Below are 41,608 nucleotides of genomic sequence, written 5' to 3' on the forward strand. Positions count from 1 at the left end.
GCGTCAAAAGTCGCATTCATATCTGCGCTGTATTGAGCACCATAGAAGGTTTTGATGTCTTCATGTAGCGTTAGCTCGATGCCTGTCTCTACGTTGGTAAAATCAGCAAACTGCTCACGTGGGTAGTGTTTCCATAACACAGCGTCACCACTCTTTTCTTCTACGCATGGCGATACTATGTCCACCAACTCCTCATTGCGAGGTAAGCTTTGGTGTTGCTGTTGCCACGCGTCAACGTATCGCTGACTAAAAGAAACCAGTGCGTCTTGAGCACGTTGAGTCATGAAAATCTCCTAAACACATAATAATAAATAGAATCTGAGCCTTTCCTTGCCAAATAAGCTTGCCTAATGAGCGATGACGTAATGACAGGGTAAAGGGGATTCAGTAAAATCGACCCCATTCTAATCGAATTTGAAACGAAAGTATGAGCAAATATTCTGACGCAAAAGAACTAGCGGGCTTAACGCTAGGCCAAAAAACTGAGTACTCTAACCAATACGATGCAAGTTTGTTGCAACCAGTACCGCGTAGCCTGAATCGTGATGATCTCGCGCTAAACGGTGAGTTGCCTTTTGTTGGTCATGATATTTGGACCATGTACGAGCTTTCGTGGCTAAACACAAATGGCCTACCACAAGTGGCTGTGGGTGAAGTTTTCATCCCAGCAACGAGCCCAAATTTAATTGAATCAAAATCTTTCAAACTGTATCTGAATAGCTACAACCAGACTCAATTCGAAAACTGGGAACAAGTGACTGAACGCTTAACTCAAGATCTGTCGGCATGTGCAGGCGAAGCTGTGAGCGTGAGTGTTAACTCGGTAACCGACTACACCAACCAACCTATCGTGACGATGGAAGGTGAATGTATCGATACTCAAGATATCCAAATCACTAGCTACGACTTTGAAGCGTCTCTACTTGAAGGTGCTGCTGGCGAACAAGAAGTCGAAGAAACACTGCACAGCCACCTATTGAAATCGAACTGCTTGATCACCAATCAACCGGATTGGGGCAGCGTTGAGATCGCATATTCAGGCAAGCAAATTGACCGTGAAGCCCTGCTGCGCTATTTAGTTTCTTTCCGTGAGCACAACGAATTCCACGAACAATGTGTTGAGCGTATCTTCACTGATATCATGAAATACTGCGCGCCTTCGAAGTTAACTGTGTTTGCACGTTACACGCGTCGTGGTGGTCTGGATATCAACCCATACCGTTCAACAGAGCAAGATAGACCAAGCCACAATAAGCGCATGGCTCGCCAATAATCGGCAAAACACATACTTATTTGGCACCTACCTAATCTTTAAAGGACACTGAAATGCGTTGGTTATACGTTGTTAGCCTATTTATTTTAAGCTTGAGCACCTCGGTGAATGCGTCGGTCTATTCTTCGGCGCTACTCAACGAAGCCAATAACTTGGTTGAGATAGAACCAAGCCAAGCAAAAAAAATGGCCAATAGCTACCTGACGCTGCGTGTCCTTTCTGATCTGCGCGAGAAAAGCCCTTCAGCGATTTCTCGCGAAGAGACAGACTCTTCGATCCGTACCCCAAACAGCAGTATTGATGCGTACAAGATCTTAGCGAAAGCAGAGTACAACCTTGGTAATATTCGTATTGCGATCAAGCACATCGAAAAAGCCTATGAACTCGCTAAAACCTACAAGCTCGACTATCTAAAGGTGGATCTTGAGATCTTAAAAGTTCGCTTAGTTTGGCTCAATGACAGAAAGTCAGCCAAAGCCAAAGCCGAACTCGAAACCATCGAAGCAAACCTAGAATCAGTCAGCAAAACCTTACGTTTAACGGAAGGCATTACCTACCGCTTAATCATGTTGAAAGCAGACATTGCTTCATACGACAACAAGATCGATGAAGCGGAGAAGTACTACCAAGAAGCTAAGAATTACCTCGACCAACGTTATTCAGAAAAAGTATCCATCGACTACCACATCGCAGTCGGTGAATTTTACCTGAACCACAAAGAGTACAATCACGCGCTGTCTGAATTGTTATATGGCTACTGGAAGTCAGTTGAAGGCAACCTAAGTTCACGCTTAGCAAAAGTTAACCGTCTACTTGCACAGCTATTCTTCGAGCGCCAAGTGTTAGACAAAGCACTAGAGCATCTATCTCAAGCCGCTGATTTCTATGATAACTTTGAAAACTCGCCAATATTAGCTCAAGTGCTTAAGAAAATGGGTGATGTGTACTTCTACCAAGGAAAATACAACCTTGCCCTAGTCCATTTCTTCAATGTGTTAGACCACGAAAGTACTGACCGAGATATCTACCAAGTCATCGATATTCGCTTAAGTTTATCAGCGACTTACCTGCGCCTTTATAATTACCCTCTTGCAGAACAGTACCTCACTCGTGCTCTTGAACTGCTCGAGTATACCGATATACCAAAACTAGATGGCCGTGCCGCACTGCTATCAGCTGGGCTGGCTTACCACCTGCAAGAGAGCGAAGATGTGATCAAGCATGCGACACGCGCGCTTGAGATCTCACGCCAAATTGAGAACTCTCGCTTATCACAACGCTCATACTACTTGCTCTCTTTGGGATACGAACAAGCCGGTCGCCCGCAACAGGCTCTTGCCAACCTCAAGCAATACAACAGCCTAGTCTCTTTAGAGCAGCAAAAACTCAACCGTGTTGGTGAAGATGCATTCCGCCAACAGAAAGAGTTCGCCGAGCAGACCTTGCACTACGCAGGTCAAGCGCAAGAGCTAGAAAAGTACAAACTTGAGCATCGCAAGTTCCAGAAGATCGCCTTCGCGCTATTCCTATTCAGTATTGTGCTGTTCTTCTTCGTGCTACGCCGAGGCTACCTCATTCAAACCTTGGCCAAAGAAGTCGATTCACTGCGCACCGATCTCTTTACGCACTCACGTTCCAAGCTGCCTAACCTAAGAATGCTAAACGCCAAGCTGTCGAACTCTTTGGAGCAAACTAGCCAAACCTTTGAGCAATGGCAGATGGGTGAACTGATTCATGAACCACTGAACGACCGTTTGCGCTTCGTGATGATTGATCTGCCTTTCCTACGCAATATGTACACGCAGAATGGTTACAAAGCCGGCCTTGAGCTTGAAGATGCGTTCGGTGAGTACCTCAAATCGAAACTGGAAGGCCTTTCTCGCGTTTACCATTTTTCGGATGCCAACCTACTCTACATCGAACCGAATTCAGACCGAGACTCATCGCCTGAAGCCATGTTCAGAAAGGTTCAAGATTGGGTGAATGAGTTCGAGACCGAACGCAATATTAATCGTACCGTTCGCATGGGCATCGCTGACTACCCATTCTTACCACGCGCGTACACCGCGATAAACGATCAAGAACTATTAGATGTACTATTGATGTCAACAAACCTAGCGCGTGAGATAAGTCTCAAAGAGCGGAGCAGCCAATGGGTATACCTCACAGCCATCGACAATGCACCCGCCGCTAGCCTTGCAACAGGTAACATAAGAGAAGCTTGTAAACATGCAATTAATCAAGGGCTAATAAAAATACAATCCTCGTACCAGAATGAGGACAACATCAAAAAAATGCTAAAAGATGACTGATTTGCGAGCGGTTAAGACTTGCAGCTCGTGACCTTATTTTCAGTTTTGTTATTATCGCTGTAACGGGATTTCATCAAAATGATCGAGTTCGATCTACGCGGCGCTATTTAATACATTTATGGGCATTCTTGAAAAAGACATTCAGGCGCAACTCCACCAGCTGAAATTTCAGTTGGAGCAAGTTCGTTTGACGCAAAGAGATACCTCGTTCAAATTTATTCGCGAACAGAAAGTTCTAAAGCGTATCGTCACATCGTTAAGCAACGCGTGCGTTGGCAGCAATAGCCATTTAGATGAAAACCTCATTGCCCTTAGGGAAGAGCTAGAAAAGCAAAAAGACATTAGCTCAATGATCCCAAAGCTGGCAGTACTTGAAAGGATGCTAAAGCAGAAAACGTTGGCTATGGATAAACAGAACGGATATCTGGACGATAGCATTAAGCACAGTGGGGAAACGCTGCAACGCATAACTGGTCTTCCAGCGCAGCTCAAACGAGACCTACGAAATTTACTTAGCTTCTCCGAATGCAATGGCAGTCAGAAAGTCGACCATGCGATAAAGCTACTCGGGATTTATGAGCGTGCCATAAAGATTATGGCGAACAACTCACGTTCGCAGTTTGCTGACGCTGCACACTCTCCGGAACAAGAGCTCCTTTCCGACCTATCAAACGAATTACAACATCTGATTACTGAACTCGATTTTGAGGGAGAATCAGGTGACATGCTGACCGATATTCGCGCAAAGCTATTGCTTGGTGTTTCTACACAAAACCTGCTTGAGCTGACACTTCAGATCCTCAAACTGGTCATTGAAGGCACCACGCTAGAGCGTAAAAAGTCTGAACAGTTTATCGATCAACTCAACGCGTCACTCGCATCGAGCATCAAAACGGCAGACCAAAATACCGATCAAAGCCAAAGCTATTTTGAGCATCGCCAAGGTCTAAACTCAGAGCTAACAGAGCTAGTAAGTAAGAGCCAAAATTCTTTAGATAAAGCGAAGGATATTGATAGCTTAAAGCAGTCGATCAGTCCACTGCTCAGTGAAATTGCCTCCCTAGCTAAAAGGTTGCATCACGCCGAACAAAAAGAGCAAGCACTGATCGAACGAATGAGCTACGGAAAAACTCAGCTCGATTCACTGTATGAAGTGACTCAAGATTACCGCAAGCGTTTAGAAGATCAGGCTCAGCGTATGCTACTTGACTCTCTAACGAAGGTTTACAACCGTACCGCTTTTACTGATCGTTTAGAGCTTGAGTACCGCCGTTGGATTCGTGCACAACACTCGCTACGTGTAGTGCTGCTTGATATCGACAATTTCAAATCGATCAACGACAGCTTTGGTTACACGGCAGGCGATAAAGCTCTGAAAATAATCGCTCGAACTATTACAAAAGAAACCTGCACCACTGATACTGTTGCTCGTTTTTCTGGTGAAGAGTTTGTCCTACTACTCCCAGAGCAGACCGATGAATATTGTCATCAGGTGATACAAAACATTCAGACTCAAGTAAGCCGTTTGCCATTTAAGTTCCGTGACCAACAAATCACTATAACCTTATGTGCTGCAAGTACTCAGTTCAAAGAGTCAGATACACCAGAAGAAGTATTAGAACGACTCAATAAAACTTTAAGTAAGGCAAAACAGCGCGGTAGCAACCAACTTGTTTGGCACTAAGCGGCCTTAAATATAATTTATTTCATTTTTTCAAATACTTATCACATACCAATTTCCTCAATGTTTGCTAAGCTAATGATTAACATTCGCTTAACAAGCATTCTTGACAAGCAATGCCATATATTCGCTCTTGAGCAGTTTATATAATCCATTAAGCAACGCTGTCGTATTCGTTTCGTCTGGTTAACTCTCTCACCTTTAACCAAACACTTTCAACGTTTGCTTCTCACTCTCGAGCCAGAGGGTTACTTAACTGTCTCCTCTGCTCTTATCAACAAGGAGGCACTATGATCACTCATATCAGCCCTGCCGGTAGCATGGATTTACTCTCTCAACTTGAGGTTGAGCGTCTTAAGAAAACCGCGTCTAGTGATCTGTACCAACTGTATCGTAACTGTACGTTAGCGGTACTTAACTCGGGGAGTCATACCGACAACTCCAAGGAATTGCTCGATAAATACAAATCGTTCGATGTCGAAGTTGTACGCCGTGAGCGTGGCATTAAGCTCGAACTGAGTAACCCACCAGAGCATGCCTTTGTTGATGGTGAAATCATCAAGGGTATTCAAGAACACCTATTTTCAGTGCTGCGTGACATTGTGTACGTCAACATGCACCTAGCCGACAACCAAAGGCTTAACCTAACCAACGCCACTCATATTACTAACCTAGTGTTTGGTATTTTGAGAAACGCTGGAGCACTAACTCCGGGTATCGAACCGAACCTGATCGTGTGTTGGGGCGGTCACTCAATCAATGTTAGCGAATACCAATACACTCGTGAAGTGGGTAATGAGCTAGGTCTACGAGAACTCAACATCTGTACAGGTTGTGGGCCTGGCGCGATGGAAGGCCCAATGAAGGGAGCAGCGATTGGTCACGCGAAGCAGCGTTACACCGATCACCGTTACCTAGGTCTAACTGAACCATCCATCATTGCGGCAGAGCCACCAAACCCTATCGTGAATGAGCTAGTGATCATGCCAGACATCGAGAAGCGTCTTGAAGCGTTTGTTCGTATGGCACATGGCATCATCATTTTCCCTGGTGGTCCAGGTACTGCCGAAGAGCTGTTGTACATCTTAGGTATTATGATGCACCCGAATAACGCCGATCAGCCAATGCCGATTGTGTTAACGGGCTCAAAAGAGAGCGAAGCTTACTTCCGCTCGATTGATAAGTTTATTGGCGATACATTAGGTCCAGAAGCGCAAAAACATTATGAGATCGTGATTGGTGACCCAGCTCGCGCTGCGAAAATCATGAAGCAAGCTATGCCGGACGTACGTTCTCACCGTAAAGAGACCGGCGATGCCTACAGCTATAACTGGTCACTGCATATTGAACCTGAGTTCCAACTGCCGTTCGATCCAACTCACGAATCGATGGCAGCACTCGACCTACATATGGACCAGAAAACAGAAAGCCTTGCGGCAAATCTGCGTAAAGCGTTCTCGGGTATCGTTGCGGGTAATGTCAAAGCTGAGGGTATTCTAGAGATAGAAAAACACGGCCCATTCATTATCGATGGTGACAAAGAGCTGATGACTAAAATGGATCAACTGCTGAATGACTTTGTTGAACAACATCGAATGAAGCTACCGGGCGGGACCGACTACGTACCTTGCTACAAAATCGCTTCAAATGATTAAGGCGTTTACATTACCAACGTTTCAACTCACTAACTGATACGTTACTATAAGGGGCTAGCAGCCCCTTTTTATTGCCTATTTAGTGGAAACTTATGTCTATCCATCTTGTTATTATCGATGCCTTAAACCTCATCCGACGCGTGCACTCGGTTCAGCCTGATCCAACCGATATAGCAAGAACCATCACCACTACAACTCGCACTTTGAATAAGATTATTTCCGAGTCCAAGCCGACGCATATCATCGCGGTGTTTGATCATCACCTGCAAGACCGAGGTTGGCGCGCGGAAGTACTGCCTGCTTACAAGCAGAACCGTAAACCTATGCCTGAGCCACTCATGCAAGGCCTTGATGTGATCCAACAAGCTTGGTGGGAATTAGGCATAGACTCGTTACTGTCCGATGGTGATGAAGCTGATGATTTAGTGGCAACGCTGGCTAAGAAAGTCGCAGACCATGACGAGACCGTCACCATCATCTCTACAGACAAGGGCTACTGCCAACTGTTGTCGCCAACCCTGCAGATCCGCGACTATTTTCAACATCGCTGGTTGGATAAGCCCTTTATCGAGGCGGAGTTTGGTGTAAAACCAGAGCAGCTTGCAGATTACTGGGGATTAACCGGTGTGAGCTCTAGCCAAGTGCCAGGCATCCCTGGCGTGGGGCCAAAAGCGGCAAAAGAGATATTAACTTCGTACCCCGATATTGAAACTGCATACCAAGCGGAAGACTTACCGAAGAAATATCGTAAGAAGTTTGATGAGCACATTGAGACCGCTCGAGTGTGTAAGCAAGTCTCAGCTCTCAAAACAGACATAGATTTAGGTTTTAACCTGCAAGATATCCGTTACGAAGCGAGCGCTTAGCTCTACATTTAACCCTTTGTTATACCAAGTTCCAGATACGGAAAAGCCTTAGTTGAGACTAAGGCTTTTTGTTATTTTCGGCTGCCGCCTAACTGAACTTAATCAGATGATTAGAAGTTATAAGCGATAGAAGCTTTGAAGTTACGACCGGCTTCGTAGCTAGTGTACTTGTCTGAGCCCCAAGAGATACCAAAGCCAGTATGCTCTGCGTATTTCTTATCAAGAATGTTATCGACACCGATGTTCATCTCTAGGTCTTTCGCAAACGTAGGTGTGTAAGCCGCCCAGATATTATGGGTAGCAAAACCAGCACGCTTCACTTGCTCACCATCTTCATCCGTGTAGTCATTACCCGGAACGAAGCGAGAGTCCCAACCAAACACAAACTCACTGTTTAGGCTGTAGTTAAAGCCCGCTTTGAAGTTATGAATACCAGTTTTACTCATGTGGCTTGTTTTGCCATTATCTAGATCTTTCTGGTCACCATCCGAGTAAGAGTGGTTAGCGTATACGCTTAGAGAGTCTAGTGCGTAGCTCAGTACCGTTTCTACACCCCACACTTCAACATCGTACTGGTTAGCCAGTGTTGTGTTGTTCTTAGTTGGGTGCATTTGATTATCTAGATTGTAGGTGTAAGCAGTGAAACCTAGGAGAGCGTAGTCCGCTGCCAGTAGACGTGTCAGATCGTAATCAAAACCAGCCTCATAGTTATTACCCGTCATCGCCTTAGTATCAGACTGTTTGACATCTGCAGCCGCTTTCATTGTCAGAGTCTCTGGCAATGACGCGCCTTTGAATAGACGACCGTAGCCTACACGAAGTTTTAGATTATCCGTGGTTTGGTATTCACCTTTAAATTTAGGAGACAACTGGTCGAAGTCGCCATCGTAAACACCACCAAGCTTATGAACGTCGTAACGCAAACCTGTCGTTAAACGGAAGTCGCTAAACTCGTACATGTCTTGCAGGTAAAGACCGTAAGCTGTTACGGTACCGCCATCCATGCCGTACTTCTTGGTTTCACCTTGCTTAGAACCACTTTGGTAAACACCGTCACCTGCGTCAATCCACTGCTCAGCCTTATAGCCATCAAGGCCGTAAGTCAGCTCATGATCACCAACCCAAGTGATATTGCGAATGTCACCACCAATGGTTGTCACGTTGTATTCACGATGTGGGATTGATAAGTCACCATCTTTAGTAAATTCCCGAGAGCCATTTACTTGATTCCAGTCGCCGTACTCTTCAGTTAGAGCATCACGGTCCATGTACTGACGGTTGTAGTAAATGTTGGTTTTCAGGTGTACTAAGTCACTACCTGTATCGTATTCGTGTTGCAGAGTCACAGTATCACGGTTAAGCGAGTGGTAGTTGTGCTCCTCATCAGCATACAGAGCACCGGCCTTCTCACCAGAAAGCTGACGTTTACCGCCATCATTGTATCGGTTAAAAGTCAGTTTAAATTCATTAGCGTCATTCGGGATGAATACCACTTTAGCGATGCCAGACTTCAATTCGCCTTGCTTAGACGTCACCGCTTCCTGATCAGGGATATGTAGGTCACCATCTTCAGAGTAGTTTGCAATCCCCATGAATTGCAGCTTGTCGTTTACTTTTGCATACACAGCAACGTTAGTTGCGAAACGCTCGTAAGCCGTTTGGTAGCTAGTTTTAACTCGAGCACCAATGCTTTCGCCTGGTTTAAGAAGGTCGCTTGGATCTTTTGTTTCGTAGCTAAATGAGCCATTAATCGCACCAGAACCCGACAGTGCAGAGTTACCGCCTAGTTCAATTTCAGCACGCTTAAGCATCGCTGGGTCAATGGCCTGATCACCAGAGTGGTGGAACAGCTGACCTTCTTGACGTGCACCATCAATAGTCACCACGGCAAACTTGTCTTCCATGCCACGTACATACACTTTGCGAGAGTAACGTGCGTTTCCGTCTACCGTTACACTTGGCATGGTATTCAGTACATCTTTAATGTCTGATGCTTGTTTCTTTTCAAGTGTGTCAGAATTGATTTCAGTCTGAACAAGTTGATCAAGAGCTGAGCCAATTACCACTACCGTTTCTTGTTCGTCGGCAGCAAGGGCTGTAAATGAAGTTAAGGCAACCGTAACGGCTACTGAAAGTGCTTTAAGTTTCATACTGTTTTTTATATTTTATGGATTGAAGTCAGGGGACGTGAATATTACACAAACTGAATGATAATTCTTATCATTTACATTCTTTACTTACGTTCACTTACTTTTCATAAAATAAATTTTGCTGAGATGCCCTCGCTGTAAAACTTACTTCGTTTTGCTGCTGAATCTTTGAATAAATCCTGCTTCGTCTCACCCCTGAAGATAGGTAGCCGTAAGTCTCGATCACTTACGGCTTTTTTAATATTCGAATACTGAAATAGCCAGCATTTCGACGATGTTGCGTTCACCATCACTCCTAAGTCCGAACATTTCACGAATTTTAGATACAAAAAATGCCCCATAAAGGAGCATTTTTATCACTGATATCTCGACGCTAATATTAGTGCGGTGAGATGTTTGAAAGCGACTGAATATGAACGGTGATCTCTTCGCGGTCATGATATAGGTGTTTAGCCTGCATCTTGAACTTCACTTTGTTCTCAATCAGGAACAGTTTTAGGTTCTCAATATCTTGCAGAACTTCATCATAACGACCCTTCATTGGCAGTTTAAGATTGAATAATGCTTCTTTCGCCCAACCTTTGATGATCCACTCACCCATAAGGTGTGCAACGCGCGCTGGTTTTTCAACCATGTCACAGATGATCCAAGTGACGTTCTTACGGTCTGGTTCGAACTTAAAGCCATCCACCATGTGGTGTTTAATCTGACCGGTTTCCATTAAGCTGTCTGCCATCATGCCGTTATCGACACAGTGAACGAACATAGAGCGCTTCACCAGTTGGTAAGTCCAACCGCCCGGACACGCACCTAAGTCGACCCCCCACATACCCGGAGCAAGACGCTCATCCCACTCGTCACGAGGGATAAATACGTGGAACGCTTCTTCTAGCTTCAATGTAGAACGGCTTGGCGCATCTGAAGGGAACTTCAAACGAGGGATGCCCATAAAGAATTGTGAGTTGTTGGTTGGGTAAGAGTAACCAACAAAACAGTGACCTGGAGCGATGAAGCACAAGTGAAGCACGGGCTTCTTAGCATTGTCTTTCGCTGTCATCAGACCTTTGCCACGCATGGCTTGGCGCATTGGCACAGTGAACTTACGACAGAACTTCAGTAGCTCTTTTGCTTCGTTAGTATCTGGCGTTTCAATACGGATATCACCACAACGAGGGAAACCTTCTTTCTCAGAAAGCGCCTCAAGAATTGGAGATATACGGTCATCGGTTGGCAGATCTTTGATTTCAACCGCTACAGCTAGCATTTGACGAGCAAAGATCAGTGATTGGAAATCGATCTCTTTGATCAACTTATCCGCTTCACCAGCTTGGTAACATTCAAACAATACGAAACCGGTATTGTTTTTTAAACGAGGAAAACCAAACACTTCCAGTTGTGTTGCCTTGTCTTGAATTTCGCCAGCACATTCTTTTTCAAAACCAGAGCGACAATAAAGTAGTACGTGTTTCACTGAGTTACCTCTTTTATATTCAAAGCAGCGAAGGAGAAGACTCCCCAACCAATGATAAATAGTAGACCACCAAACGGAGTTATTGGGCCAAACCATTTTATTCCTGTCAGTGCCAACGCATACAGGCTGCCACTAAAACAAAGGATGCCGATGATAAAACAAATTGCCGCAATGAAAAAATATTTTTGTGATTTAGCGCCAAGTTTCATCTGTAGCAGAGCACCACACGCTAATATCGCTAACGTATGAATAAACTGATACTGAACACCCGTTTCGAATACACCTAACAGGTACTCAGGTAAAATAGCTTTTAAACCGTGCGCAGCAAACGCGCCAAGCATCACTGCAATAGCGCCTGATAGACCAGCAAAGGTAAGTAGGTACTTACTTTTCATTAAGAACCTCTTTAATAAATGCTGAGAGCTTTTCAACCGTTAATGCAATGTTCTGTTGCTCTGTATAACCAGAACTCTTGCGTGGTTTGAAGCTGTGATCACCATCAGGAATAAACTCAACTCGAATGGAATCCGACAGGTCGAAATCAGCAAACTCTTCACGCTTACCAAAGGTATCGCGTTCGCCTTGAAGAATCAGACACGGCTTTTGCAAAGAAGCGAGGTGTTCACCTTTATAATTCTCTGGCTTACCCGGAGGATGAAAAGGGAAACCTAAACAAGCCATCGCTGCCACTTTATCCAACTCAGATAAGTGGCTCGCCATGCGGCCTCCCATCGACTTACCACCAATCACAAGTTTGTCCGCATCGGTTTGCTCAATGATCTCTTGATAGGCTTCAAGCAGCTTAGGCGCTCTGTCAGGCGGACGACGCTTCCCATCTTCAGCACGCTTGATCATATAAGGGAAATTGAAACGAACCACTCGTATCCCTGTAAAGGCTAACCCTTTGGCTACCGACTGCATGAATTCATGCTCCATACCAGCCCCCGCACCGTGCGCAAAGATAAAGGTGATCGGGTTATCTTCACCATCAATAATGAAGTTACTCATCAAGCAAATCCTCTTGTTCACTTTGTGCTTTAGCCAGCATCCAATCACGGAAAGTAGCGATACGGCCCATGTCGGCTTGTTTCTCATGACACACCACATAGAAAGCATTCTTGCTTACTAATACTTCATCAAACGGTGCAATCAAGCGACCTGCTTCAATTTCAGGTTGTGCGAGAACGTTGTTGCCCAATGCAATGCCTTGCCCGTGAGCTGCGGCTTGAAGCACCATGGTTGAGTGACTGAAGATCGGTCCATGATTTACATTAACGCCATCAATGCCGTTTTGTTTCGCAAACTGTTTCCAATCTTTACGAGAGGTGTCATGCAGTAGCGTATGGCATGCCAAATCTTTTAGAGATTCTAATGGTTTTGTTCCCAATAACACAGATGGTGAACAGAGAGGAACCAAGTACTCTTGATACAATTTGTCAGCTCTCAAGCCCGGCCAGTTTCCTCGACCATAGTAGATTGCGACGTCCACATCATCCGTCAACGAACCCTCATCCATATCAACGGCCTTAATTCGAACATCAATATCAGGTTCTTGTTGATTAAAGTCAGCAAGTCTTGGTACTAACCATTGAATCGCAAAACTTGGTGGCAAACTGATGGTTAACGCGCCCTTCTCACTTCTCTCAAGCACCTTATCAGTGGCCTCAGCCAATGATGTAAATATATCTTTGATATCTAAGAAGTAGCTTTGCCCCTCTTCAGTGAGCAGCAAAGAACGGTTTCTTCGGCGAAAAAGCTTCAAAGACAGAAACTCTTCTAAGGCTTTTATCTGGTGACTAACCGCAGCTTGAGTAACAAACAACTCTTCAGCGGCACGCGTAAAACTCAAGTGTCGAGCCGCAGCTTCAAACACTCTTAGCGAGTTTAATGGGGGTAATCGACGAGACATAGTTACTCTCTAAATAAGCATTAGTTTTTTTTATCTGAAACATTATAATTTGTCCGTTGCCTAGCGGCTAGAGAAATTCTATATTTCATTCCGCAGCAGCTAGCCTGAACGGCTTGATTCTCTTTAGAATCAATTGGCTTAGCTCCTGCGATGTTGTGTTTGCAAACTCGTACTTTTCGAGTTGGGTAGAGTTCTACCAAATGTTTTGTTGCAGCTACGCGCTGAAACGAGGCATCTACTTCCTGTATTTATTTTGACCTGTCTGTCAAATTGTTTACACCGCCTATTAGGCGGTGTTTTTTTATGTCCAAAGAAAAGTAACAACAAGTTTATCAATAGCTGTGCTAATTAATCCTTACTATTTCTTCACTCTACTCACAAAATCTAACCTTCGCTTACTTAAACAATCATACGCATACAAAAATAAGCATTTAATTGCGTTTTTCAGTAACAATGCGAATGCTAACGCTACAACCTAAAAATAGATGTATAACATCAGCTTGTTTGTAAACAAAATACCATACGAGCTACGCGGTGAAATAACTGTACCGATTACACAATAACAATCAACCGATAAATAGAAAGCCGCTTACTTTTCAGTAAGCGGCTTTCTGTATCTGTTACAACCTAAGTAGTGCTCTAAGCTAGCAGACTATGGGCGGTACACTTTAACGTTCTTGAAGCCCTGCTCTTGCAGGTATAGCGCTTGCAGACGGCTCATAACACCACGGTCACAGTACAATAGGTACTCTTTACCTTGGTCTAGGTCACCAAATTGCGTCGCTAGCTTGTAGAAAGGTAGGTGTTTTACATCAACGCCATCGATTTCTAATGGGCTTTCGTCTTCTTCATCTGGGCTACGGATATCAAGAACGATAGCGTGCTCAGCAACAGCTTGAACCTGTTCCACTTCTGGAGCTTGCTCTTGGCTCTCTTTCTCAATATCACGGATATCCATAACACGAGCGTTCTCGATCACTTGCTCTAGCACTTCAAAGTTAAACTTAGCTTCTTCTGCTGCAAGTTTACCTTTCTTCGCTTTCACTGTTGGCTTCTTAGAGATAACACCACAGTATTCAGGCATTACTTTCGCGAAGTCTTCGGTGCCGATCTCGCGCGCAAGAGCGATGATGTCTTCTTTGTCCCAGTTGATAAGCGGACGAAGGATCAGCGTGTCTGTTACGTTATCGATATGACGCAGGTTAGTTAGAGTTTGGCTGGATACTTGACCTAGTGCTTCACCAGTAACCAATGCTTCGATCTTGAGCTTGTCTGCCACCATACCACCAGCACGCATGAACATACGCTTAAGCACAACTCCCATTTGGCCGTCTTCTACGTTCTCAAGGATTTCAGCAACAACCGGTTCGAAATCAACAGAGATGAACTTCACTTTTGCCGAAGAACCGTACTTGTTCCATAGGTAGTGAGCCACCTGCTTAACGCCAATCTCGTGCGCAGGACCGCCAAGGTTGAAGAAACAGTAGTGAACTTTAGAACCACGTTTGATGTGTAGGTAGCTTGATACGCCAGAGTCAAAACCACCAGAGATCAAGCTCAGTAAGTCTTCTTGAGTACCTAGAGGGAAACCACCAAGGCCTTTGTGACGCGCTAGCACTTGGTTAAGTTTGTCATTAGCCACTTCAACTTTAACCGTTACTTCTGGATTTTTCAGCTTAACACTTGCCGACTCAACCGCTTGATTCAGACCGCCACCTACGTAGCGCTCAAGCTCGATAGACGTGAACTCATGCTTACCACGACGCTTAGCACGAACAGAGAACGTTTTACCTTCAATGTCAGCACGGCTGCGCTCTAGAACTTGCTCGTAAATATCGTGCAAGTCTTTGAAGTCTGACTGTTGTACTTCTAAAGAGTGGTGAATACCTGGAGTGTGAGTCAGAGCCTCTAACACTTCTGTGTAGTACTTATCACTCTCAGACGTCACTTCGATATGGTCACGACGATTAAATACCGCAACACCTTCACAGCGACGCTGAATAACGTTACGAATGTTGCACTCTAGAATCCTTGTGAAGCGCTTACGCACCGATTCACTTTTTACAAAAATTTCCGGATGGGGCTTAACAATAAATTTCATAGTACGTTCACAACATTAATGTTCAAAATTTTAAAAGGCTCTTGGCCAAGTAAATTGGAGAATTTACGCAGCACTGGAAGCAAGAGTAGATCATATCTAAATCTAAGGGCGCGAATTATACATGAGAAAGTGAAACAAGGAAAAGAGTGCTTGCTTTGGCACCAGTAATAAATACACACCCTATTAAAAATAGCATGCTTACTCACGGTCGGCATTCTTATAGATAGATGGGTAGATAAACTAACACTCACCACGTAAATAAAAAACCCAACCTCATCATAAGGTTGGGCTTTCTGGTTGGTTTAATAAGTCAGCTTAACTCGTAGCTCGGTACTATTCAGAAATCACTGGGACTTCATCGCTGTAAAGTGGCTCACCTTGCATGATACTGATCTCGACGCGACGGTTCAGGCTACGCTGCCATTCAGTATCGTTCGGCTCTAAAGGCTCAGTATCCGCCATACCACGTACTCTCAAACGTTGATGAGAGAATCCGCGCACCTTTTCCATCTCTTGAGCAACAGATACTGCTCGCTGAGAGGACAGATCCCAATTCGAACGATACAGTTCAGAATCAAGACGTTGGTTATCAGTATGCCCAGAGATTCGAACAATGCCCGGAACATCTTTGACTAATTCAGCCACCTGTCTCACCAAAGGTCGGAACTTAGGCTGTAAGAAAGCAGAGCCCGATGGGAATGCACCCTTCTCACGAATTCTAATCACAATCTGCTGACCAAGGTTTTCTACCTCAATCGCGCCTTGATCGATTTCCCGTTCCAACGCCTTCTTGATGCTTTCCATCAAGGTTTCCATCTCTTGCGATTGAGCTTCGGCTTGCTGTTGGTCTGACTCAGAGTTTTGGTTATCGTGAGTCGATACCTCTGGCGATTTGCCTCCGGTCATCTTGCCTTGGTCACGCATGGTACCGCCAGCGCGCTCGGATTCACCTTCGTGAAATTCCAACGTCTGCTGAGTGATATCTATCGTTTGTTGCATGATCACATCAATCGGTGTTGGTTCTGGACGACCAGGGCGAAACTCTTGTGCAATGATGCTGGTCCCCTTCGGGATATCTTTTACTTCTAAACGGTTCTGTACACCAAATGCGAATTTCATCGAGCCAGCGATCTGCTTAAACTTCAGTACATCCATCTCAGAGAATGAGAGCAGAAGTACGAAGAAACACATCAGCAGTGACATCAAGTCAGCAAATGTTCCCATCCATTGAGGTAACCCCGGAGGAGGACATTTGCATGGATTCTCTTCATCCATCTTCAACTCCTCTTACGCAGGTTCACCATCAATCGTACGCTTACCTTCATTCAGGTAGCTCTTCAGGTAACCATCAATAACTCTTGGGTTTTGACCATCTTGAATAGCCAACACACCATCCATAACCAGGCGGCGGTTCAGTGTCTCTTGATCACGACGCAGCGCTAGTTTGTCTGCGATTGGGAAAAACACCATGTTCGATAGAATTGCGCCATACAGCGTAGTTAAGAGTGCAACCGCCATCGCAGGGCCGATCGCTTTAGGATCATCCATGTTCGAAAGCATAGCAACCAGACCAACCAAGGTACCGATCATCCCCATCGCAGGTGAAACATCGCCAAATGCAGAGAACACCTTCGCGCCCTGCTCGTGACGTTCTGTTGTTAGCGCAATGTCTTTTTGTAGTGCTGCTCGCACGACATCACCATCATGGCCATCAACCAACAGGTCGATGCCCTTTTGCATAAAGCTGTTGCTGATTTCCATCTCTTCCAGAGCTAAGAAACCACCTTTACGTGCTGCGTCCGCCATTTCAACAAGCTTAGCGATAAGATCTTCAGGCTCATCGGCTTTAAACATAAATGCTTTGCCGGCAATTTTAGCCGCACCAAAGAACTGTCCCATTGTGAATTTCATTAGAACAACAAACGTTGAACCACCAATCACGATCAAAATGGATGTCGTGTCATAGAACATCCCGAGGCTTCCACCTAGGATCATTGCCATGATTACAAAGGCAAATCCACCAATCAAACCTATTAGGGTTGCTAAATCCACTGAGCACTCCTCATGCTTTTTTGTAGCTCTATGTCGACGATAATCCTTTTATCGGCAAGACTATAATATCTTTTAGTAAATTCTTGGCCTAAGTATCACACTTTTGCTTTTTATATCACAACTATTACCCGCTTCCCCGTTCTCGAACAGTCATAAACTCGAGAAAGGTAGAGTTATTAAAGGAAAGTGGCTTCAAGCCTCTTAAAAACGAACTTTCTAGCAAAATTTATTGGTTACATTTGACCATCTGAACGCCCTAGGGTAACGTTCGTTCATCTTTCCAAACGCAGATTTATTATGGCTACTAAGAAACCTGAAAATATGAGCTTTGAAGCGGCAATCGAAGAGCTCGATGGCTTGGTTGATCAACTAGAAAACGGTGATCTAGCTTTAGATGATGCGCTGAAAAAATTCGAACGAGGCATCTCCCTCGCTCGTGCAGGTCAAAGTAAACTAAACGATGCAGAACAACGTGTTAGCATCCTACTGCAAAATGACGAAAATGCAGAACTGAGTGACTTTAACCCACAACCAGAATAACGAATTGTATGAGATCCCCTATGATCGAGACTTTATTGTCTTATCAAGCACGTAATAACGAGCAACTGAACCTTTGGCTTGACCGCCTGCCACACCAAAATCAGAACCTGATCAACGCAATGCGTTATGGGTTACTTTTAGGCGGCAAACGCGCGCGTCCATTTCTTGTCTATATTACAGGGGAAATGCTCGGTTGCACCGCGGAAGAACTCGATACTCCAGCTTCTGCAGTCGAATGTATTCATGCCTACTCTCTTATTCATGATGACCTTCCAGCAATGGACGACGACGAACTGCGTCGTGGCCACCAGACTTGTCACATCAAATTCGATGAGGCGACGGCTATTTTAACGGGCGATGCACTACAAACTCTCGCATTTACTATACTTGCAGAAGGCACATTAAGTGCTGATGGTGAAAGCAACCGCGTTCGAATGATTCAACGCCTAGCTGAAGCCTCTGGAGCTCAAGGTATGTGTATCGGCCAGGCACTTGATATCGAAGCTGAAAACCGCGCAGTCACGCTTGAAGAGCTGGAAGAAGTTCACCGCAATAAAACCGGTTCTCTTATGAAGAGTGCAATCCGTTTAGGTGCGCTAGCTGCAGGTGAAAAAGCGTTCGAGGTGCTGCCTCAATTAGATAAGTTCGCAGATGCCATCGGATTAGCCTTCCAAGTTCAAGACGATATCTTGGATATCGTTGGCGACACCGAAACTTTGGGTAAACCACAGGGTTCTGACCAAAATTTGAACAAAAGTACCTATCCTTCTTTGCTAGGTTTAGAGGGCGCTCAAGAAAAAGCGCAATCTCTGCTGCAGGAAGCGCTTCAAGCTTTGGCCGCGATCCCATACAATACCCAGTTACTCGAAGAGTTCGCCCGATACGTCATCGAGCGCAAGAACTAAGACAATAAGCGCGTATTACCTATGACTCTTGATATATCAAAGTACCCAACTCTTGCTTTGGCTGATAAGCCAGAGGATTTGCGTCTTCTCCCAAAAGAGACGCTAACACAGCTTTGTGATGAATTACGCACCTATCTTCTTAACTCAGTGAGCCAATCAAGTGGTCACTTAGCGTCAGGCTTAGGTACGGTAGAGCTCACTGTGGCTCTGCACTATGTGTACAACACGCCCTTTGACCAATTGGTTTGGGATGTTGGTCACCAAGCATACCCGCACAAAATTCTTACCGGTCGTCGTGACCGCTTGTCAACTATCCGCCAAAAAGACGGACTACACCCATTCCCATGGCGTGAAGAGAGCGAGTACGACACTCTTTCTGTTGGTCACTCTTCAACATCGATCAGTGCCGCACTCGGCATGGCGATCAGTGCCAAGAAAGAAGGCAAAAACCGCAAAGTTGTGAGTGTGATTGGTGACGGTGCGATCACTGCTGGTATGGCATTTGAAGCCATGAACCACGCAGGCGATGTCCACAATGACATGCTGGTTATCCTAAACGATAACGAGATGTCGATTTCTGAAAACGTAGGTGCGCTCAACAACCACCTAGCTCAAGTTCTTTCTGGCAGTCTTTACACGTCTATTCGTGAGGGCGGCAAGAAAGTGCTATCTGGCGTTCCGCCGATTAAAGAGCTAGTTCGTCGTACAGAAGAACACCTAAAAGGCATGGTTGTTCCTGGCACCATGTTTGAAGAGCTAGGCTTCAATTACATTGGTCCAGTAGACGGTCACGATGTAAATGAGCTGATTAAAACGCTTAAGAACATGAGAGACCTAAAAGGTCCTCAGTTCCTGCATATCATGACGAAAAAAGGTAAAGGCTACGAGCCAGCGGAGAAAGATCCAATTGGTTACCACGGTGTACCTAAGTTCGATCCTGCACACTCAAGCTTACCCAAGAGCACAAGCTCTAAGCCAACTTTCTCCAAGGTTTTTGGTGACTTCCTGTGTGATATGGCTGCGCAAGATCCTAAGCTAATGGCGATCACGCCAGCTATGCGTGAAGGTTCTGGCATGGTGCGTTTCTCGAAGGAATACCCAGATCAATACTTCGATGTAGCGATTGCTGAGCAACACGCCGTGACGCTAGCAACCGGTATGGCGATTGCGGGTGATAAGCCGATTGTAGCTATCTACTCGACATTTCTACAACGTGGCTACGATCAACTGATCCACGATGTGGCTATCATGGATCTACCGGTTATGTTCGCGATTGACCGCGCAGGTCTCGTGGGTGCAGATGGTCAGACACACCAAGGTGCGTTCGACTTAAGCTTCATGCGCTGCATTCCAAACATGGTGATCATGGCACCAAGTGACGAAAACGAATGTCGCCAAATGCTGTACACTGGCCACCAACACCGTGGACCGAGTGCAGTTCGTTACCCTCGTGGGAATGGCATTGGCACAGAAATCCAAAGTGAGTTCACTGTACTTGAGATTGGTAAAGGCCGCATCGTTCGTGAAAGCTCAAAAGTAAAAAATGGTACTAAGGTTGCTATCCTAAGCTTTGGTACTTTCCTAGAAAATGCACTTCAAGCTGCTGATGCAATGGATGCCACCGTTGCAGACATGCGCTTTGTTAAGCCGTTAGATGAAACTCTAATCAAACAACTTGCCGCTGAACACGATGTACTGGTGACTATCGAAGAAAATGCGATTGCCGGTGGTGCAGGTGCAGGTGTGATTGAGTTCTTGATGCAAGAGAAACAGCTAATGCCTGTGCTGAACCTTGGCCTACCAGACAAGTTCATTTCTCAAGGCACTCAAGGAGAACTGCATGAAGAGCTAGGCTTAGACACGCAAGGTATTGAGAAGTCTATCTCTGACTACCTTGCTAGATAGCTTTTACTTGCGAACTGCAAACGCAAAAAAACAAAAAAGGTTGGCCCTATGGTCAACCTTTTTAGTATGCGCTAACTCATTAGCTAGCCACTGTTTAAGTCAGTTGTTACAACAAATTAGCAACACGGCTTAAGAACAGGTTCATCGTAGTTCTCTGGCTCATCAGAGTAGATAGCAACATTAAAGTTCTCAACTAAACCTGTTTCATCAACGCACTGCTCTTGGAAGAACTGTTGAATTTCACGACGTTGGCAGTGCGCTTCAAACGCTTCGTTATCCGCCCAGATTTCATTGAAAGCAATCGGGAAGCTCTGACCTTCCGCAAATGGACTCTGGATGTGGCGAGTTACTGTGTATTGAATACAACCATCTTCACGCAGAGTGTTTGGCTCTAGTGCTTTTAAGACCTCAAACAGCTCGTTCAGTTTGCCTTCTTTCGGCTGAAATTGAGCAATACAGTAAACCTTCTTAGACATTGTAATTCCTTGTTTTATCTTTATTTAAACTAACCAACCAGCGAAATGGGCCACTGCATACAGCGAAATCGCCGCCATAATACCAGCCACAATATCATCAATCATGATGCCTAAACCGCCATGAACTCGGGCATCTAACCAGCCAATCGGCCACGGTTTTACCATGTCAAAGAAGCGGAATAGAACAAAGCCAGTCAGTAGCCATTTCCAATCATCGGCAGGAATGCTCAACATTGGTACTAGGCTCATGGTGATCCAAAAGCCCGCAAACTCATCCCATACGATAGAACCATGATCGTGAACACCCATATCATCAGACGTCACTTGGCAGATTTTGATACCAATAATGCAACTTACCACGACCACCGCTACATAAGTTAGGAAAGGTAACTGAACCAATAATAGATAAAGAGGAATCGATGCAAGTGTCCCCATGGTTCCAGGAATAATAGGCGATAAGCCACTGCCAAAACCCGTTGCTAGTATGTGCCAAGGGTTCTTAAAAGAGATTGCAGATAGTGGGTTTGTCATCAATTAACCTTAAAGTGATCGTAACCAGTTAAGCTCCAACTCAACGGTTCACCATTATTGTGTAGTTCAAAGTATTCTACAGGTCTTATTTGACCAATACAGGTGACTTTTGTTCCAGTGTGTGACAAAGCACTTTCCAATGAACCTTTATTCTCTTCTGGCACGGTAAAGCAAAGCTCATACTCCTCACCACTGGTCAGCGCATACTGCTGCGCCGTAGCGATATCAGGGGCAAACTGGCGTAGTTCTGGGGAGATAGGTAAGGTACTCACGTCGATGCTTGCACCAACCTCAGAGCGCTTAAGGATATGTTTCAAATCCGAGATGACACCATCTGAGATATCAATAGCCGATGAAGCAAGATTGACAAGCGCTTGACCAGCTAACACTCGTGGAGAACTGATATAGTGCCTCTCTTCAAGTTCTTTGGCATACGGCTTAGCTTGGTTTACTGTTGGGTCCAATAGAACCTCTAAACCGGCTTTGCTGTCACCTAGATTGCCTGTCACATAAATCCAATCTCCAACCTTAGCGCCGTCTCTACGCAGGGCTTTCCCTTCTGGTACAAAGCCTTGTACTGTCAATGTCAGGCTTAGTGGTCCTTTCGTGGTATCACCACCAATTAGCTGAATACCAAAGTAATCGGCCAGTTTGAAAAAAGAGTCACAGAACGGCGCTAACCAAGCTTCATTCACTTCTGGCATGGTTAAGGCAAAAGAGACCCACGCCGGCGTTGCGCCCATAGCAGCCAGATCGCTGATGTTTGAAGCTAATGCTTTGTGCGCGACCCAAGCCGGATTTGCTTCTGCTAGAAAGTGAGTGCCCGCGACTAAGGTATCGGTGCTGATCGCGATCTCAACATTACCTGGGGCTTTCACCAAAGCACAGTCATCACCGACGGCGAGGTGTACGTCTTTACGTTGAGGCTGTCGGTTGACGAAATATTTATCGATTAGGTTGAATTCACAAGACATCACATGCCCTATCTTTGAAATTTCTTTACAAAAAAGGCCAGCATGAAAGCTGACCTTTAGATTCAATATACGTAGAGATTACTTCTTACGTACGTGTGGCGCTGCTTTATCAAGCACACCATTCACAAACTTATGGCTGTCTTCTGCTGCGAATACTTTCGCTAGCTCGATAGCTTCGTTGATAACCACTTTGTATGGTACATCTTCGCGACGAGTCATCTCGTACATAGCTAAACGTAGAAGAGCAAGTTCCATTAAGTCCAGATCTTGCATCGGACGAGATACGAATGGACGAAGCTTGCTATCAAGTTCCATGTGGCTAAGAGCAACACCAGTTAGTAGGTCGCGGAAGTATGCAACGTCTGTTTCTGGCATAGCAAGTGCAGGTTCTGCAGCATGATTTTCTTCTTCATCATACTTACCACCAGATAAGAACTGTTCTTCAACGGTAGCAATATTTTCTTTAGTAATTTGCCAAGAATAAATTGCTTGTAGAGCAAATTGACGTGCGTTACGACGTGCGGCTGGTTTCACACTGGCCCCCATTAGGAATCGATTTCAGAAAGAACGTTGATCATCTCAAGTGCGCTTAGTGCAGCTTCTGCACCTTTATTACCAGCCTTGGTTCCTGCGCGTTCAATAGCTTGATCGATCGTATCAACAGTTAGTACGCCGAATGCTACTGGAAGAGAGTATTCCAGAGACACTTGCGCCAAACCTTTATTACATTCACTACAAACATAGTCAAAATGAGGCGTACCGCCACGAATTACTGTACCAAGAGATACAATCGCGTCGAACTTACCCGTTTTTGCAACGCGCTGCGCTACAAGTGGAAGTTCTACTGCACCAGGACAACGAACAACAGTGATGTTGTCTTCGCTTACTTGTCCATGACGTTTTAAAGTATCGATTGCACCAGAAAGTAAACTTTCGTTAATAAAACTGTTGAAACGAGCAATAACGATAGCAATTTTTGCATTTGGCGCTGGGAAGCCACCCTCGATCACTTTCATAAGCCTTCCTTTAACTATTTTCATCAAGTGAGAATCGCCGGATTCTAGCATAAAACTGTGAGCAATATCTAATGCTAATTTAGAAGAACAGACTCCGGAGATGTAAAGATGATAACCAAGGCTCGCTCCCAACCATTTGGGAACAGCAAGTCGCTATGCGCCAACATTTGACACGACAAAAGTCAGGCTCATCGACTTGGCTCTTTTCGTCCTATTTCGAACCAAAAGAGCCACTCAAATCATCATAAATTATGTTGCTACAAACCAGTATGTAAGTAGTTACTCACAAACGTATTCAACAACGTTAAGACCAAAACCACCAAGAGCGTGGTAACGCTTGGTGCTTGAAGACAATAGACGCATATCATGAACGCCTAGATCTTGTAGAATTTGAGAACCGACACCAACGCGACGAGAAGTACCTTGCTTCTTAGCCATGGTTGGTTGCTCGTTCTTGTCTTGAGCTTCGAATGTCTTCACTTTGTGAATCAAAGAATCAGACGACTCTTCGTTGCCCAGAATAACCAGCACACCACCTTCGTCACTAATGCGCTTCATCGCCTTATCTAGCGACCAGCTACGCTCAGTACCACGATCAGAATGAAGCAAATCGGTGAAGGTATCATGTAGGTGAACACGAACCAGTGGCGCTTCACCCGTTAGGTCACCTTTTTGCATTGCGTAGTGGATTTGATTATCGATAGTGTCACGGTAAGTCACGAGCTCAAAGTCACCGAACTCAGTCGGTAGGTGACACTGTGCAACGCGCTCAATCGTGGTTTCTGTGTTGTTACGGTATTCGATCAAGTCAGCAATCGTGCCTAGCTTGATATCGTGCTTTTCAGCAAACACTTCAAGATCAGGGCGACGCGCCATGGTGCCGTCATCATTTAGGATCTCAACAATTACCGACGCAGGCTCACAGCCCGCTAAACGTGCTAAATCACAACCCGCTTCAGTGTGACCTGCGCGAGTTAGAACACCGCCCTCTTGTGCTGTTAGCGGGAAGATGTGACCAGGTTGAACAAGGTCAGCCGCTTTTGCATCTTTCGCAACGGCTGCTTGAACCGTCACTGCGCGATCAGAGGCAGAAATACCCGTGGTTACACCCTCTGCCGCTTCAATCGAAACGGTAAAGTTAGTGGTGTACTGTGCGTTGTTGTCTTGAACCATAGGCGCTAACCCCATGCGGCTTGAACGCTCTTTAGTCAAGGTTAAGCAGATTAAGCCACGGCCGTACATTGCCATGAAATTAATCGCTTCTGGCGTCACATGTTCTGCTGCCATGATCAGATCACCTTCATTTTCGCGATCTTCATCATCCATCAGGATAACCATTTTTCCTAGGCGAATGTCTTCAACAATTTCTTGAGGAGTACTAATTGGCATTGTTCTATATCCTTTGAAATGGTTCTGCTTCCTAGAACCGACACTATTTAAACCTGATGATATTGCTTCTCTCTACAAAGTGACGCTCAGCGCACTTTGTCTCACGATTAGGCAAAACCATTCTGTTGTAAGAATTCCATCGTCAATCGAGATTCAGGTTCAGACTCTTGTTGCTGACCTTGCAGTAGGCGCTCCATGTAGCGCGCTAACACGTCGACTTCTAGATTCACTTTACGACCAACATGGAATTGATCGATGGTGGTTTCTGAAGAGGTATGAGGGACAATCGTCAGCTTAAATGCATTCTTACGTAAATCGTTTACAGTAAGACTAATGCCATCGACAGTTATCGAGCCTTTTTGAGCAACGTACTTTGAGATTTCAGCGGGCATTTCGACCCAGAACTCAATCGCACGGCCTACTTGGTTTCGCTCAACAATTTCGCCCACACCATCTACGTGACCCGATACGATATGACCACCGAAACGTGTCGTCGGTAGCATCGCTTTCTCTAAGTTCACTTTGTCACCCGCTTGGTAATCAACAAAACCCGTTTTTTTCAGGGTCTCAAGTGACAAGTCTGCACTGTAGCTGTGGTCGTTAAATTCGACGACCGTCAAACACACACCATTGGTAGCAATACTATCGCCTAACTGAACGTCGGCCATATCAAGCTTACCAACGTTAACCGTTACGGTAATGTCTTCTCCGCGGGGAGTAATTGCACTCAATGTGCCTACGGCTTCTACAATTCCTGTAAACATTTTAAAACTCTTTTTGTTGTCAACAACATGTATCTAGGCGCGGATTTATTTCCACTATCGTTTCGTTACTGTCGGTTTAGTAATACGGGGTTCGCTACGATGCGAATATCCACACCAACTTGTCGAACATCTTTAATTTCTAAATCAATAACATCAGACATCGAGGTGAGCCCTAACGCGCCCATCAAACCTCTTCCGTCACTGCCCATTATTTTAGGAGCTAAATAAAGGATTAGCTCATCCACCAACTGTGCTTCAACCAAGCTTTTTGCCAGTGTTGCACCCGCTTCGACCCAAATATGGTCGATATGATTAGCAGGTAATTGGCGCATCAGATCATGTAAATCTAGCTGACCTGTATCAGTAGTACCGACTTCAATGTCAGCAGACGCCTCTGCGACTCTTAATACGGCTGTTGGCAATTGGTATAACTTGAGCTCAGGGCGCAGTTGATTTTGACGATCAAGAATCACGCGAACAGGCTGACGTACGTCAGCTTCAGCGTAATGAGCCTGTGCGCTACTTGGTAATTCAGCCCAGCGAACATTAAGTGAAGCGTTATCATCAATTACCGTTTGGCTGGTTGATAATACTGCGCCCGCCTTTGCTCGATAATTTTGAACATCACGACGTGCTGCTGGCGATGTGATCCACTGGCTCTGACCATTTGCTAGTGCCGTTTGCCCATCGAGACTGGCTGCCATCTTAAGCTGAACAAAAGGCATGCCTGTTTGCATACGCTTAATAAATGCTGGGTTCAAGTCCAAAGCATCTTGCTCAAGTAAACCGATTTCAACCTCAATGCCTGCATCACGCAGCATTTTGATACCACGTCCAGCGACTTTCGGGTTTGGATCCTGCATCGCGCAAATGACTTTAGCCACTTGAGCTTTAATCAAGCCCTCGGCACACGGTGGTGTACGACCATAATGAGAACAAGGTTCTAGTGTGACATAAGCCGTCGCACCTTTTGCCTTATCACCCGCCATTCGCATGGCATGCACTTCAGCGTGAGGTTCACCCGCTTTAGCGTGAAAGCCTTCACCAACAATTTGCCCATCGGTTTGTACAATAACACAACCGACATTTGGGTTTGGCGCAGTGGTGTAAATGCCGCGTTTCGCTAAATGGATAGCACGCGACATCATTTGAAAATCTAGGGGAGAAAAGTTAGACATGACTGAGGGATTAATCCTCTAATTTAGCGATTTCTTCGCCAAACTCTCGAATGTCTTCAAAGCTGCGGTAAACAGAAGCAAAACGGATGTACGCGACTTTGTCTAACTCTTTTAATTGGCTCATGACTAGATTACCAATCATTTCGCTTGGAACTTCACGCTCACCTGTTGCACGGAGTTGTGACTTAATATTACTGATAGCAAGTTCGATCGCATCAGCACTCACAGGGCGTTTTTCCAGAGCTCGTTGCACACCACCAACCATTTTATCTTCGTTAAACGGTTCGCGGTTTCCATTCGACTTAATGACTTTCGGCATCACGAGTTCTGCCGATTCGAACGTAGTGAAACGCTCGCTACATGCAAGGCATTGACGGCGACGACGAACCTGATGGCCATCAGCAACCAGTCTTGAATCGATTACTTTAGTGTCGTTCTCTGAACAAAAAGGACAATGCATATCACCTCCAAATAATTGAATATCAGTGTAACGGAATTGCCAAACGTTAGGAAAGAAAAAGGGCCAATTAAGGCCCTTTTGTGTGCTGATTCATTGATTATTGCTACGCGAAAGCAATTTTTAAAATGAGCTGCAGAGTAAAGTTAACGAGAAACATTAACCGCGAACAAGATAATTCGCTTTACCCACCCATTTGTAGCTGGTCAGCTCTTCTAAGCCCATAGGACCACGAGCGTGCAGTTTCTGAGTAGAGACTGCCACTTCTGCGCCTAAACCAAACTGTGCGCCATCAGTAAAGCGAGTTGATGCATTCACGTACACTGCTGCTGAACCTACCGAGTTAATGAAGCGCTCAGAGCTTTCTAAACTATTAGTCATGATCGCATCTGAATGGCTCGCGTTATGCACGCGCATATGGTCAATCGCTTCTGCAACATCCGCAACCACTTTTACACCAAGTGTGTAGCTTAGCCATTCGGTGTCAAAGTCATCTTCACCTGCATCACGCACGTCAGTAAAATCAGCAATAAGTGCCTTCGCGCTTGAGTCAGCTACTAATGTCACTTTCTCCGCAAGACGTGTTTTAAGCTTGCCAAGGAACTCCTCAGCTACCGCTTCATGAACAAGCAAAGTATCTAGTGAGTTACATGCTGATGGGCGTTGTACTTTCGAGTTTTCAACCACATTAACAGACTTCTCAAGATCCGCGCTCTCATCAACGAAAATATGGCTGATACCGAAACCACCAATGATAACCGGAATAGTGCTGTTCTCTTTACACATCTTGTGTAGACCAGCGCCACCACGAGGGATGATCATATCTACATAGTCATCTAGCTTAAGCAACTGAGAAACCAACTCACGATCTGACTTTTCAATGTATTGAACAGAAGCAGCAGGAAGCTCCGCTTTCTCTAGTGCAGACTGGATAACTTTTACCAGTTCCATGTTCGAGAAAAAGGTCTCTTTACCACCACGCAAGATGCTTGCGTTCCCCGTTTTCAGACACAGCGCCGCAATATCAATCGTTACGTTCGGGCGTGCTTCATAGATAACACCAACAACACCAAGCGGTACACGACGACGAGACAGTGACATACCGTTTTCCAGTACTTTGCTGTCGATTTCGCTGCCCACAGGGTCGTTCAGGCTAATAACGTTACGAACGTCGTTAGCGATGCCAGTTAAGCGTTCTTCATTCAAAAGTAGGCGGTCAAGAAGTGCGTCCGTTAAACCCGCTTCGCGGCCCAGTTCGATGTCTTTCGCGTTCGCTTCTAAGATAGCGGCTGCATTTGCTTCTAACTCATCGGCGATGATCGCCAATGCCTTGTTCTTTTGCGCCGTTGATGTGGTCGCTAGGTGAAAAGCAGCTTCTTTTGCTGCGATACCCATGTTAGTTAAATCCACGTTTAACTCTCCCTAAATTCTGTCTGCTTTTGGATGAAAAAGGCGATGCTTACAACCTGCATCTAGTGCAAAAACCAGATGCGCTGTTCATCGCCTTGTCATCTCGAACTATTCTTGGATAACGACAAGATCGTCACGGTGAATGACTTCTGACCCGTAATCGTAACCAAGGGTGTCGCCAATATCTTTACTGTGCTTGCCTGCTATTTTTGCAAGGTCTTGGCTTGAGTAGCTAGCGATACCACGCGCGACTACTTTGCCTTTGCTGTCTGTGACTTGGGTGACTTCACCACGAGAGAACTCGCCTTTAACTCGAACCACCCCTTTTGCCAACAAGCTACTGCCTTTGGTGTTAACGGCATTCACCGCACCATCGTCAACCACGATGTCACCAGCAGAAGCTGGGCCAGCTAAAATCCAACGCTTACGGTTTTCAAGCGCCTCGGCTAACGGCAAGAAACGTGTGCCTTGAGGATTGTCACTCAAAGAGTCAAAAACCACATTTTCAGCACTACCTGCTGCAATAATAACTTCAATACCAGCTCGACGAGCAATATCCGCCGCCTGCAGTTTTGTCGCCATACCACCGGTACCTAAAGTCGTGCCACTACCGCCTGCAATCTTACGCAGCGTGTCATCAATGGTTTTTACTTCTTTGATGAGCTCCGCATTTGGATCTTTGCGAGGGTCTGCAGTAAATAGACCTTTTTGGTCTGTCAGTAGCAAAAGCTTATCAGCGCCACATAAAATACCAACCAGTGCCGACAAGTTATCGTTGTCGCCTACTTTGATTTCGTTGGTCGCTACTGCATCGTTTTCATTCACGACAGGAATAATATCGTGTTCAACGAGTGCGTTGATCGTGTCACGAGCATTCAGAAAACGCTCACGGTCATCGAGATCAGCACGAGTCAGTAGCATCTGGCCGATTTTAAGACCATAGATAGCGAATAAAGACTCCCAAACTTGAATCAACTGACTTTGCCCAACTGCAGCAAGCAACTGTTTGCTCGCCATTGAGTTAGGAAGTGCGGGGTAACCAAGGTGCTCTCGTCCTGCTGCAATTGCGCCAGACGAAACCATTACCACAGAGTGGCCTTGTTTTTTTAATTCAGCACATTGACGAACCAGCTCAACCATATGAGCACGCTCTAATGCCAATGTTCCACCAGTTAAGACACTGGTACCCAGTTTAACAACGACAGTTTTACGCTGCGCTGTTGTCCCGCTTTGATGATTTGTTGTCATGAAGTCTTTTATGGATAAAACAAATAAGAGGTGATGTTTTAGCAATCAACAGGGGAATTCACAAGCAGAAAAGGTGCGAAATCGCACCTTTTTACTTTATATGGAATAGTAACCTTTAAAATCAGACAAATTCGACAGACTCTTCGTCTAATTGGATGCTGATTTCAAACTTACTTTGAAGTTCATCGACCAGTTTTTGGTGGAAGGCTTCTTGAGTTTTAGTGACCTCAGCAACCGCCTTTTTAGGCAAAGGTAATGAATCCCACTTGCCTTCAATGTTGTATTTACCAATATTGTACTTCGCCGAATACCCCTCTTCAGACTTGTCCAACTCCATCCACCAGCCCCAGAACTCACGCTCTTCTGGTGATTTTTTATCGTTCACACATACTGATAAGCAATCAAAAATATAGTGACCTTCTTCTGATTGCGGCTCCCTCAAATATGGCCCAATGGCCTTTAATACGTTTAACAAGCGATAATGTGTTGGTTCTTGTGTCACTTCTGACATATTGAATCTCCATTTTCAATGTTAAGAATGACGTTACTCAGACTGCAATACGTTAAAACCACGCAGTTGGATTTATAAATTTTCTCTGAGTATCAGGTACTTAATCTGTACACTTTTAATGCTTAACTAATTTAGGAGAAATGTCATCTAAATAATTCGTCCTCAAGCCACTTTATCGCTAATTCGAGGGATTGCTCATAACCTTGTGTAATTGATTTCGATTTAATTTTCTTTGCCTTGCCGTAATCACTGTAAATAGCAACCAGTTGGTTATCCATTGGCGGTGACACAGGATCGCCTTCTAAGGCTAACGCTAAGATAGGAACATTGGTTTTGCTGTTCGACAACAGGCCTTGCACCTTCAAAGACCACGCCATCAACTGACCGGAAAGACTATTGATATCGACGGCACCTTTACCTAAGCGAGAAGCCAGCACATCTAGATGCATCTTTGGCATTTTCTTCAACTTATCGGCATGCACAAAGATGTCGTGAATTGGCGCACCAAGAGAGATACACGCTTTGATCTTATGTTGCTCGATAAAAGACAGCCTAACCATCGCATTGCCGCCAAAGCGGAAACCAAACAAGCCCACTTTATAGTGGTCAACCCATGGGATATTTGGCAGCTCATTCAATACTGCCTGATGCAGGCACGAAGAATCTTCAGTTAATGGCCAATGAGAGCTATGCCCTACCGATGGCATATCAACAGTAAGCATTGCAATGTTCTTCGGTGCCAGATAATCCCTAAACAAACGCCACATGTCCGTTTGCAGGCTATCTAAACCTGCACTCACGATCACAACAGGCTGAGGTTTGTCGGTTTTCGCTAAGTGTAGGTTGGCTTTGATTTTCTTGTTCTGGTATGGCACCTCAATCTGCTTAACAATCAGCTTAGTGTGCTTAATCGCTTCAGAATAGGCTGCGTTCGCTAACACTTGGGCCTGGGCCGCCAAGTTATCATTCTTTAGGTGCGGATAACCTGCAATACTGAAACATAAAGAGGCCGAGAACAGCTCTTCAGCCACCTCTTCACCGCTTTTTTCGTTAGAGCGGTTCTGATGCAACATGCCCAACTTGGTCCATTCATAAGCCCAGTTACCACTGCGGTATCCCATCACTGTGTCTAGCCACTCATCGGTAGTACGAGAGTTGTTTGAGGACGCGATTCGAGCCAGTACAGCTTCTTGCTCAATAGGATTCACGCCTTGCCACACCCACTGAAGACGTCTTAGGTTTCGGTACCATGATAAGTTTTGCTGTTCACGCTTCTCATCCAATAACGCTTCAGAGCTTGGCATGTATTGTGTCAGCATTGAGGTCTCTTTGGCCTGCTTGTGTTTTACAAACAAGGTTTCCGAAAGGTTCGAGCTCGTTTCTTCTGGTTCAGACATTGGGGCACTTAATAAGAAATGATTTCCACTAATAATATAAAAAAAAATGACCCTATAAAGGGTCATTTCTCAAAAAACTAAGTTTACACTTATTTTGACTTGCGATTTACTGGCTCAACGTAGCTTAGGCTAGTATCCCAAGGTTGCTCAATCCATGTGTCTTGAGCGATATCAACAATGTACTCGTCTAGTAGGTGAGCGCCAGAAGGCTTAGCACATACAGCGATCAGTTTTGCTTTAGGGTACATCTCGCGAAGCTTACGTGCAGTGTCACCACTATCAACAAGATCTTCAACGATTAGGAAACCCTCGCCGTCACCTTCAGGTGCTTTAACGACAGTCATATCACGTTGGTGATCGTGGTCGTAGCTAGAAATACAAATCGTATCTACGTGACGAATACCCAGTTCACGAGCCAAGATTGCACCAGGAACCAAACCACCACGGCTTACAGCCCAGATACCTTTCCACTGCTCTGCAGGCATTTGCTTTTCTGCTAGTTGACGGCAGTAAGTCTGCATGTTGTCCCAAGTGATAACAAATTTTTTGCTCATAGTATAAAACCTAATAATTTTTCATGTTATTAGAGGCTATGACGAATATAGCCTCTTCAGCGTTTAAGCAGAAATCTAGACGATTAAGCGAAAATGTATTTAAGAATAAAGACTACCGACATGATCCACACAGCAGGTGAAACGTCGCGACCTTTACCACTTAGCAGCTTAATTGCAGCGTAAGCGATGAAACCTAGTGAGATACCCTCAGCAATAGAGTACGTAAGCGGCATAAGTAGACATGTTACCACGACTGGTGCTGCTTCCGTAAGATCACGCCAATCAATGCCAACTAGGCCTGACATCATCAGAATTGCTACATAGAAAAGTGCGCCTGATGTTGCAAACGCCGGAATCATACCTGCAAGTGGCGAGAAGAAAAGAGCAAGAAGGAAAAGTACGCCCACTACAACAGCCGTTAGACCCGTACGCCCCCCTTCAGCAACGCCTGAAACACTCTCTACATACGAAGTTGTGTTAGATGTACCTAGAAGTGCACCGATAGACGTTGCTGTTGAGTCAGCAAGCAGTGCTTTGTTCAGACGGGGTAGTTTACCATCTTCTTTGATTAGATTTGCTTTTGTCGCAACGCCAACTAGGGTGCCCGCTGTATCGAATAAGTCGACAAATAGGAAAGCAAAGACAACAGAGATCATACCGATTTCAAATACTGCAGAGAAATCAAGCTGCATAAAAGTCGGAGCAAGGCTTGGTGGTGTAGACATGATGCCGCCGTACTGAACGTCACCAATGATAATGCCAAGAGCTGTAATAGCTAGAATTGCAATCATTACTGCGCCTTTCACACCGCGGTGTACAAGAGCAATAGTAAGGAAGAAACCAAGAGCACCAAGGATAGGAGCAATAGCAGTAATGTCACCAAGTGATACTTTTGTTGCAGGGTTAGAAACCACGATGCCCGCATTGCTAAGCGCAATAAATGCTAGAAAAAGACCGATACCCGCAGAGATACCTACACGCAAAGACATAGGAATCGAGTTGATAATCCATTCACGAATCTTAAAGATGCTCAAGAAAATGAAGATCACACCCGAAACAAACACTGCCGCTAGAGCAACTTGCCACGTGTAACCCATGCCCATCACAACCGCGTAGGTAAAGAAGGCATTCAGGCCCATACCTGGAGCTTGAGCAATTGGGTAGTTAGCAACAAAGCCCATGATGAAACAGCCAATAGCAGCCGCTAAACAGGTTGCTACAAATACAGCGCCGTGGTCCATACCAGCATCAGCTAGGATCATTGGGTTTACAAAAATGATGTAAGCCATTGTTAGGAAGGTTGTTAGACCTGCGATGATTTCAGTGCGCACATTGGTGCCGTTTTCACTGAGTTTGAATAGCTTTTCGAACATTATCGAATCCTATAAGGGTAAAAGTAAACGGTTGCGTAATCGATTGGTTTTGGATTATAAAGTTATCAAATAACAAATTCCAGATAGAATTAAGGCTCTAAATAATATTTGTCAGAATGACGTATGAAACCAAGCGATTAAAAATCACATCAAAAAATAAAAATACATATTAAAAACAACAGACTAAAAACAATTTAACGGTCGCATTTATTTGATTGCTTTTTCAACCATCAGTTATTTTCATTAAGAAACTGGCGCTAAATTTGCCAATTAAAACCCACAAGAGTTGTCCGATTTTCAACAGAATCGGTAATAAGACTCAAATTGACATTTTTCTGTTTAAAAAACAACCGACCATAGTCGTAAATAGATGATGAATCACAGCTGGAGATAAAGTAGCAGGCAAAAAAAACGCCACTCAAAAATGAGTGGCGGTAGAATCTGTCAACCAAGAGGGTTGTAAGAGAATTCCAATATATAGGGGTGAACAAAACTGTTCGAGTTACATGCTTACGGTATTAGTAGCCGAAGCTTGTAGGGTATGCAAAGTTGCTAGTGTAAACAGAGTTGTTAAGCCAGAACATTACAGATGGTAAACCTTTCATAACTATCACCTTAATAAATCAATAAAAAACGAATTTGATTTCTCGGTTCCTTGGAGGCGATAAACGGACTCATCCTTTGAGCATTTACTCTTCACTTCAGAAGTTGGTTATAAATATACTTCAAAGAAAAAAGATTACAAGCATTTTTTGCTTAAGGTCACACTTTTAGCCGATAAAGGTTATTTTACAAACTTAAAAATGTAATTAAATTACACGGCAAGTTTAAATAAACGTTTGCCTGCTTCTTTTATAAGCATCAAGGCGCTTAAGAAAGATCAAATGAACAGGATGGCGTTCAAAATTTGAAGGATTTAAGGTTTATAAGCGCTACTCGTGAAAACGGTCTAGTGGTATGCTGTCAGCATCAAAACAGACCTATATTTTAGTTTTTTGTTCTATTTTTATACCCATAGAAACTCTAAATATATGGTTATCAAATAAAAAAGGAGTCATCCGTGTCTGAATTCCATTCTGAGATCAGTAAATTATCCCCTGCCCCTCTTTGGCAGTTCTTCGATAAGATTTGCTCAATCCCACACCCTTCAAAGCATGAAGAGGAGCTTGCTCAATACATTATTGCTTGGGCGACAGAGCAAGGCCTAGATGTACGCCGTGATCCAACGGGTAACGTATTCATCAAAAAGCCTGCGACGCCAGGTATGGAAAACAAAAAAGGTGTTGTGCTGCAAGCTCACATCGACATGGTTCCACAAAAGAACGAAGATACGGTTCACGACTTCACTAAAGATCCAATCCAACCGTACATCGACGGTGAGTGGGTTACTGCAAAAGGCACAACACTTGGCGCAGATAACGGCATGGGTATGTCATCATGCTTGGCGGTTCTTGCATCAAGTGAAATCAAGCACGGCCCTATCGAAGTTCTCCTAACAGTAGACGAAGAAGCAGGTATGACAGGTGCGTTCGGTCTTGAAGCGGGTTGGTTAGAAGGTGACATCCTTCTTAACACCGATTCAGAGCAAGAAGGCGAAGTGTACATGGGTTGTGCTGGCGGTATCGACGGCGCGATGACATTTGACGTTGCTCGTACTGCAATCCCAGCAGGTTTCGTGACTCGTAAGCTAACGCTTAAAGGTCTTAAAGGCGGCCACTCAGGTTGTGATATTCACACAGGTCGTGCAAACGCGAACAAACTGCTTGCTCGCTTCCTAGCGGGTCACGCGAAAGAGCTAGACCTACGCCTCGTAGAATTCAAAGGTGGCAGCCTACGTAACGCAATTCCTCGTGAAGGTTTCGTTACCGTTGCTGTTCCAGCGGCAAACCAAGAGAAACTGGCTTCGCTATACAACTACTACACAGAGCTACTTTCTACAGAGCTAGGTAAAGTAGAAGACAGCATCGTGACTTTCAACGAAGAAGCTTCAGTTGAAATGGGCGCACTTGCAGCTGCTGACCAAGCTCGCTTCATCGCAGCACTTAACGCGGCGCCAAACGGCGTGATTCGTATGAGTGATGAGATTGAAGGTGTTGTTGAGACATCTCTGAACGTGGGTGTTATCACGACAGAAGAGAACTCAATCACTGTACTTTGCCTAATTCGCTCTCTGATCGACTCTGGCCGTAGCCAAGTTGAAAGCATGCTTCACTCTGTAGCAGAGCTTGCTGGTGCGAGCATCGAATTCTCTGGCGCTTACCCAGGTTGGAAGCCAGACGCAGATTCAGAAATCATGCACATCTTCCGCGACATGTACGAAGGTATCTACGGTAACAAGCCAAACATCATGGTTATCCATGCTGGTCTTGAGTGTGGTCTATTCAAAGAACCTTACCCGAACATGGACATGGTTTCTTTCGGTCCAACTATCAAGTTCCCTCACTCTCCAGATGAGAAAGTGAAGATTGATACGGTTGAACTATTCTGGAACCAAATGGTTGCGCTGCTAGAAGCAATCCCAGAAAAAGCATAATTCGAACCATTATGTTTTCGATAGATAGGGTTTCGCGGTAAGTACTATTCATCGGCACAAAATAAAACAGGTACTCAATGAGTACCTGTTTTTGTATCTAAGCTTTACGATCAGCTAAGACATTAAGCGCGTGAAGCTGCATAGCTCTTTAGCTCATCAATTGAAGTTTGTTCAACCACTTCACCATCGATGAAGTACGTTACCATCTCGCCGTCACGAACACCGATTAGTGTCGGTCGCTCACCAGATTGGTAAGTGATGTCCATTTGGATAGTGCTTTCATCAATCTGCTGTATCTGACCTTTTTCTATCATATTTATATTAGTGATTGGGCCTACAGGTGCTTCCGTTAGTGGGGTGCTACCTGTCCAGAATTCTAGAGAGTAAAATACTAGGTAGTCTGCTGCAACCGTTAGACCGTATGCCGGTGCCAGCAGCAAGTTTAAACCGCCACGTGCATAACGGTTATCAACAGCTTTAATAGTTGAATTTCATTAGGTAACCGGTTACTGCGTTGCTACCAACACAGCCAGATAAAGCAACAGAGACCACTGCAAGTGCTACAACTTTTGACATTGTTTTTTTTCATTTTCATCTCAATATTTGCAATTGGCCGCCAGAAAATGGCGATGGATAATAGCAAGTGCCAAAAACAAAATTATCAGAGTTAAATCAATAAATTGCCAGAAACCTTACAAATAACAGGTGCATTCCAAACAGGCCGCCATCCATGGAATACCGTTCCCGATACGCCTCCACAAAAAAGTTTTGTCGTTACCGTAAAGCGATTGATTCGTACTAAAAATCAACGATTGCTACATTCCGTGTTAACGAATTATCACCATGTTGAGAACAACCTAAATGGCAAGACTAAAACCTAATCAACCATTCGAATTACTTGGTTCTACTGTTCAGCCAGGACAGCGAATGGAGATTGAACTGCAAGCAGCTCAGCTTTACACGCACTCTCCACTTTCGATCCCGATTGAAATCATTCACGGTCGCCAAGCAGGTCCAACACTGATGGTAAACGCTGCGATTCACGGTGATGAGTTAAATGGTGTTGAGATTGCACGCCAGCTCACCAATGCGATTGATCCTAAGAAATTGAAAGGGACATTGATTGTCGTGCCGATCGTTAACGTATTCGGCTTCATTCATAAGTCTCGTTACCTACCAGACCGTCGCGACCTAAACCGTTGCTTCCCTGGTAGTGAGAAAGGATCGCTAACATCGCGTATCGCTTACACTTTCTTCGAGAACGTGGCTAAGCACTGTGATTTCATTCTGGATCTACACACGGGCGCGATTCACCGTACGAACTTGCCACAAATTCGTGCAAACCTTTCGAACCCAGAAACCATGCGTATCGCAAAAGCGTTCGCGACACCAGTGATCATCGACTCACCACTGCGTGATGGTTCACTGCGAAGCGAAGCGGAAAAGTTAGGTATTCCAGTCCTGACATACGAAGGTGGTGAGGCGCTGCGTTTTGATCATCTAGCGATTCGCGCGGGTTACCTTGGCGTGCATCAGGTGATGAAAGAAATCGGTATGCTGCGTCCTAACCGAAAAAAGTTGCCAGAGCCTGTGTTGAGTAAATCCACCAGCTGGATCCGCGCGGAATCAGACGGTATTTTGCGTAACATCGTAAGACTTGGCGAACAAGTTGAAGCAGGACAAACCCTTGCTTACATCAGTTCACCATTAGGTCACCAAGAAGGCCAAGTGATCACAACCAAAGGCGGTATCGTGATTGGTCAACAAACTCTACCTTTGGTAAACGAAGGTGATGCTGTGTTCCATATTGCTTACTTTAAGCAAGACGATGAAGAAGTAGGACAATCAGTAGAAAGCTACATTGAAGAAGTAGCAGAAGACGATTGGCTAACTGCGCTGAATAACTGATCAGGCAATGCTAAAAAGTTTAATAGCTCGACGCTAAAAGCGAGAAGCCAAAACAGTGCTCTTAAACACAATAAAACAGAACTCCACAAACTAAAAAGCCCCAATATACTTTTAACTAGAAAGAGAAAAGTTATATCGGGGCTTTTTTTACAAATCCCTTATCTTAAAATTAAGGGATCTATAAATTAATCATGCACTGAATTACTCAGCGTCTTCTTGCTCTTCTGCACGAGCTTTAGCGCGCGCTTCACGTGCTTGCTCAGCTTTAAGCTCTTTAGTGTGACGTAGTTCGTCACGCTCTTTACGCTGCTCTGATTTACGCTCGTTACGTTCAGCTTGGTTAGCGATGAAAGATGCTAGCTCTTTCTCTGCCCACTCTTGTGCTAGAGCTTCAGTTTCGAAACCAGACTCACGCTTAGATACTGTAGTGCTACGAGACGTTACTTGACGAGTAATCTCTGCACACCAACCGTTGCGTTTTTCTGTAAGGCGGATATCAAATTTTTTGTTCTTAGACATGTTCTATTTTTTCCTAAGGGAGATCATTAAGGGATCGGTCAACTTTGATAACTCCATCTAAGTGAGCATCATTTAACACCATCCCTTGGTAAGCGCGGTATTAGAGCACAAATCAATGAATATTGCTGCAAATATTTGCAGCGGATCACACTCCAATGCTGCAAATCGTTTACGCTTGATTTCTGTTAGTTCATAACTTCCAATTCATCATCAATTTCTGCCCTGTTTTATCGACAACAATGAAATGAACTATGCTCAAACAGAGACAAATGAAAGAGATACCTGCTTGCTCAGGTTTATAGACTCTACTGCCTCACCTACTCCGCCCATAATTAAAATAGCTAAGGAGTTGCTATGGATAGCTTCATCAAACATTTACCGAAGGTTGAGCTGCACTTACACATAGAAGGTACATTAGAACCAGAGCTGATGTTCGAGCTCGCCAAGCGTAATAACGTGTCGATTCCCTTTGAGACCCCTGACCAAATACGAGAGGCGTACCAGTTCCACAATCTTCAATCCTTTCTCGACATCTACTATCAAGGTGCTAACGTACTGATTCATGAGCAAGATTTCTACGATCTGACGTGGGCTTATCTGTTGAAGTGCCAGCAAGATAATGTGATTCATACTGAGATCTTTTTTGACCCTCAAACTCACACTGAACGCGGCATTGCCTTTGAAGTCATCGTCGGCGGGATCACTCGAGCTTTGAATCAAGCGGAGCAAGAGCTTGGTATCAGCAGCCAGCTGATCATGTGTTTTCTGCGTCATCTCGATGAAGACAGCGCTTTTGAAACACTCAAACAAGCCCTTCCCTATAAAGATGAGATCATTGCCATTGGGCTAGATTCATCAGAACAGGGAAATCCGCCAGAGAAGTTTAAACATGTATTTCGAGAAGCGATCAACCAAGGATTTCTGACTGTCGCGCACGCCGGAGAAGAAGGCCCTGCGCAAAATATTATCGACGCTCTGAGCTTGCTAAGCATTGCCCGAATTGATCATGGCGTTCGCTGTGTAGAAGATGAAGAGCTGATGGAGCAGCTAATAGCCAAACGCACACCGCTGACGGTCTGCCCACTGTCGAATACTAAGCTCAAGGTCTTCGACACCATGCAAGAGCACAACATCGTCGAGCTGTTGAGAAAAGGGCTGTGCGTCACCATCAATTCCGATGATCCCGCTTACTTCGGCGGCTATATGAATGATAACTTCCTCGCCGTCGCCAATGCTCACCCAGTGACGAAAAATGAATTAGTGCAATTCAGTATTAATGCCATCGAAGCCAGTTTCATCTCGCCTCACGCCAAAGAAGATCTCACTACACAGGTACGCCAATACCTTTCAGCAAATACTTAATGAGTTATGAAGATCAAAAAGGGAAGCTCAGCGCTTCCCTTTCAGTATGGGTAGATAACCAATTAGCTTAGCCCGGGTGACCATCCACTCTTGGTGTTAATAGCATCATGCCGAACTTCCAGATAAATAGCCCAAATGCTAACGTCCATAAACCCGCACTGATGTTGACCATCTCAAATAAATACGCCGGAAAGAAGATCACCCCTAAACTACGTACTAGCGCCGCGATAAAAATAGCCGAGAACGCCAAAGCCATACTTGGCCCTTTATAGATAGCACGACCGGTGTGTCCCATCGTCACGCGTGTAATCATCGCAAGAATTAACCCACTCAGACCACCAATCGCAAACAAGTGCAGCATATTGTGACTCGCAAACGGGTTGTCTAACAGACCACGAAGCAGCAAGCTTAGAGGGATACATAGGTAAGCCGCATGCAGCGACCACACCAAAGGCTTAGACAAAGTTGTCCAAGGCTTCCAGCGGATAAAGCGTACCAATTGGGTTACACCTGAAAATACCATCAACTCATTACCGACTTGAGCAAAGGTCAATGGGAAGAAGCTCAACACAAATAAGCCAACCAAAGGTAGATTCGCTAGCCATTCCAACCAAACTAAGGGTTGAGCTTTTTCAAAATCAAAACGACGTACCGTGAAGAATGGAATCACTCGTCCGCCCATTACAGACAGCAACAGGTAAACCACCACAACATCGCTTGCCATACCGCTGATGAAGGAAATGGAGGCATCCCTTTAACGGTCGCGTAACTAGAAAAGTTCGCCACGATAGCCAATATAAACAGTGGTACAAAGAACAGGTTCTTCCAGCCTTTCGACTTCACGACACGAAAACCAATTTCGTAGGCGGCGAAGATTAAGAACAACGCCTCAACCGACGAGATAAACCATAACGGAGCAGGTGTCCAAAACAGAATACGAGGTGCGATCCATAAGCCAACAAGGGCAGCCAACCGATAGTGCTTGGTTCCGTTGACACCCGTCCACGTTTGTACCGCCGTTAACACAAAACCGACCACTATCGCCATTGAGAAACCAAACAGCATTTCGTGTACGTGCCACCAAAGCGCCGGTACTTTTAGCATTTCTGGCTGACCGTTTTGGAACATGATGACCCAGTAAGCGTTCACCAGGATAGTTTGATTTATTAAAAAGGACGGGTACGCCTC

At 44.9% G+C, this 41,608-nt stretch carries 38 protein-coding genes and 1 pseudogene; 11 read left to right on the top strand and 28 right to left on the bottom strand.

Annotated elements, in window-relative coordinates; translation table 11 throughout:
* Window positions 1-284, bottom strand: a 284-nt coding sequence (locus ACTRWI_RS14335) for a SecY-interacting protein Syd (RefSeq protein ID WP_499132308.1), incomplete at its 3' end; no start/stop codon positions are given.
* A 143-nt stretch (window positions 285-427) separates the two neighbouring features.
* Here ACTRWI_RS14335 and queF point away from each other — a divergent pair.
* The 5 genes from queF (at window position 428) to xni (ending at window position 7,787) form a co-directional block, all read left to right on the top strand.
* Window positions 428-1,273: an NADPH-dependent 7-cyano-7-deazaguanine reductase QueF gene (gene queF / locus ACTRWI_RS14340; RefSeq protein WP_499132309.1), complete on the top strand. Its 846-nt coding sequence runs from the start codon at window positions 428-430 to the stop codon at window positions 1,271-1,273.
* Between the two features lie 53 nt (window positions 1,274-1,326).
* Window positions 1,327-3,585 (top strand): tetratricopeptide repeat protein, encoded by a 2,259-nt coding sequence (locus ACTRWI_RS14345; RefSeq protein ID WP_499132310.1) that lies wholly within the window; start codon window positions 1,327-1,329, stop codon window positions 3,583-3,585.
* A 118-nt stretch (window positions 3,586-3,703) separates the two neighbouring features.
* On the top strand, window positions 3,704-5,269 hold the full coding sequence (locus ACTRWI_RS14350; protein ID WP_499132312.1) for a GGDEF domain-containing protein: 1,566 nt from the start codon (window positions 3,704-3,706) through the stop codon (window positions 5,267-5,269).
* A 287-nt stretch (window positions 5,270-5,556) separates the two neighbouring features.
* Window positions 5,557-6,921, top strand: coding sequence for a nucleotide 5'-monophosphate nucleosidase PpnN (ppnN, locus tag ACTRWI_RS14355; RefSeq protein WP_499132313.1), 1,365 nt, complete (start codon window positions 5,557-5,559; stop codon window positions 6,919-6,921).
* Between the two features lie 92 nt (window positions 6,922-7,013).
* Window positions 7,014-7,787 (top strand): flap endonuclease Xni, encoded by a 774-nt coding sequence (xni, locus tag ACTRWI_RS14360; RefSeq protein WP_499132315.1) that lies wholly within the window; start codon window positions 7,014-7,016, stop codon window positions 7,785-7,787.
* A 110-nt stretch (window positions 7,788-7,897) separates the two neighbouring features.
* Here xni and ACTRWI_RS14365 read toward each other — a convergent pair whose 3' ends face one another.
* The 8 genes from ACTRWI_RS14365 to pomA form a co-directional block, all read right to left on the bottom strand.
* Window positions 7,898-9,937, bottom strand: coding sequence for a TonB-dependent receptor plug domain-containing protein (locus ACTRWI_RS14365; RefSeq protein ID WP_499132316.1), 2,040 nt, complete (start codon window positions 9,935-9,937; stop codon window positions 7,898-7,900).
* 379 nt (window positions 9,938-10,316) lie between these two features.
* Window positions 10,317-11,408 carry a 23S rRNA (cytidine(2498)-2'-O)-methyltransferase RlmM gene (gene rlmM / locus ACTRWI_RS14370; protein ID WP_004738523.1) on the bottom strand — a complete coding sequence of 364 codons (1,092 nt, stop codon included), beginning with the start codon at window positions 11,406-11,408 and terminating at the stop codon, window positions 10,317-10,319.
* Complete coding sequence (locus ACTRWI_RS14375) at window positions 11,405-11,803, bottom strand: DUF423 domain-containing protein (protein WP_128159631.1); 399 nt, start codon at window positions 11,801-11,803, stop codon at window positions 11,405-11,407. The genes rlmM and ACTRWI_RS14375 overlap by 4 nt, the downstream gene beginning before the upstream one ends.
* Window positions 11,793-12,416 (bottom strand): alpha/beta fold hydrolase, encoded by a 624-nt coding sequence (locus tag ACTRWI_RS14380; RefSeq protein WP_499132318.1) that lies wholly within the window; start codon window positions 12,414-12,416, stop codon window positions 11,793-11,795. Before ACTRWI_RS14380 ends, ACTRWI_RS14375 begins: the two co-directional genes overlap by 11 nt.
* The gene (locus ACTRWI_RS14385) at window positions 12,409-13,317 is read right to left on the bottom strand and encodes a transcriptional regulator GcvA (RefSeq protein WP_004738518.1); all 909 of its coding nucleotides are present in this window, start codon (window positions 13,315-13,317) and stop codon (window positions 12,409-12,411) included. The genes ACTRWI_RS14380 and ACTRWI_RS14385 overlap by 8 nt, the downstream gene beginning before the upstream one ends.
* A 652-nt stretch (window positions 13,318-13,969) precedes the next feature.
* A complete protein-coding gene (gene thiI, locus ACTRWI_RS14390; protein ID WP_499132320.1) occupies window positions 13,970-15,418 on the bottom strand; it encodes a tRNA uracil 4-sulfurtransferase ThiI in 1,449 nt (482 codons plus the stop codon).
* A gap of 333 nt (window positions 15,419-15,751) precedes the next feature.
* A complete protein-coding gene (locus ACTRWI_RS14395) occupies window positions 15,752-16,693 on the bottom strand; it encodes a flagellar motor protein MotB (protein ID WP_499132322.1) in 942 nt (313 codons plus the stop codon).
* Window positions 16,694-16,705: 12 nt separating this feature from the next.
* Window positions 16,706-17,470: a flagellar motor protein PomA gene (gene pomA / locus ACTRWI_RS14400; protein ID WP_499132324.1), complete on the bottom strand. Its 765-nt coding sequence runs from the start codon at window positions 17,468-17,470 to the stop codon at window positions 16,706-16,708.
* Between the two features lie 297 nt (window positions 17,471-17,767).
* Here pomA and xseB point away from each other — a divergent pair, with 297 nt between their 5' ends.
* Genes xseB through dxs form a run of 3 tightly spaced genes read left to right on the top strand, consistent with a single transcriptional unit; the run spans window position 17,768 to window position 20,820 of the window.
* Window positions 17,768-18,010: an exodeoxyribonuclease VII small subunit gene (gene xseB, locus ACTRWI_RS14405; protein WP_004734405.1), complete on the top strand. Its 243-nt coding sequence runs from the start codon at window positions 17,768-17,770 to the stop codon at window positions 18,008-18,010.
* 20 nt (window positions 18,011-18,030) lie between these two features.
* Window positions 18,031-18,915 (top strand): (2E,6E)-farnesyl diphosphate synthase, encoded by an 885-nt coding sequence (gene ispA, locus ACTRWI_RS14410; RefSeq protein WP_499132328.1) that lies wholly within the window; start codon window positions 18,031-18,033, stop codon window positions 18,913-18,915.
* A 21-nt stretch (window positions 18,916-18,936) separates the two neighbouring features.
* Window positions 18,937-20,820, top strand: a complete 1,884-nt coding sequence (gene dxs, locus ACTRWI_RS14415; protein WP_499132329.1) for a 1-deoxy-D-xylulose-5-phosphate synthase — start codon at window positions 18,937-18,939, stop codon at window positions 20,818-20,820.
* A gap of 116 nt (window positions 20,821-20,936) precedes the next feature.
* Here the strand turns inward: dxs and ACTRWI_RS14420 are convergent, their stop codons facing one another.
* The 16 genes from ACTRWI_RS14420 to vcdP all read right to left on the bottom strand — a co-directional run bounded on the left by ACTRWI_RS14420 (window position 20,937) and on the right by vcdP (window position 34,703).
* Complete coding sequence (locus tag ACTRWI_RS14420; RefSeq protein ID WP_499132330.1) at window positions 20,937-21,296, bottom strand: putative quinol monooxygenase; 360 nt, start codon at window positions 21,294-21,296, stop codon at window positions 20,937-20,939.
* Window positions 21,297-21,320: 24 nt separating this feature from the next.
* Window positions 21,321-21,827: a phosphatidylglycerophosphatase A gene (pgpA, locus tag ACTRWI_RS14425; protein WP_499132332.1), complete on the bottom strand. Its 507-nt coding sequence runs from the start codon at window positions 21,825-21,827 to the stop codon at window positions 21,321-21,323.
* Window positions 21,827-22,801 (bottom strand): thiamine-phosphate kinase, encoded by a 975-nt coding sequence (thiL, locus tag ACTRWI_RS14430; protein ID WP_499132334.1) that lies wholly within the window; start codon window positions 22,799-22,801, stop codon window positions 21,827-21,829. The genes pgpA and thiL overlap by 1 nt, the downstream gene beginning before the upstream one ends.
* Window positions 22,802-22,879: 78 nt before the next feature.
* Window positions 22,880-23,335, bottom strand: a complete 456-nt coding sequence (gene nusB, locus ACTRWI_RS14435; RefSeq protein WP_499132335.1) for a transcription antitermination factor NusB — start codon at window positions 23,333-23,335, stop codon at window positions 22,880-22,882.
* Between the two features lie 11 nt (window positions 23,336-23,346).
* Entirely contained in the window at window positions 23,347-23,817 is a 471-nt protein-coding gene (ribH, locus tag ACTRWI_RS14440) for a 6,7-dimethyl-8-ribityllumazine synthase (RefSeq protein WP_004741508.1), read from the bottom strand.
* Between the two features lie 279 nt (window positions 23,818-24,096).
* The gene (gene ribBA, locus ACTRWI_RS14445) at window positions 24,097-25,206 is read right to left on the bottom strand and encodes a bifunctional 3,4-dihydroxy-2-butanone-4-phosphate synthase/GTP cyclohydrolase II (protein WP_499132338.1); all 1,110 of its coding nucleotides are present in this window, start codon (window positions 25,204-25,206) and stop codon (window positions 24,097-24,099) included.
* A 107-nt stretch (window positions 25,207-25,313) separates the two neighbouring features.
* Window positions 25,314-25,970, bottom strand: a complete 657-nt coding sequence (locus ACTRWI_RS14450) for a riboflavin synthase (protein ID WP_008218644.1) — start codon at window positions 25,968-25,970, stop codon at window positions 25,314-25,316.
* Between the two features lie 65 nt (window positions 25,971-26,035).
* Entirely contained in the window at window positions 26,036-27,148 is a 1,113-nt protein-coding gene (gene ribD / locus ACTRWI_RS14455; RefSeq protein ID WP_499132340.1) for a bifunctional diaminohydroxyphosphoribosylaminopyrimidine deaminase/5-amino-6-(5-phosphoribosylamino)uracil reductase RibD, read from the bottom strand.
* A 10-nt stretch (window positions 27,149-27,158) separates the two neighbouring features.
* A complete protein-coding gene (gene nrdR, locus ACTRWI_RS14460; protein WP_008218648.1) occupies window positions 27,159-27,608 on the bottom strand; it encodes a transcriptional regulator NrdR in 450 nt (149 codons plus the stop codon).
* A gap of 156 nt (window positions 27,609-27,764) precedes the next feature.
* Window positions 27,765-29,015, bottom strand: coding sequence for a glutamate-5-semialdehyde dehydrogenase (locus ACTRWI_RS14465; protein WP_499132342.1), 1,251 nt, complete (start codon window positions 29,013-29,015; stop codon window positions 27,765-27,767).
* A 108-nt stretch (window positions 29,016-29,123) separates the two neighbouring features.
* Entirely contained in the window at window positions 29,124-30,263 is a 1,140-nt protein-coding gene (gene proB, locus ACTRWI_RS14470; protein ID WP_499132343.1) for a glutamate 5-kinase, read from the bottom strand.
* A 121-nt stretch (window positions 30,264-30,384) separates the two neighbouring features.
* Window positions 30,385-30,774: a sigma factor-binding protein Crl gene (gene crl, locus ACTRWI_RS14475; RefSeq protein WP_499132344.1), complete on the bottom strand. Its 390-nt coding sequence runs from the start codon at window positions 30,772-30,774 to the stop codon at window positions 30,385-30,387.
* Between the two features lie 143 nt (window positions 30,775-30,917).
* The gene (gene frsA / locus ACTRWI_RS14480) at window positions 30,918-32,171 is read right to left on the bottom strand and encodes an esterase FrsA (protein WP_499132346.1); all 1,254 of its coding nucleotides are present in this window, start codon (window positions 32,169-32,171) and stop codon (window positions 30,918-30,920) included.
* Window positions 32,172-32,260: 89 nt separating this feature from the next.
* The gene (gene gpt, locus ACTRWI_RS14485) at window positions 32,261-32,725 is read right to left on the bottom strand and encodes a xanthine phosphoribosyltransferase (RefSeq protein ID WP_499132347.1); all 465 of its coding nucleotides are present in this window, start codon (window positions 32,723-32,725) and stop codon (window positions 32,261-32,263) included.
* 83 nt (window positions 32,726-32,808) lie between these two features.
* The gene (locus ACTRWI_RS14490) at window positions 32,809-34,098 is read right to left on the bottom strand and encodes an NCS2 family permease (protein WP_499132348.1); all 1,290 of its coding nucleotides are present in this window, start codon (window positions 34,096-34,098) and stop codon (window positions 32,809-32,811) included.
* Window positions 34,099-34,616: 518 nt separating this feature from the next.
* Window positions 34,617-34,703 (bottom strand): small protein VcdP, encoded by an 87-nt coding sequence (gene vcdP, locus ACTRWI_RS14495; RefSeq protein WP_499132357.1) that lies wholly within the window; start codon window positions 34,701-34,703, stop codon window positions 34,617-34,619.
* Window positions 34,704-35,158: 455 nt separating this feature from the next.
* Here vcdP and ACTRWI_RS14500 point away from each other — a divergent pair, with 455 nt between their 5' ends.
* Window positions 35,159-36,631 (top strand): aminoacyl-histidine dipeptidase, encoded by a 1,473-nt coding sequence (locus ACTRWI_RS14500; RefSeq protein WP_499132350.1) that lies wholly within the window; start codon window positions 35,159-35,161, stop codon window positions 36,629-36,631.
* A gap of 122 nt (window positions 36,632-36,753) precedes the next feature.
* On the opposite strand, the gene ACTRWI_RS14505 is transcribed toward ACTRWI_RS14500, so the two are convergent.
* Window positions 36,754-37,071, bottom strand: a complete 318-nt coding sequence (locus tag ACTRWI_RS14505; RefSeq protein WP_499132351.1) for a DUF3332 family protein — start codon at window positions 37,069-37,071, stop codon at window positions 36,754-36,756.
* Between the two features lie 421 nt (window positions 37,072-37,492).
* Between ACTRWI_RS14505 and ACTRWI_RS14510 the strand changes: the two genes are divergently transcribed.
* Window positions 37,493-38,539, top strand: coding sequence for a succinylglutamate desuccinylase/aspartoacylase family protein (locus ACTRWI_RS14510; RefSeq protein ID WP_499132353.1), 1,047 nt, complete (start codon window positions 37,493-37,495; stop codon window positions 38,537-38,539).
* A gap of 201 nt (window positions 38,540-38,740) precedes the next feature.
* On the opposite strand, the gene ACTRWI_RS14515 is transcribed toward ACTRWI_RS14510, so the two are convergent.
* A complete protein-coding gene (locus ACTRWI_RS14515; protein WP_017056240.1) occupies window positions 38,741-39,058 on the bottom strand; it encodes a DUF3622 domain-containing protein in 318 nt (105 codons plus the stop codon).
* A gap of 354 nt (window positions 39,059-39,412) precedes the next feature.
* On the opposite strand from ACTRWI_RS14515, the gene ACTRWI_RS14520 reads away from it, so the two are divergent.
* Window positions 39,413-40,420, top strand: a complete 1,008-nt coding sequence (locus ACTRWI_RS14520) for an adenosine deaminase (RefSeq protein WP_499132355.1) — start codon at window positions 39,413-39,415, stop codon at window positions 40,418-40,420.
* 67 nt (window positions 40,421-40,487) lie between these two features.
* On the opposite strand, the pseudogene ACTRWI_RS14525 reads toward ACTRWI_RS14520, so the two are convergent.
* Window positions 40,488-41,548: pseudogene (locus ACTRWI_RS14525) on the bottom strand (NnrS family protein).
* Between the last annotated feature and the right edge of the window lie 60 nt (window positions 41,549-41,608).

Source organism: Pseudoalteromonas sp. G5_S1_14_S5, from assembly GCF_054968605.1.

What these genes read in the sequence shown, in the direction of transcription:
- ACTRWI_RS14380 (WP_499132318.1), bottom strand. Translation starts at nt 12,416, where the DNA reads ATGAGTAACTTCATTATTGATGGTGAAGATAACCCGATCACCTTTATC.
- ACTRWI_RS14350 (WP_499132312.1), top strand. Translation starts at nt 3,704, where the DNA reads ATGGGCATTCTTGAAAAAGACATTCAGGCGCAACTCCACCAGCTGAAA.
- ACTRWI_RS14395 (WP_499132322.1), bottom strand. Translation starts at nt 16,693, where the DNA reads ATGGATGAAGAGAATCCATGCAAATGTCCTCCTCCGGGGTTACCTCAA.
- ACTRWI_RS14490 (WP_499132348.1), bottom strand. Translation starts at nt 34,098, where the DNA reads ATGTTCGAAAAGCTATTCAAACTCAGTGAAAACGGCACCAATGTGCGC.
- ACTRWI_RS14450 (WP_008218644.1), bottom strand. Translation starts at nt 25,970, where the DNA reads ATGTTTACAGGAATTGTAGAAGCCGTAGGCACATTGAGTGCAATTACT.
- proB (WP_499132343.1), bottom strand. Translation starts at nt 30,263, where the DNA reads ATGACAACAAATCATCAAAGCGGGACAACAGCGCAGCGTAAAACTGTC.
- xni (WP_499132315.1), top strand. Translation starts at nt 7,014, where the DNA reads ATGTCTATCCATCTTGTTATTATCGATGCCTTAAACCTCATCCGACGC.
- nrdR (WP_008218648.1), bottom strand. Translation starts at nt 27,608, where the DNA reads ATGCATTGTCCTTTTTGTTCAGAGAACGACACTAAAGTAATCGATTCA.
- ispA (WP_499132328.1), top strand. Translation starts at nt 18,031, where the DNA reads ATGATCGAGACTTTATTGTCTTATCAAGCACGTAATAACGAGCAACTG.
- ACTRWI_RS14510 (WP_499132353.1), top strand. Translation starts at nt 37,493, where the DNA reads ATGGCAAGACTAAAACCTAATCAACCATTCGAATTACTTGGTTCTACT.
- vcdP (WP_499132357.1), bottom strand. Translation starts at nt 34,703, where the DNA reads ATGAAAGGTTTACCATCTGTAATGTTCTGGCTTAACAACTCTGTTTAC.
- queF (WP_499132309.1), top strand. Translation starts at nt 428, where the DNA reads ATGAGCAAATATTCTGACGCAAAAGAACTAGCGGGCTTAACGCTAGGC.
- ACTRWI_RS14365 (WP_499132316.1), bottom strand. Translation starts at nt 9,937, where the DNA reads ATGAAACTTAAAGCACTTTCAGTAGCCGTTACGGTTGCCTTAACTTCA.
- thiL (WP_499132334.1), bottom strand. Translation starts at nt 22,801, where the DNA reads ATGTCTTGTGAATTCAACCTAATCGATAAATATTTCGTCAACCGACAG.
- ACTRWI_RS14520 (WP_499132355.1), top strand. Translation starts at nt 39,413, where the DNA reads ATGGATAGCTTCATCAAACATTTACCGAAGGTTGAGCTGCACTTACAC.
- ppnN (WP_499132313.1), top strand. Translation starts at nt 5,557, where the DNA reads ATGATCACTCATATCAGCCCTGCCGGTAGCATGGATTTACTCTCTCAA.
- pgpA (WP_499132332.1), bottom strand. Translation starts at nt 21,827, where the DNA reads ATGACAAACCCACTATCTGCAATCTCTTTTAAGAACCCTTGGCACATA.
- ACTRWI_RS14515 (WP_017056240.1), bottom strand. Translation starts at nt 39,058, where the DNA reads ATGTCTAAGAACAAAAAATTTGATATCCGCCTTACAGAAAAACGCAAC.
- dxs (WP_499132329.1), top strand. Translation starts at nt 18,937, where the DNA reads ATGACTCTTGATATATCAAAGTACCCAACTCTTGCTTTGGCTGATAAG.
- ACTRWI_RS14420 (WP_499132330.1), bottom strand. Translation starts at nt 21,296, where the DNA reads ATGTCTAAGAAGGTTTACTGTATTGCTCAATTTCAGCCGAAAGAAGGC.
- ACTRWI_RS14385 (WP_004738518.1), bottom strand. Translation starts at nt 13,317, where the DNA reads ATGTCTCGTCGATTACCCCCATTAAACTCGCTAAGAGTGTTTGAAGCT.
- crl (WP_499132344.1), bottom strand. Translation starts at nt 30,774, where the DNA reads ATGTCAGAAGTGACACAAGAACCAACACATTATCGCTTGTTAAACGTA.
- ribD (WP_499132340.1), bottom strand. Translation starts at nt 27,148, where the DNA reads ATGTCTAACTTTTCTCCCCTAGATTTTCAAATGATGTCGCGTGCTATC.
- ACTRWI_RS14375 (WP_128159631.1), bottom strand. Translation starts at nt 11,803, where the DNA reads ATGAAAAGTAAGTACCTACTTACCTTTGCTGGTCTATCAGGCGCTATT.
- ACTRWI_RS14345 (WP_499132310.1), top strand. Translation starts at nt 1,327, where the DNA reads ATGCGTTGGTTATACGTTGTTAGCCTATTTATTTTAAGCTTGAGCACC.
- gpt (WP_499132347.1), bottom strand. Translation starts at nt 32,725, where the DNA reads ATGAGCAAAAAATTTGTTATCACTTGGGACAACATGCAGACTTACTGC.
- frsA (WP_499132346.1), bottom strand. Translation starts at nt 32,171, where the DNA reads ATGTCTGAACCAGAAGAAACGAGCTCGAACCTTTCGGAAACCTTGTTT.
- xseB (WP_004734405.1), top strand. Translation starts at nt 17,768, where the DNA reads ATGGCTACTAAGAAACCTGAAAATATGAGCTTTGAAGCGGCAATCGAA.
- ribBA (WP_499132338.1), bottom strand. Translation starts at nt 25,206, where the DNA reads ATGCCAATTAGTACTCCTCAAGAAATTGTTGAAGACATTCGCCTAGGA.
- ribH (WP_004741508.1), bottom strand. Translation starts at nt 23,817, where the DNA reads ATGAAAGTGATCGAGGGTGGCTTCCCAGCGCCAAATGCAAAAATTGCT.
- thiI (WP_499132320.1), bottom strand. Translation starts at nt 15,418, where the DNA reads ATGAAATTTATTGTTAAGCCCCATCCGGAAATTTTTGTAAAAAGTGAA.